Origin of the sequence: Bradyrhizobium sp. Tv2a-2 (assembly GCF_000472425.1) — a bacterium.
In the GTDB taxonomy this organism is placed as follows: domain Bacteria; phylum Pseudomonadota; class Alphaproteobacteria; order Rhizobiales; family Xanthobacteraceae; genus Bradyrhizobium.
In genome coordinates, this window is sequence record NZ_AXAI01000006.1 from 1 (window position 1) to 57,671 (window position 57,671).

Sequence of the window (57,671 nt, forward strand, 5' to 3'; positions counted from 1 at the left end):
AAGACCCAGGAGCTGACCGCCGAGTCCCAACTGAACACGACGCGCTCGAACTACCGCCGTATCATCGGCAGCGAGCCGCGAAATCTCGCGCCCGGCTCGCCGGTCGATCGCTTCCTGCCGGGGACGCTGCAGCAGGCGGTCGATATCAGCCTGATCGAAAATCCCAACGTCACTGCTGCGATGTACGGCATCGACGTGAACTTCCTCACGGTCAAGGTCAATGAAGGGGCGCTGCTGCCGACGGTGAACCTGCAAGCCACGGCGCAGGAGGCCTACGAGCAGACCTTGATCACCCAGCGCTCGTTTAATGCCGGTGTGGCGGCGCAGCTCACCGTTCCGATCTATCAGGGTGGCGCCGAATATTCTCTGATCCGGCAGTCCAAGGAAAATCTGGCACAGCAGCGTCTCACGCTGGAGACCACTCGCGACCAAAGCCGTGCAAGCACCGTGACCGCCTGGGGCCAGCTGGTGGCGGGCAAGGCACAGGTGATCTCCGCGCAGGCCCAGGTGACGGCATCCGAAATCGCGCTGAATGGCGTGCGCGAGGAAGCCAAGGCCGGCCAGCGCACCACGCTCGACGTGCTCAATGCCCAGCAGGCGCTGGTCAACGCGCGCGTTGCGCTTGTCACTGCGCAGCACGATCGCGTGGTCGCATCCTACAGCGTGCTGCAATCGGTTGGACGGTTGTCGCCGCAGGTGCTCAGCCTGCAGACCCCGACCTATGACGCAAGCGTGCACTACCATCAGGTACGTGACAGCTGGGCCGGCATGCGCACACCCGACGGGCGCTAATCGCGCAGACTTAATCTAATGATTGGTGGGGCAGCGTGTCCTGGAAGTGCGCGGAAAAGGCCCCATTAGCGGCGGGCTAATGAGGCCTTCGTGCCGGTCCCCCAAAAGGGATTAGCGGTGCTCTGCTCTACCGCATGCCACTCTTCACAGAGCGCTGAAATATCGCGCCGACTTGGTTCAAAAACATGGCGTTGGCGAGGAAATTTGTCGTCGCCGCGCTGAATTGTGCAAGCGCGACGGAAAAGGCGCTCCGAATCGAGGACTTCAAGGCCATATTCTGTACGGATAGGCTTGAATTGGTACCGGTATCGATCAAGGTATCGGCCAGCCTGCCGATACCGGCGGGACCGCTCAGTTGTGCTCCCATTCGGCCCTTAGCCTGCGCTCGATCTTGTCTGCGTCTTCCTTTGTTAGGTCGGTCGCGGGGTTGGTCCCAATCAGGGCTGGCCCCTTACGCTCCCGATCATAGACCATCCAACCCTTATATCCCTGGCGAACCAGGAATCTGGAGGGGTGAAATGTTTTTTCGCTCGCTACGTTTCTCTCATTGTATGCCATTGAAATGCTCCCAACGAGAGCCGGCGCTCGCAGATCGCCGACCCGGTGCCGCGTCTCAATGTTACAAAGAGTAAATTGGGAATATGCGCCCGAATATGACCAAACTTAAACCCCTCTCACTCCGAGTCTCGCCGGGATAAACCGCCACTCGCTACGGCCGCGAAAAACCTGCTCTGGAGCCAGAGCTGCATCAGCGATTGCGCTGTGTCATTGTCATTTGAGCCCTGATCTCGCGGTCCGCGGGCCGCCTGACGTCGTGGCAACGCGGGTGAAGCGTGGCTAGAGATTGAAGAGTCGGAAGCCTTAGCATTCTGGTGGCCCAAGCGATAAACGCGCTCCCGACTGCCTAGGAGATGAGGGCGGTGGAGCAACGTCAGGGATGTACGTCAACTCTGGCGCTCGGCGGATTTGCTACCAAATCTTAGACCGCCTTCGGATCCTGCAACCGCAAGCGAATGTCCCTGCTCGCCAGCTTCCCTTGCGTCGTTTCGATCACGATATCGACCACGTGAAGCGATTCCGGTGGATCGTAAACATAGGCAATATGCGAGGGTCCCACAATCTCCGGCTCGATCAGGAAGTCGTCGGATCCTAGCGCCTGCGTAATCAGTTTGACCGCTTCGCCATTCTTGATCGGCGAGCTCAGCAATGAATCGATGAGGTCGGCATTGCACGACCGGCTGACCTCAGAAACCGGGACCGGGTCTTACTTCCGCGAGCCTCACTGGTTAGGGGGCGCGTTCGGTCGCGGGTCCTTCGGGCTATTGATCAATCTGCTCCATCATTCAATGTGATTTCAGCCGCTGTTTGTGATCCCGGATGCGCACACGTTCGCGTCGAGGTGGCCCTTCATGACTTGGCCGAGCAGATAGATTGTGCGGCTGGAGCAGAGCCACACGTCGCCAAAGCTCTCCGCCGTGGTCTCCCAATACCTCCTCTGTGCGCTCTATGGCGGCTTCATCATCTGCGCAGTCAACGTCGACTGCGCCCAGGAGTCCGCCGAGTGGATCCAGGATATGGACACGATAGTGGGGCATTGGCATAGCCTCGATTAGTCGCGGCGTCCGAGTTTGCCCCGCTGTGCTCGATCGTGAGGACCCAGACAAAAACCTGCGTTCCAAGCCGCCGTCCATCGGATCGGGACCGGAAGAATTCAAATTTCTCCAAGAGCCTGCCAGGAAAACGAGTGTGCAAAAAGACGTATTCAAGCCGATATTGTGCAGACGAGATTCCCGTCGCGGCTATCGTAATCAAGGCCGATGCTTCGACTGTACCGCGTCCTTAGCCTTCCGAGGAATAGCATCGCGAAGCCTGTTCACCCGGCCGATGACGCCGGCATATCCAGATGGGAGCAGCAGGTCCGAACGGTTGCCCGCGTTGGGCTGCGTCCCGGAACTGCTTCGTCGCCAAGCTATCGCGCCAGGGTGGGTATCGTCGAGGCGTGCGGGTTGTGTTCTCTGTCGTCAACCCGCAGGCAATGCGGTTGGCTGCCAGGGACGAAATGCCGCATAAGCGATTGGAGCATTGTCCCGACTTCGCTGGTCGCGAAGGCCGTGCCTTAAGATGTCGGGCAGGGAGCATTTGTCTCGCCCCAGAAACTGAGATCAGGAGCAGCTCATCGCAGCCAGAGCGCCGCAACCAGAAACAAACTAGAGGCGCAGATCATGCCCTAATGAGATGTCATTTCTCTGTGGTAACAACAAGTGCCAGTTTTCTGTGGTAACGTAGCTGATAGGCGACAGTATATATTGACATTCTAAAAAAATTTTTGAGTGGGAGTCAGAAAGCGAACAGACATTGCATGCGGTCGTCGGCATAGTCACGCTCGGGCAGATTGGAAGTTCATCAAAAAAAGGATTGGACAAGGACGCGGGGTAACCGTGCGGACTCCGCGGCAGCGCGGGCTCGATGCGCGCTTTTTTGAAAGTTCATTTTGGTAGGGGAGTTATGGCGTGAGCGAAAGTAAACTGAAGGCCGGGCCGAACGGAGCGCATGTTTTCAGAATGCCGCGGTTCGGTTTCCCGAACATCGAGTTCGGCAGTTTTGCGAAGCGGGGCGTTGTCCGGGCGCACGAAGTGGGCAAGCCGGTCAGGAAGCGGGCGGCCAAGGCTCTGATCGGAGCGAGCTGAATCGCGGTATCCGATTCATTCCGAATTCCTCCAAGAGGGATCCGGCCGGTTGGAAAAACGCCCGCCCGGTGAGCATCTGCCCATGCTCTCTCATTCCGGACAGGCGCGCAATGCCCCCCAAATCGTAGCACCGACAAAGGGCGTCATCCAATCAGCCAGTCTACTTGGCCGAACCATAACAACGACAAATCAATCCGTGGGAGAGTTGCATGGGAATGGTCATGGTCAAATGCCCGGAAACAGGGCGTGCCATCCCGACCGGTATCGAGACCGATCGCGAGAGCTTTCAGCGCTGCACCGTGTTTTTCGCGCGTACGCTTTGCCCGATCTGCCAAACCGAACACGCCTGGTTCGCGCGGGAGGCCTGGGTCGATGAACCGCGCGGGACATTGCCGCGGCGCTTGCGCTTGGCGCGGCGTTCCTCCGCGCCCGCACAGGTGTGATTCTTCGCGCATCCTGAATCTGTACGGGACCTTGACCTCCGACGAAGAGCCATCGGGGAGCTGTGGAGGGAAACAGCGGGGCGCGCTAACGGGCTGCATCACTGCTCCGAATTGGGGGCGCCATTGCTCTAATGCGCTCTCATCTGAAGACCTCTTCGAGTTGGCGGCGCATGGTCGCGTGACATTCGCACGCCATGATGGAAAGACGGGCGCGATCGATCACGATCTGTCCCCGCTTGTCCGATTTGATAGCTCCAGACGCGCGCAGACTTCGCATCAGGAGTGTCACGGTCGGCCGCCGCACGCCCAGGATATGCGCCAGAGTTTCTTGCGTGAGCGGGAGCACATCGTCATCAATGTGGTCGAGCAAGTGGAGCATCCAGCGCCCCATCCGCGCCTTGACTGGATGCAGTGCGTTGCACGCGGTGCCGAGCTGAAGCTGGATCAGCGTCGCCCTGATGTGGTTCTGCAGTGCAACGCGGATTGCGGAGCTCTTGTTGAAGGCAGCATAAAATCGCGACGCAGAAATCCGTGATGCGGTTCCTGTTATGCGAACGACGGCGGTGATGGCGGAGGGGGAGGGGCCCAACACAGAAAGGCTGCCGATAGCACCTTCGCGCCCGACGAGAGCCGTTGCAACCGTCTGTCCGTTAGCCATCTCCACCATGAGGGAGATGGCGCCGCTATGAGGAAAAAAGACATGCTCAGTGGGGTCGCCTGCCCGGAGAAGGACCGTGTCCTGGTTGAGCGCGACGTTTTCGAACTCGGGCATTAGCAGATCGAAGTCTGCAGCAGGCAGCCTTGCGAGAAGACGGTTGCCACTTCCGCCGGGGTACGTCATTACAGCTTTCCTGCGGTTTGGCAGCACATCTACTTGACGCCGCCCGCATGTCGGCGTTGCCAATCGCAATCCACAATCGCATGATCATGCTCGTCTGATGTCGGACGCAAACGGTCTCGGCTCTATCATTCAACCGTGACGGATTTGGCGAGATTGCGAGTCTGATCCACGTCGGTACGTCTGAGCAAAACCATGTGATCGGCAATTAACTGTAGCGGAACGGCAAATACGATCGGTGCAACGAAGGCCGGCATGTCTGGCAGCAAGATGCTCCTGTAAGGCCTGATCGCGACTTCGCTTTGACTCCTCTGGTCCGTGATGACAATGACGTTGCCGCGCGAAGGCTAGATACGGCGATAGCCGTTAGGGTTCTTCAATTGCCACCGCCAGTGGTCTGCACACATTTGTACCAACGAACGTGCCGAGTGCCAATCCAGGGTTTCTCCCGCAAGGGTCGGGTCGGCATAACAGATGGCCACGTCACCGGCCCGGCGCTCGGCGATTTCATACGGAACAGGCCGGCCACTCACGGCCTCGAACGCCCGAATGACTTCGAGAACGCTGCTGCCGGTGCCCGTTCCAAGATTGAGCGTTAGCAGGCCGGGATGTTTCAGATGGTTCAAGACGCTTAGATGACCTGAAGCAAGATCGACGACATGAATGAAGTCGCGAATTCCGGTGCCATCCGGAGTGTCATAGTTGTTTCCCCAGACTTTCAGCTTCTGTTGTCTTCCAATCGCGACCTGCGCTACAAAGGGCAACAAGTTGTTCGGAACCCCGAGCGGGTCTTCTCCAATGAGGCCGCTCTCATGCGCGCCGACCGGATTGAAGTACCGTAGAATACCGATCCGCCACTCATTGTCGGATGCATAAAGATCCTTCAGCATTTCTTCGATGAAGAACTTTGTTCGGCCATACGGGTTCGTCGGTCCGAGTGGATGCTTCTCGTCGAGCGGCAGATAGGTCGGCACTCCGTAGACGGTTGCGGACGAACTGAAGACGAGCGTCTTTACCTTCGCCTGCTTCATGGCCGAGATAAGCCGCATCGTCCCCGCAACGTTGGTCTCGTAATAGGTCATGGGCCGAGCGTTCGAATCACCCACGGCCTTCAGTCCCGCAAGGTGGATAACGGCAGTCACTCCGCAATCACGGATTATCTCGTAGATTGCCTCTTGATTTCGAATGTCGGCCTGCCGAAAGAGGAGTGAGCGTCCGCACAGGGATTGCACCCGCTCGAGCGACGCTTTGTTGCTGTTGGAGAGATTGTCGACTACGATGACATCCATGCCGGCGTCCAACAATGCCATGCTGACATGGGACCCGATGTAGCCTGCGCCTCCGGTCAATAAAATCATGCAGAACAGGTTCCGAGTTCGGCCAACCAGTGTCGACGTCGTCCGATCCAATTGGTCGGCTTTGACTGAGATGCGTCGTCCGCTGGTTGGCAGACGAAAATGACGCCTTCCAGCACACTCTTGCCAGGGGGCTGAGTGCAACCACCCCGAAGGATTACCTCCCTCGAGCGCGCCCTCTCCATCACCGAGGCGCGGACAATATAGTAGTCTTCAGCGACGATGGCGTGCCATGGTCACGTCGCGTGCGGAGAGAAAAGGGATGGACAGGCGCAGCCTGCCGTACGCTAGGCATGGCTGTTTGATGACAAAGCGCAGGCATTGCCGATCGCGCCGCCGGGTTACCCTTAGCAAGAGGACGAGGGCCGCGTTGCCATGGCTTGACGGCTTACGCTGAGCGGCTGGCCGCGCGGCCTGTTCGGATGAGCGTTGCTGTGACAGGCGGAGCGATCTGTCTCCGCTCGCCATTCGGCACCCATTGTGGCTTCTGCCCAATGCCAGCCCGACAAATGCGGACAGGTGACTAAAAGAGCTTCGAATCGCAATGGTCCCGAGGGATTACTCCGTCTGGAACCGGGTCATTGCATGTCCATTGCGCTAAAGTTTGGCGATTGCGATGCAAACGCAACCGAGTGTCTGCTGATGAGCAACGATATCCTTCAACCCCTCCTGCTTCGACAAGGTAATCCCGGTCTGCGGGGCGAAAGTCTGCGAGGCGAGCGCCCGGATATCGCTCGACCAGTCCTGAACATAGACCGTTCGCAAAGTCTTGATGAAATTCGGTTGGCTGTCCTCATCCCGTGCTACAACGAAGAAGTAGCCGTTGGCGCGACAGTGGAAATGTTTCGAAATGCGATTCCAGGCGCTACAATCTATGTATACGACAACAACTCAGTCGATAATACGAGAGAAGTTGCAGCAGCGGCTGGGGCGGTAGTTAAGCACGAGAGCCGCCAGGGTAAAGGTAACGTCGTCCGGCGTATGTTCGCAGACGTAGATGCTGATGTCTACGTGCTGGTCGATGGAGATGCAACGTATGATGCGGAAGCCGCGCCGAGACTGGTCAAGCGCCTCATTGATGAAGAGCTGGATTTCCTGAATGTCGAGCGGCTATCTGAGCACGTTGAGGCTTACCGGCGAGGGCACCGGCTCGGCAACAGAATACTGAGTGGTCTTGTCGAGAGCATCTTTGGTCGTCAGTTTCGAGACATGCTATCCGGCTACAAAGTGTTCTCGCGGCGCTTTGTGAAATCCTTTCCAGCGATGTCGCGAGGATTCGAGATCGAAACTGAGCTGACGGTCCATGCTCTTGAGCTCCGTATGCCGTGCGCGGAAGACGTAGCGCCCTACAGGGAGCGACCCGCGGGGTCTACAAGCAAACTAAGTACCTACCGAGATGGATTTCGAATTTTAATGTTGATCGCCTCCTTGGTGAAAAGCGAGCATCCTCTTCAGTTTTTCGGCGCTGCTGGATTTGGCTTGATCATTGTTGCGGCGTTACTGTCGATTCCTCTGGTCGAGACGTACATCGAAACGGGCTTAGTGCCGCGTATTCCGACCGCGGTGCTCGTGGTTGGAATGGTAACTGTAGGACTTCTGAGTTGGTTTGCGGGGCTAATCCTGGATGTCGTAACAACGGCGCGGCAGGAGGCAAAAAGGCTTGCCTACCTTAGCTTTGTTCCGGTTCGGAAGAAGCGATGAACCGAGGGGCGCGCTGAGCTTGCAATGGTTCCTGAATTTTTGCGTTTCGCTGTTGTTGGGGCAGTTGGCTTCTTGGCCAATGCTGTTGCTGTGACTGCAGCGTCGCACGTCGTCGACCTCTACACGACGGGGGCAATTGGCTGGCTGGTTGCGGTGACCGTCACTTGGTATCTAAATCGAAACTGGACCTTCCGAAGGGCGCAGAAACGAGGAGCAGTTACTGAATGGGTTAAATTTGCGTGCGCAAACAGCGCGGGGTTCATCGCCTACTTGGCTGCCTATTCCGCCGCTATTACATGGTGCTCAGTGTGTGGCCGCTGGCCGGTATCTGCCGTAGCATTGGGCTCTCTGGCTGGGCTTTTCATCAATTTCGGTCTATCGCGGGAGCTGGTATTCACTAGTCGCTACTAGGTCGTCGTGAGCGCAGGTAACGCGCGGAAGCTGTCACAGAGGCGGAAGCGGACCGCGACGAGGCTACCCCGCGAAACGTTGCCTTGCATTCTGTTCTACTGCACTGAACCATACCATAGACACGCTCGAAACATTTTCGCCCAACTGCGGACACTGTTGCGCAAGGTTGGGAGCGAGCGAACACCCGTTGCTCCCCTTCAACCTACTGTAAATAGCGCCTTCTCGCGTCGGCTATCGCGCAGATGTATAGCAAGATGGGAAAAGACATGAGGACATGATCTGCCCCACGCGCTCAATGCAAGTTGAATCTTGTTTCTCGCAGACGCAAGCCCCATGCAGCGAGCCTCAGCAAAAAAGCCGCGATGGCCATTGCGGTGAAGGGCAGATATTCAACGATATGTCGGACCCCACCATGCAACGGATCTTGCATGAAATCCTTCAGAAACGCGACGAGTATGATATTCATGCCGACCGTCCGTAACTGCCACCACAGCTTCGGACCAAGCATCCTGTGTAGGTTTCCAAAGGATAATAATGCGAGAATGAAGATCAGGGCCGCAACCGGTCCAAAAAAGAGGAATATGCCGATTGGCGGCGCAGAGCCGATCCAGCAGAGCCAGCTGACCAGAGTAAGATGAACCAGGAACGCCGCTGCGAAAGCGAGGCCAAGCTCCCGGCCGAGTTTCTTCAGCGGTAGAAACGCCGCGCCAAACAGGCTCGCCAACGCCCCTCCGGCATATGCCGCCCAGAACCAAAGAAAAGCCACGCGCCCCGTGGTATCGAGCGCTAGTGAAGTACCATGAGCGCTAGCGCCGTTAATCGCAAGTATGATGGCCGCCAAAAGCAGATTGGCGCCAAGCGCCGTGCCCATCCACCATTCTGCAGACTTAGGTCGCATCTTCGGCGCCCCGGCCCCCCAGAGGCACTCTAGACTGGCACCTCGCGGGCGGTCACGTCAAAGGCAAAATAAAAAGTCGGAGCAGTAAAGCGTTTTCCCGGCTGCAGCTGTCGGGTTACCCAAAGTTTGCTGCAGTCGCTAGCCCGCAATGGTCAACCTACCTTCCTGACCTCTCGCTGCCGTACTTAGCGCGCTTCGCTCGGCAGGGAAACAGCCGGGCTTTCGCGCTCTGGTCACGTCCGGCTTGCCCGGCGGGCTGATCAAACCGCCGGCGGCTTAGTGAAGGACAACCGGGACGCTCGCTTGCGCCGAGACTCTTGCTGCGCGTGGCAATTCGCGCGCAGCGCCAACAAAGCGATTCCTACCGTTCTCGCAGGGCCTCATGTTCGTATTTGGCGAGCGGCGAGAGCAGATAGTTAATGATCCGGCGTGAGCCGGTTTTCATTTCCACCGTGACTGCCATGCCCGGGCCGAGGTCGACGGTCCGATCTCCGGCCTTCAACTGATTCTCGTCGAGCGATACACGGGCGGCATACACGAGATCGTCCTGCCCCTGCTGGCTATTTCCCGTTGCGCCCTGAGCACGATTCCTGGGCTCGGCCACGTCCCGGCCGTCGCGCGCGATGGTATCGGGCGAGACGCTCAGGACCCGGCCATGGAGCACGCCATAGCGGGTGTAGTTGAAGGTGTGGACCTTGATCTCGACGTCTTGTCCGGTGTGCACGAAGCCGACGTCGTCGTTGGCCAGGGTCGCCTCGATCTCGAGATGGCTATCCTGCGGGACCACGACGGCGAGCACCTGGGCCGGGGTGACAACGCCTCCTATTGTATGCACGGCAAGCTGCTGGACGAGGCCGTCGACCGGGGCGACCAGATCATGGAGCTTGGTCCGCCGATCCGCCTTGATCTCGTCCTGGGCGCCGCCGGCGGCCTTCTGCTCGGCCTTAGCGAGTTCGTCATAAAGGGTGCGCCGGAACTCTGCCGCGGTCCTGTCGCGTGTCTCCTTAAGCGCAGCAAGCCCCGCCTCGGCCTCCTTCAACCTGCTCCGCTGAATGAGGAGATCCTGCTGCTGGCTCACCAGATCTTGGTAATCGCTCAGATAGGTCATCTTCGACCCGAGGCCCTTGTCGGACAGGTATTTGCGAGTGTCGACTCGCTCCTGCAACGGCGGGATGGTGGCCTCGAGCTTGGCAATACTGGCCTCGACCGTTTGACGCTCTGCGTCCTTCTGGGACGTCTGACGGCCGAGTTCGGCGAGCTTGGCGCGTTGTTCGGAGGTCTGGCTGATCAGGAATTGCCGGTGCATTTCGATCTGCGCGGCCGTCGCGCCCGCGGGTGGATGGAAATTCGCCAGCGGATCAGCGCCGTCAGAGAGCATCGCCTGCAGCCGCGCGACGTCGAGCCGGGCGGCGATGAGATCGGCCTTGACGTGACCCTGTTCGGCCGCAGTCATGGTCGGATCAAGCTCGATCAGGCTTTCGCCGGCGTGGACCTGTTGGCCCTCGTGAACGCGGATGGCGCGCACGACGCCGGTCTCGAGCGGCTGGATCAGCTTGGTCCTGCCGCTGGGGATGATCTTTCCCGTGGCCGTGGCGACGATGTCGACCTTGCCGAAGGTGGCCCATGCCAGCGCCACGCAGAAGATGGCGATAATCACCGCGCCGACGGCACGCCCGACCGGAGATGGTGGCGTCTCGGCAATCTCCAGCGCTGCCGGCAGGAAGGCGAGCTCGTAGTTCTGGCGGCGAAGCGGGCGTTTGGGAAAGGAAACGACGGAATTGTTAGCGGACGCCATGAATGCCTGCCTGCAGGAAGTGGAGTTTCGCGTAACGGCCGTTCGAGTGGATGAGCTGGTCGTGAGTACCGTCCTCGACGACGCGACCGGCTTCAAGGGTAATGATGCGGTCGGCGGTTCGTACCGTCGAGAGGCGATGAGCAATGATGAACACAGTCCGCCCCGCAGCGATCTGCCTCATGTTCTGCTGAATGGCTCGCTCGCTTTCGTAGTCGAGCGCGCTCGTCGCTTCGTCGAAGATCAGAATGCGGGGGTCCGCGATGAGAGCACGTGCCACTGCGATGCGTTGGCGTTGTCCGCCAGAGAGGGTCGATCCGCGCTCGCCGACAACGGTGTCGTAGCCTTCGGGCAGAGCGAGGATGAAGTCGTGTGCTCCGGCGAGCTGGGCAGCAACGAAAACGCGCTCCATCGGCATCATCGGATCGGACAGCGCGATGTTTTCGCGGATCGTCGTGTTGAATAGTACGTTTTCCTGCAGCACAACGCCGATCTGTCGCCGCAGCCAGGCGGGATCGACCATCGTCAGGTCAATGCCGTCGACGAGCACGCGTCCGCGCTCCGGAACATAAAGCCGCTGGACCAGCTTGGTGAGCGTGCTCTTGCCAGAGCCGGACGAGCCGACGATGCCGACCACCTGACCGGGTTCGACATCGAAGCTCAGGTCGTGCAGTGTCTCAGGACCGTCCGGTCGGTAGCGGAAGGTGACGTGATCGAAGGTGACGCGGCCGCGGATTGGCGGAAGCGGCGCGCGGCTCGGGCTCTGGGTCGGCTCCGGCAGGGCGTTGAGCACGTCGCCCAGTCGTTCCACCGAGAGGCGGGCCTGGTGGAAATCCTGCCAGATCTGGGCCAGTCTCAGCACCGGCGCACTGACGCGGCTCGACAGCATGTTGAAGGCGACAAGTTCGCCGACGCTCAGTGAGCCGCCAATGACGAGTTTGGCGCCGAGATAGAGTGTCGTCGCGGCGACAAGCTTATTGATGAGCTGGACGGTCTCGCTCGCCACGTTGTTGAGGCTCACGACGCGGAAGCTGGAAGCGACGTAGCCGGCGAGTTGCTCCTCCCATCTCCGCTGCATTTGCGGCTCAACCGCCATGGCCTTCAACGTCTCGATCCCGGTGACGCTCTCGACCAGGAACGCCTGATTCTCCGCGCCGCGGCGGAATTTCTCGTCAAGGCGCCGGCGGAATAGAGGGGTCAGCCCGGCCGAGATGCCGATGTAAAGCGGGAATGCCGCCACGGCCACGAGCGTTAGCTCAGGCGAATAGTACAGCATCACAGCGAGGAAGACGAACGTGAACAGCAGGTCGAGCACAAGCGTGAGCGCCGACCCGGTGATGAACTGGCGGATATTTTCGAGTTCGCGCACGCGGGCGACCGAGTCGCCGACGCGGCGTGACTGGAAATAACCGATCGGCAGCGAGATCAGGTGGCGGAACAGGCGAGCGCCGAGTTCCACGTCGATGCGATTGGTGGTGTGGGCGAACATATAGGTCCGCAGACCGCCGAGCGTCGCCTCGAAGATGCCCATTGCGACAAGGCCAAAGACGAGAACATCGAGCGTGCTCAGGCTGCGATGCACCAGCACCTTGTCGATGATGACCTGGAAGAATAGCGGGGAGATCAGCGCGAAAAGCTGGAGGAAGAGTGAGGCCGTCAGCACTTCGGCGAGCATGCGCCGGTACTTGCCGATCGCGCCCAAGAACCAGGTGATATCGAAGCGCCGCGAAAGATCCGTCAGGCCCGCGCGGCGCGCCATCAGGATCAGTCCGCCGCTCCAGATGGCCTCGAACTCGTCCCGCGTCATCGTCTCGGGCCGCTGCTCCGTTGGGCGCTGCACCAGCACCTTGTCGGAGGCGGCCCTGCCGAGGATGAGGAAGCTGCCGTCGCGGAGTATGGCGATGCCCGGCAGCGGCGTTTTCTCCAGTCGGTCCCAGTTCGTCGAGAGGACGCGTGCCTTGAGGTCCATTTCCTTGGCGCAGCGGAGCATTTCGGCGACGCCGATGCGCGGCGATCCGATGCTGTGACGGATCTGCTCCGGCTCGGCGCCGATACCGTGGCAGCGCAACAGGATCGTCAGTGACAGCAACGCTGATTCGGTCGCAGCCGGGTCTTGAGCGGCGGCTTCATCATTTGGCACGAACTGATGAAGCGTGGGGTCCTCCGATGTGGACCGCAACCATTGCCACAGCCTCTCGGCGATGGTGCGAGCGCGTCCGACAGCGGCGATGGTCAGGCGGCCGGCAGCACCGACGTCGAGGCGCGGCAGATAGCCAAGAAGATTGGGTAGACGGACGCGTCCGAGCTTGGTGTCCTTCCAGCTCCTCCGGACGGCGAGGGCGACGACACGGCCGTCCCAAAGACGCTCCAATTCCTCCTGCGACATGTATCGCGGCCGTCGCGACGTGAGGTCGGCCGTTACGACACGATCTTGGACGATCTGGCCGAGAAGCAGGAAGCCACCGCTTCGAAGCACGGCGATAGCCGGCAAAGAAAGGCGTGCGAGGCCCGCCCAGTCGCTATTGTGTGCCCGCAACTTGATCCCAAGCGCGCGGCCGCAACTCAGCATCTGGGTAACGTCGAATACGTTCCCCTTGCAGTGCTGACGGACTTCATCGGGCCCGACACTGCGCCCGTGGAGGCGCGACAGAATCGTCAGTGCGGTGACGCCCTGCTCGAATGTGTTGTCGCTCTGCGCAGCCTGCGGCCGCTTCGGCTTTGTCGTCGTCGTCGTGGTCATGTCCTGAAGCTCCGGCCCCGCGACATCGTGACCGCCCCGATGGGGCGGTCCGACGCCGCGGGTCCCTGGTTGGCTGGGTTAGTGCAGAGACCTGGTGAGGAGAGTCCCCTGCTGCTGGGATGACGCGGCCAATGGCGTCGTCGCTTGTCCGAAATGCGACTCGCCGCTGAAGTCGTTTGCCATCATCTGATTGAGGAGGGCGTATGCTCTCGCGCCGGCGCTTGAGGTCGAACTGGTCGTCGTGCTGGTGAGGCTGGGCACCGCACTGGACCTCGATGCTCCAGCTTCGCTGAGCGTCGTCGCCGCAGGGGCGAAACCGGAATGATCCTGGAACCACTGAGCGATGCTGATGCGGCCCGCCGTCGATTGGTTCGACGAAGTGCTCGACGTCGTCGTGGACGTTCCGGAGTTCGTTGCAGCTGACGTCGCCGGCGATGTTACAGAGCTGCCGGTTGAGGTAGTAGCTGCGTGATGATGATCACGCCACCAATGGTGATCCGAAGAGCCTGACGACGTGCCGCTGCCCGACGAACTCGTTGACGTGCCGGAGCTCGTCGTGGTTGCCGGAGGATCAACCACCGTGATGGTCTGGGCCGCGCTCGTGACCGGGGTGCCAGTGGCATCGTGCGCGGTCACCGTCAGCGTCGCGGTCGGATGACCCCGCCCGGGGAAGGAGGAGCTCAGCGAGAGACCGCTGTTGACCTCGGCCGCGGTCAGCGTGACCGAACTTCCGCTGAAGGTCTTGCCGTCCAGCTTGTCGGTGATGGTCTCGTATTTCGGCAGTCCGGAGATGGTGACCGTCACGTTGTCGCCCACGTGGGGCACGCTCACGCCGAGGCCCAGGGATACCTGGCCGCCGGGGCTTACCGACAGCGAATGGTCGGCCACGGTGAGGGTGGGCGCTTTCGGGGTGGTCGTGCTTCCTGATCCGCTGCTGCTACCGGATGAAGTGCCGCCGGTCGGATCGGTCACGGTTGTGCCGCCGCTGCTGCCAGTCGAGCTGGAGCCGGTGGACGAACCGGTGCTGCTGCCAGTCGAGCCGGAGCCGGTGGAGGTGGAACCGGTGCTGCTGCCAGTCGAGCTGGAGCCGGTGGACGAGGAACCGGTGCTGCTGCCAGTCGAGCCGGAGCCGGTGGACGAGGAACCGGTGCTGCTGCCAGTCGAGCTGGAGCCGGTGGACGAACCGGTGCTGCTGCCAGTCGAGCCGGAGCCGGTGGACGTGGAACCGGTGCTGCTGCCAGACGAGGTTGACCCGCCGGAGGTGGAACCGGTGCTGCTGCCCGTTGTCGTGCCGGACGAGGAGCTGCCGCCCACACCCGTCCAACTGGCGGCCTGCGCCCCAGTGACCATCGTCGTATTGCGGAAATCGGCGGTAACCGTCTCGGTTGGACCCGCGTTCCGATAGAGTCCTTCCTCCCAATAGGTGGGGGCTCCATAGCCCAGCGGACCCGAATAATTCACGACCTGGGTGCCGTTGACCGAGACGTGCAGATAACCGCCGCCGGTGTTGGATACATTGGCCTGTATTTGAATATTATTATACTGGCCAGGTGTAATGGGATTGGGGTCGGTCCAGAGCGTCAGCATAGTTGGACTGCCGGGATTCTGACCGGGGGAGGAGTAGCGAGCAACAACTTGCAGATGATTGCCAGCAAGTTGAATCGCAAACGGGGGCGAGGTCGCGACACCACTCACTTCGTCTTCGTTGTGCATTTCTCCGGTGACAAACCATGACGCCGTGTTCGTGAACGTGTTGTTGGGCCCGTTCGGCTGCACCATAAACTGATAGTCGATGGCAACCGGAGTCCCCGGCTGAATGTAGCCGCCCGCGGAACCGTCAACTTCGGCGCGATCCTTACTCGAGGGATCGAACCAGGCGTGATCGCCCGGCTGGATCTCGAATTGCAAAGTCTGCGGATCGGGGTTGGTCAGGCTATAGCTCCGGCCCGCCGTCTCAACTTCGAATGCGGCGCCACCGATATCAATGTAGGTTTTCGGTGCGGGCGCAAATTTTGTAATCGTGCCGGTTGTATCCAATTTCAGATCTCCATCGCGTTAGGATGTTGAGTTGACGAGGGCATTCCACTGCCCGCGTGTCGCAAGGCGCGGCGCGCGACATACTTCACATTCGCGGCTGGCGCGGCGAACAGACTTCAAAGCAGCGAGTTGGATGTTGTCGTGTCCCCCCAACTGCTGGCCGGATGGTTAATGAGCGAGTATGGCGAAAAAAATAGGTGAGCATGGCGATAATTAGAAACGCACAGCCCGCCTGCGGCATGTGCGGCATGTCCCTGCCATAGCTGCTGAATTCGTCGAGACTGCCTTTGGGATAAGCGAAAAAGACCTGCGCCGATGGTATCAATGTATGTGCTTATCGCGTGGATAATCTTGTTTGTGCTGCAAATGGCTCGGCGCGGCGCCGGCAAAGTTGTGTGCGCGAATGGTCCGGCGTCTCGTTGCGCGTGATTTCGTCCTCACCGGCTGCGTCTGAAAGGCACTTCCATACCGACATAAGTACCTGGCCCGCAGACCAATGGTAGCTCGGTTCGCGAGCGAAATCGTTTGGCAGCGCTGCTGTCACGCTTGATCAATGAGCGGATGCCGATTGCTTAGCTTCCGCGTGCTCAGCTTCAGCGGCGATTGCGGATCAGGTCGGGCTCGGTGTTACGCACGGACTTACGCAGATGGGCGCGGTCGAGAATTAGTTCATCACCGGCTACCGCCAATGGGCAGCCACTCAGCCCTCGCTACCACTGAGCCCTGTGAGAGCCGCTTTGATTAGTTCGGTTAGTGGCGGCGTCTGGTTCGACAATCAGCGAATGCAGCTGGCTGCAAGCAACTTTGCCCTTGTAGAGCAATTCCAAGTTCGGACCGCGCTCGATGGCGTTATCGAGGATCGTCAGCCTGCTTCCGCGTCGAGGTCCGGCCGATGCTGCATACATCCTGTCCGCAGTGAGTAACGATCAACATCGAGCAGCTCCGCTCGTTAGATTGAGACCGTTGGGATAACGAAGCACCGCCATCTCCCGGGTCATCCTCCAACGGCGCGAATAAGGATCGCAATCCGGAGCTATGTCCGCCAGGTTGAGTGCGGTATCGATCACCGCGTATGCCTTTGAATTTTTCGGCTCTGTGATGTGCCCCCTGCGCGCGCCCTCAGGTAGGACGTCAACGCGACATGATCGCGAAGCCCAAGTAAAAGACTATCCAAGAAATTGATGTCACTCTTGTAGTATCGAGCGGTCCAGGGCTCCGGCCTCATGTAGACCGTTCTGCGATGATCCGACCGTCAGACTTCCGGCTATCGGCAGCTGACAGGCCCGGCCTTGCCCGCGAACGTCGTGCCCCGCCGCCAGCACACCAGACCGGTCCACAGCTCTATCCTTTTGGATTACCGATTCTCGATCTCCGGAAGGAGCGAGACCAGCCGATCGGGGAATGGACGGCCTTACGGTGATTTGTACAGATATGTACGGCTCCCGCGTTGGCTTGCAAACAAGGCTTGTGAAAAGCGAAACGAAATCCAATGAAGAACCGGCTCGTACTCCTAAAGTTATTATCTTAGCTTCCCCCGGACGCGGGGTTAAGGTGGATCGATCGTAGGATGAACCGTCCGCGGCGCGACACGGATTCATCCCCTTCTAATCGTCCAACCAGCTGATATCGAGGGACGCGCTTCTGCGTTCGGTCGCTTTATAGATGATCCAGATTTGAAATGGCTTGGGAAGATAGGAGGGCTCTTGCATCGAACGCGGTTAGAGACATTGATCTTTAATCGAATTATTTCGAGCGGCGTCCAACTTGGTCGGCGCTACAGGCCGAAACTTCGATAAGCTTTATTGGATCTGAAACTTGGCGCTTGAGCCCAGGAATGATAGGCTTAACACTGATTTCCGTTCAGGTCGTTTTGAGTTAGTCGAGATACCAAGATTCGGTTGCCGCGATACAACCATGTGAGGCGTTTTTGAAATCCGTTTTAGGCCGAGCCGCCTGGTACCGTGACCGCCTGTCGGCTATGAGTGCGGCGGAGATTGTTCACCGCCTAGTCGAAACTGCCAATAAGCAAACTGCGCGGTGGCATAGTGGCGGGTGGGAAGGGGTTGAGTCATTTGGTCCGTTGACCACCATACCTGGCATTCGTTCCCGGATTATCGCCTCTTCATCGGATCTATCCGCTCTCATAAGCTGCGAAGCGGACAACGTCCGCGCCGGCCGTTTTTGCCTGCTCGGTGAACGCTGGCCGAAGCCTTCTTTGATTCCACCGGATCCATGGTTCTGGCGTATCGATCCTGAGGACGGCGAGCCATTTCCGCAATGGGACTCCTATGCCTTCGATATTTCGGTCCGGCACGGCATAAGCACGCGGGATATGAAGCCCATTGCGGAGCTCAATCGACTGCAATTTCTGGTTCCTCTCACCGCCGATGCGTTGGTCAAGAAACAGCACGAGTTCGTGCTTTTGGCTGGTATGATTAGGTCATGGATGGCGGGCAATCCACCGTTTCGTGGACCAAGCTGGATCTACGGTATCGACGTCGCACTTCGTATCATCTCGGTCGCGGTGACGCTCTCGATGCTCGGGGCCGATCGCCTTGACGACGATACGCGCAGTGTGGCGCTTCGCTTCTTCTTTGCGCATCTCGACTGGATCAAGCGATTTCCGTCACTGCATTCTTCCGCTAACAATCATCGGATCGCCGAGCTTGCCGGGCTGGTTGTCGGTTCGATCATGGCTCCGGGATTCCCCGATGCAGAGGCGTTGCGCGAGAACAGCTGGCGCGCGTTGCTTGCGGAGATTGATCAGCAAATTCATCCGGATGGCGTGGGGGCTGAACAATCGCCCAGCTATACTGCGTTCTCGATTGAGCTGTTTCTTGTTGCGGCCACCGCTCTTGGACGCGAAGGCAGCCTGCCAGCAACTACCGTGGATCGGCTTTCCGCGTGGTCGGAGTATTCCCTTTGGCTGATGGATGCCGATGCAAAGGTGCCCGCGATCGGAGATTGCGACGATTGCCGAGTTATTGCGACAACACAGGCGCCTGAGCCAAGATACGTCGCCTCCGTTGTTGCAGCCGTTTCGAACTGCGTTGGCCGCCCGGATCTTGCTCCACCGGCCAAAGATTTAAGCATTCGCGATGTAATCCTGGGATCCGCCGCGATAGCACCGGCACAACGTGTTGGAATGCGCTCATTTAGGATGGGGGGCTACTCGATTATCCGAAGCAGGCATAAGGATCCTGCCGTTCTGACATTTGATCACGGACCAATTGGCTATCTGTCAATTGCTGCTCATGGCCACGCAGACGCGCTTTCTATCTGGCTATCTGTAGGCAGCCAACCGGTTATCGTAGACGCCGGAACGTACCTATATGGTCCGAATAGGGAGGTGCGGGACCAGTTCAGGGACACCGCGGTTCACAACACTTTGAGTCTTTTCGGGACTGGATCAAGTCGTCCATCTGGGCCGTTTAATTGGGCGAGCAAGGCGAATGCGCGCCTCATATCATCCGAAACTTCTCCAATTACGCGGGTAGTGGCTGATCACGACGGCTATGTCGGGCAATATGACGCAAGACACCGGCGCACAGTGGAGTTTGATGACGTTTCGCGGTTCACGATTATCGACGAACTCGTCGGAGTTCCCACGAATAGAAGCGTTACAGTATCGTTTCTTATTGACCCGAGTTGCCAATCAACAGTCGAGCCGGATCGGAGCGGGGTGCTGATTACACGCAGCAATCTTCAACTCGTTCGAATAGCAAGCGCCGGCCCATTGAAGGCTAGAGTAGTTCGGGGCGACCAAGCGACAGGACTTGGTTGGTTGTCGCCATCCTATCGCGTGCGCGTCCCTACCGATCAGATTCTTTTCGAGGGGCATCTCCGCGATACCACGTCGACCATCACGATTGAGGTTCTCTAAAGCCCAGGGATGAGCGGTGCCGATCGCTTAGCTTCCGCAGCGCCGGCGGATGAGGTCTGGCCTCAGTGCTCACTTTACGGGCTTACGTACGCGGCAGCGGTCGAGATCTAGTTCATCGCCGGTACTCACAATTGGGTAGCCACTCAGCCCCCGGCACCAACCCCTTTGCTTACATTTGCTCTGCCCCCCCAACGCTATCGTAGCTGCATGAAAGCTGGACTTGGCTACGTCGGGATGCAGCGGGCGGAGGGCAGTGATGCGTGCGTCATTTCTAACATGCCCCATTGATGTCCTGACGATGGCCGATACAGTCGAACTTGCACGCAGTGCTATGCATAGCCAACAGCGTCTGCAACATGTCGCGCTCAATGTCGCCAAGTTCGTCAGTATGCGGTTTGATCCGGTGCTCGCTGCCGACGTCGCCAGTAGCGATGTGATCAGCATTGATGGCATGGGCATCGTGTGGGGCGCGCGGGCACTCGGCCTGCCGGTCAAGTCGCGCGTGACCGGCATCGATCTGCTCACCGAGCTTCTTGCATTGTGTGAAAGGGAGGGCTTCAGACCATATTTTCTCGGAGCGACACCCGCCGTGTTGCAAGAAGCCGCGCGGCGAGTCCTCGACAAGCATCCTTCGATCGTGTTCGCCGGCCTCAGGGACGGCTATTTCACGCGCGAGCAGGAGGCCCACGTGGTCTCTGAAATTCGGTCCAGCCGCGCCGACTGTCTTTTTATCGGCATGCCGTCGCCGCGGAAGGAGCGCTTTCTTGCGTCCCATCGCGATGCGCTCGGCGTCTCGTTCATCATGGGTGTCGGTGGTTCGTTCGATATCCTTGCGGGCGCGGTACGGCGGGCGCCGGTTCGCATGCAGCACCTTGGGCTCGAATGGCTGTACCGCGTCTATCAGGAGCCAGGGCGCATGTGGTGGCGGTATGCCAAGACCAATACGGTGTTCGCCGGCATCCTGGCCCAAGCCATTCTACGCCAGACCCTAGGCATGAGACCGTCAGCGAACGGCCCCCTGCCGCCTGGAACAAGCCGGGTCGGAGGGTGAGGCGTGCAGAAGTACTTTCTCATTTTGTTAGGTATGCGTCCGGAAGCGATCAAGCTATTTCCAGTGATCAACCGTCTCAAGGGCCAAAGGTGTATCGCCATCACCGGCTGCGCCACTGCGCAGAATCGGCACCTGCTCGACCCGCTCCTTAGGCTGACCAAAGTAGTGCCGGATTTGGATTTGAACCTGATGGCGACCAACCAGATGCTCAATGATCTCGCCGCTTGGCTATTTTGTTCTATTGGCCAGGTGTCAAGCTGCCTACGGCCGACCAAGACCGGCCTCGTGCATCATCGCATCCCGGTCTCCCGCCCGGAGGCGGGCCTGCGGAGCGTGGACATCTATCTGCCGTGGCCGTATGGCGCATTCGCATAGCTAGATCGCCGCGGTCCCAAAACGAACACCAGAACGAGCATATGCCGGCTATCACCTGATGGTCGTCCAAATAAGGCCTTTAGCCATGTGTGGGATATTTGGATGGGTTCTTGAGGCCGCCAAGCATCAGGATCGCAAGACTCTGATCAGCCTGACCGATCTGATGTCTCATCGAGGGCCGGACGGCTCGGGCTACCGGCTTCATGAGACGTTCGATGAGAGATTTCAAATCGGCCTCGGCCACCGCCGGCTTTCGATTATTGACATTGGTGGCGGCGCGCAACCAATGTCGAGTGAAGATGGCCGCTTCACGCTAACCTTCAATGGCGAAATCTACAATTACCTCGAGCTGCGACAGGAACTCGTTGCGCTTGGCCATCGCTTTCATACGAACTCGGACACTGAAGTACTAATCGAAGCATATCGCGCTTGGCAACTCGACGCAGTGCGTCGATTTCGCGGCATGTTCGGCTTTGCGCTATGGGATGAAGCAGAGCAGCGTCTCATACTTGCCCGCGATGCCTTCGGCAAAAAGCCACTGTTTCTGGCCGAGCTGCAGGGCGGTCTTCTCTTCGGATCGGAGATTGAGCCGCTCGTTCAGTTTCCGGGCTTCAGCCGAGCGTTCGATTTCGAAGCACTGGGCCACTATCTTCTTAATCGCTATGTTCCGGGGCCTCTCACGTTCTTTCGTGCAGTGAGGAAGCTGCAGCCTGGTCATTATGCCGTATGGCAGAAAGGAACGCTCAGAACGACACGCTATTTTACACCACCAGTTGCGACGACGATGCCTGAGGTCAAGTCATTCGGTGATGCAGTTCGCTTGTTCGAAGGCACGTTCGACGAGGCTGTCCGAATTCGCATGCGTAGCGACGCACCTTTCGGAGCCTATCTTTCGGGTGGTGTCGACTCGTCGGCGGTCGTTGCGACCATGGTCAAGCATAGTATGGAGCGCGTGCGAACGTTCTCAGTAGGCTTTCGGGAAGCGGAGTATTCGGAGCTCGATCACGCACGTTCCGTTGCAGCTCAGTTTGGCACATTTCACAATGAACTATTCGTCGAGCCCGATACCTTCATGGAGCATTGGTCAACTGCCGTCTTACGCCGTGGTGCGCCGGTGAGCGAGACATCTGACATTCCGATCTATATGCTTTCGGAAATGGCCTCTCGTAGCGTGAAGATGGTACTCACGGGAGAAGGCGCCGATGAGTTGATGGGGGGATATCCGAAGCATCGGGCTGAGCGGTGGATAGGTCTGTACCAATGGCTGATGCCACACTTGCTTCACGAGCGGGTAATCTATCCACTGGTACGTTCATTGCCGTATGGGATGCGGCGCGTAAAGATTCTTGCATTGGCCGCGGGCGAGCGCGACCTGGTGAACCGTATGCGGGTCTGGTTTGGCGGCACTTCAGTTGCTGAAGCTGAGGCGATGCTTGGGCGCGGCCTCTCGGCAACGCCGCCGGACGTCTATCCATACTCGTCTGGGCTCGAATCTAGTCTACGGCGTACATTATTCTTCGATCAGACTTCCTGGCTCCCAGATGATCTGTTGGAACGCGGCGATCGAATGATGATGGCGGGGTCGATCGAGGGGCGGATGCCATTCATGGATACGATGTTGGCCGGCGTCGTGGCGCGCTTTCCGGATGAGTTTCTGACGGGAGGCAAGGGCGGCAAGACCGTGCTGCGGGCCGCAATGGACAAGATTCTTCCGCAGTCAATCCTGCGGCGGAAAAAGGTCGGATTCCGTGTGCCCGTCGGAGAGTGGTTTAGGGGCCCTTACCAGGATTTCGTACGGGACATGCTCACGAGCGAAAGTTCGAGTGTAGCGCGGATGATAAGCGGCCCCAAACTTCGTGGGCTTGTCGCAGAGCACCTTAGCGGTCGACAGAACCACGAAAAGGTCCTTTGGTCGGTGATCAATCTTGAGATGTTCTTGCGTACTTTCAAGATCGCAACATGAAAAGAGCGGCTGCTGCCTCTTGTATGCGTCCGCGGAGCGGGGCCAATCGAATTATTGTTCGACGCCAACCTCCAAATCAAGTCGGAGTATCGACGTGGCATGATTTTAGATCTGAGCAGACATAGAGCGAAATTAGCGCTTGAGTCCCGGGGATAAGAGTTTGAATATGACGACGTCGTTGGTTTGCGACCGGACACAGACAGACAAAGCTCGCGCTAGCGAAACGAAATCCGTTGAAAAGGCGGCCGGTCCGGTTCATGTGGTCATCCTTACTCCCGCCGGCACAGGTGGCCAGGGGGGGATAGTTCGTATGATGGCCGAACTGCGATGCGCGCTTCGGGTGGATCGCTTCGCAAACATAAAGGTCAGTTTTGTCACAACTCGAGGTCCTGGCTCGATACTATTGTCGCCCTTATTTCTTGCGCAGGCAATTGTACGTCTGGTGCTGCTTCGGCTGCTCGGACGAGCGGACGTTGTACATATAAATCTGTCAGCGTTCGGCAGCACGTATCGCAAGCTCATCTTGGCCCGCATCTCAAGAATTTCCGGATTGCCATATGTGCTCCATCTACATAGCGATCAGTTCGATCGGTTTTGGGATTCTCAGGGCAGTATTCTGAAGAAAGAAATAGACCTGATGTTTCTCAGGAGCGAAAGGATTATTGTGCTTGGCAATTACTGGAAGAGGGTTGTTTCTGACAGAGTACCGGATTGCTCTGCAAAGATTATCATTGTTCCGAATGCCACACGAGCAGCTGGCTTCAGAGATCCAAACATCATGAAGCAGGCGGCCGACATTCTTTTTTTGGGACGACTCGGATTAAGAAAAGGTGTGCCCGAGCTTGTGAGGGCGTTGGCGAGTTTGGGTTCAAAGTCCGGCTGGAGAGCCACGCTCGCGGGTGACGGGGCGGTGGGCGATACCAGAGCCGCAGTGGAGCGAGCGGGACTTGGTGATCGTGTATCGGTGCCAGGCTGGGTCGGTCCAGCGCAGGTTGAGGCACTTTTGCGCGCGGCCAATATTTTGGTGCTCCCATCCTTTAGCGAAAATCTTCCGATGTCGGTGATTGAAGCCTTGGCTCACGGCGCGGCCGTCGTTTGTACCCCGGTGGGGGCTCTTCCAGATCTCATTGAGCACGAGAGAACTGGACTGATCGTCGAACCCGGTGATGTCGAGGGACTTGCTTCTGCATTGGGGCGCCTCATTGACGATCCCGAATTGAGACAGCGCTTGGGGGAAAACGGCAGGACTTTACATAAGACCCGGTTAGCCATCGAAATCTGCGCTGAACGCCTCGTTGCGATTTGGACTGAAGCAGTCCACCCGGAAGAGCGCTGACATGCGTATATTACACTTTACTGAGTCTCTACGCCGGGGAGGGAAAGAACGACAAATCGTCGAACTGTTGAGGGGGCTTTCCCGTCACAGTGACATAAAGTCATTCGTCGCGGTTACGGACGAGGACGAGGTTCGTTACGAAATTGACCGTGAATATGCGCAAATTATTCAGCTCGTTCGGAGAGGCAAGAGAGATTTGCGCCTTTTCAAGAGTTTGTACGAGCTGGTCTTTGATTTGAAGATAGATATCATTCACTCTTGGGGCTCGATGTGCTCCATTTATGCGGCCCCAGTTGCGAAATTGTGCGGCACAGCTTTCGTGAACGGCTTTGTGCGAGACGCGCCGCCGCATATGACGCTGTGGAACAGAAATTATTCAAGGGGCAAGCTGACTATTCCATTTTCGGACATTGTTGTCGCCAATTCGCGCGCGGGCCTGGCTGCCTACGATATTCCCGAGCGCAAAGGTGTATGTATCTACAATGGGTTCAATCCTGAAAGAGTCGTCAAATTAACGGACGAGGCAGAGCTTCGTAGCAGGTTGGGAATCGCGACCCCCCACGTTGTCGGGATGGTTGCTAACTTCACGCCTAATAAGGATTATGCAATCTTTGTCGAAATGGCATGCCGCATTTGCCATCTTAGGGATGATGTTACGTTTGTGGCTGTCGGCGACGGTGAAAAGTTGCGGCAAGTGCGCAATAGCGTCCCACCAGAACATTCGTCGCGGATAAAATTTCTCGGACGGCGGAACGATGTGGAAAGTATCGCTAATCTGTTCACTGTGGGAGTTCTCGCTACCAACAGCAGTGTACATGGGGAGGGTATTTCCAACGCGATTACCGAATGCATGGCGCTGGGTAAACCAATTGTAGCAACAAACGATGGGGGCACTCCTGAATTGGTCCTGGAAGGGCGGACAGGATTTCTTGTGCCGAGCCACGACGCTGGGGCGTTGACGGATCGTGTGCTGAAACTGCTCAACAACGTTGAGCTTGCCAATGATTTCGGTATGAAGGGGCGTCGGCGAATTGAAACAGCGTTCTCGCTCGATGCGATGACAGACGCGTATCTCCGCCTTTATCGTGGGTTGGCGGATAAGAGGGGCACGCGCGCCATATAAACCCGAGCCCGCAGACTCTGCAAGATTGGATGGAGTCCCTCGCCTCGGGAGGGACAGACCATGAAGCCGAGCCGTTTCACGTGGCGAAAATTACCATAGGCGCTTTTGGATGATTCCGCAGCGGCTTTGTTCAGTCGATCCTTCTTCAATTTCAATTCGACCGATCGCGCCGTTAGTGAGTGGTGTCTCAATCATCAACGCGGCGATACCCGACCACAGCCCGGCTCAATAGCTCCATGGAGGTACCACACTTGGAAGCGCGGGCCGTCCAACATCCACTTCCGCGCTGCCGACTTAGCGAGTGCTGTCGGCTAGATTGCCAATCAAACCGAGGCGGAACATCTTAAGCGGTTCGCGTCCTCGAACCATGAAATGGAAGGCTTTGGCCATGAGGTGAGGGAAGTCGAGTTCCGCAACCTCGCTCCGGGCACCAGGAAGGAATAAAGGAATTGAGCCTGAAGAAAGAAGCCTTTTACCTACTGCGCCGGACGACCTCGATACAGATGCGTCAGTATCTCAAGTCGCGGCTATGGCGGCTACGCCTAAAATGCGGCCCCCTGATCCAAGCATGGAACGGGAGCTTCTCGACCGCCGAGCTTGAGCACGAGATTCGCCGGCATCTGCCGGACGATTTCGACATTCTGATGGTACACTGTTCTTACAACAGCCTGACCCCAATGTATCGCGACGATCCCGGCAAACTGCTCAAGACCTTCCTGCGCATCACAGGGCCCGATCGAACGCTGGCCATGCCCGCCTTCTTTTTCGGAGCTCCTGAGAAGTACTATCTCGACTACTATCGCGACAATCCACTGTTCAACGTGCGGCGCACGCCGTCCCAGATGGGAATTGTGAGTGAGCTATTTCGTCACTTAAAGGTCGTCTTGCGCAGCCTCCATCCGACCCACAGCGTCTGCGCGTTGGGACCTCTTGCCGAAGAACTTACCCGTAGCCATCATCTGAGCTCCGCTGAGTGTGGGCCACTGTCACCGTTCGGGGTGATGGCGCGATACAAGACAGTGATTCTCGGCGTCGGAACCGAGTACTATCGTAGCCTCACGCAGGTTCACGCCATCGAGGATCACATGGGTCCTGACTTCCCCATCCCGCGCGAACGCGAGGAGCCCATCAGCGTTACCCTGATCGACGGTGCAGGCCTGCATATTCCGTACGTGATGTCGCCGCCTCTCTCGCACAAGTTCGTGCTCAGGATCGAGCGGCTGGCCGGATTCCTTCGCCCGGGCGTGCTAACGGCATGGAAATACAAGGGCGTTCGGCTCTACTGCGTTGAGGCCTCGGAGATTAATCGCGCGCTTGGAGCCGCCGCCTCGTCCGGCAAAACGCTATATGTCGCAGCCTAGGCGGCCTCGCGACAAAGCGCGCCTTTCTGTATTGCGAGCAGGACACCGATAATGATGCTGACACATTTTGCCGCCGAGAGCGTCCGCGACTTCCTCCGCATTAGGTTCCCGGGCCATAAGACGTCGGAGCGACTGACGGATGATCGATGTCACCTTGAGGCGGCGGTCGCGTTCATCACGCGATCCATAGAGCAGGGGACAGGGTGCGCTTCCTCGAAGGGGTATAAGGTTGGCAAAGGATGGCTGCCTCCGTATCGAGAGACCACCGGGTACATCATACCGACACTCCTCGATGTGGCTGATCACCTCGAACGACCCGATTTGGCCTCGACCGCGGAGCGCCTGGGCGAATGGCTCTCAGAACGGCAGGAGCCGAGTGGCGGCTTTGTCGAGGGCGATCTCTGGCCAGACACCAAGCCGATCGTCTTCAATACCGGCCAAATCCTTCACGGATTTAACGCGCTGATTTTGCGTCGTGGACGGCAAGACCTCGTCCCCCACGCGCGGCGGGCGGGTGACTTCCTAGTCTCATCTGCTGACGAAACGGGATCCTTCGTGCGCAACGAGCATCACGACATGGTGCACTCGTACAACGTCAGAAGCGCCTGGGCGCTCCTGACCCTGGGTAGGCTGCTCGGAGAAACGAAGTATGAAAATGTCGCGCTCGCCAATGCCGACTGGACGGTAGCGCAACAGGTGGCCAACGGTTTCTTCCTTAACAACGTGTTCCAGCCAGGCTGGAACGCCAACACCCATGGCATTGCCTACGTGCTCCAAGGGTTAATCGAGATCCACTGCATTTCGGGACGGGCGTCCTACCTCGCTGCCGTTCGCCGCGCAGCGGAGAGCATCGTTTCGGTCTATGGCACCAAACGCTACCTGGCTTCCGAGATCGACGAAAACTGGGAGCCCCTCGCGCGGCATTTGTGCCTCACAGGGTACGCACAATTGGCAATCGTGTTCTTCAGGCTCTACGGCCTGGATGGTGACAAGCGATTTCTCAACGTAGGGCTCAGTCTGCTCGACGACGTTGCTGCGACGCAGAATGTGACGTCGCCGGCGAAACCCTACTATGGCGGAATCAAGGGCTCATTCCCCTTCTACGGCCGCTATGCCCCTCTGCAATATCCGAACTGGGCAACCAAATTCTTCATCGATGCACTGCTCGCGAAGCAAAGAGCGCTGGCTGGTCCCACTGGTCGATCGACCCAACTGTCAGCTAGTTAGCTCGCGATCGCGTGCACGTTGGCGGTCCGATTACGACAACGCACGACCGCGCTCGCAACTCGGATCGAAGACTCCGTCTACTTGGTTTGGCGCCGGCGCGATGTAGTGTCAGCCGACGCGGCGCTGCTCGGCCCAAGTGAGGATGGCGCAGCAATGCACTTGCGCGTGCATGACATCCGTTTCGCCCAGGAGGAGGAAAGGGCCGCTCGCCTGCCTTTCCGGGACAAGCGGCTGACCGTCGCCAGCTATCTTCTCGATCGACGGCGAACGGGCTCTCTACGACGGCCGTGTGGATCGATGGAGATATCGGGTAATCAGGCCCGAGAAGATCCACCTTTTGACCTCGGGTCGATGCGATCACTTGCCTCGAGGGTCGGAACAGTCGAACTGGCTGCCTAGCGCCTCGATTGTAACCTTGTCCATCGAGAGAAATAACTTCTGCAACCCCAATCACTATGACTGCATGGATCGTGCGCCAGTGGGTACGCCCACCGCGAACTTTGGGGGGGCGTAGTTCGAGAATTCAAGAGTCGCATGGGACCGCGTTGATCATTTGGTCAAAAGAAAGCAGCGGAGAATCAAACTTCTTCGATGAGTAGACTTTATGACCAGAAAGGACAATCAACACGTCCGCCCAACCGTCCACCTTCTCGATGGGGAAGAGTTCGAAATCCCAATCTTTTACCAGGGGATCGTGGCAGCGGACTTCGTAGTGTTTCGAAAGAATCTTTGCAATTTCCAAAACTGGCGTCTCGCGAGCATCGTCGACGTCCGGCTTGTAACTCACTCCCAAAATGCCGATTTTCTTAACGGACGGGCCGATCTTGTCTTGAATTCGCGCGACCGTATGCTTCGGCATCTCGTCGTTCAGTTCTCGTGCGGTCCTAATAAGGTTCAGACCGCAGATGTCTTCGGTCAAAAACCAAGGATCGATAGCGATGCAGTGGCCTCCTACGCCGATCCCCGGTTGCAAAATGTCGACCCGCGGATGTTTGTTCGCAAGCGTGATCGCGGCCGAGATATTGAAGCCGAACTTATCGGCAATCAGCGAAAACTCGTTTGCTAAAGCGATATTGACGTCGCGGAACGTGTTTTCCATGAGCTTTACGCACTCAGCGGTTACCAAATTCGTTCGGTGAATCGTTCCCTTCGTGAAGGTCGAATAGAGGTTCGCCGCTCTCTGTGCAGCCTCCGGCGACGTGGCACCGATGATTCGATCGTTGTGCACGATTTCATGTAAGGTGTTGCCTGGAATCGCGCGCTCCGGACAGTGCGCGACTTCGACTTTCAAATGCTTGGATCGGAGAAGTGGAAGTATGATTTCTTCACAAGTTTTCGGCTTGATGGTCGACTCGATGATGAGGAGATTCCCGTCTTTCATGACGGGAAGCAGTCTGTTAACGGCTGAAAGAACGAAAGACAGATCGCATTTCTTTTTTTCGTGCGGGGTCGGTACGGCCACAACGAAAACGTCCGCCGCGATAGGCGTCGTCTGAGCTCTGAAGTTTTCGGTCTTCAAAGCCGTGGTCAATAGCTCTTGAATACCTTTTTCATCGAACGGGCTGCGGCCTCCGTTGATCTCATTCACTTTCTTTTCGCTGAGATCAAAGCCGGTAACCTTCACGCCCGAGTTTGCCAAGAGGAGGGACGTCGGAAGTCCCATGTAACCAAGACCTGCAACGCAAACAGTATCCTGCGTTTGTGGAGCCAACCGCAAATGGTGACCCATGACGATGTCAAGTATTCTCTCGGCAGAGTGGCCATCTCCAAAAGGATTCGTCCAGGATGTAATCGGACGATTGAGAGCGGCGACCATCGCCTCAGCGTTTCGGTGCACCAAAACATTCGCGCCGACGTCCACGGTTTCGGGCCGTTCCGTGCGATCGCGAATGGTCACGCAAGGTACACCGAGGATACAGGCTTCCTCCTGGACACCGCCGGAGTCCGTAATGACGGCCCTGCAATTCGAAAGCAAGTTCAGGAAATCCGAATAGCCGACGGGATCGGTCCAAGCCAGGTTCGTTGGCAAATCGACCTTGTTTTCTTTGAGAACCTTCTGAGTGCGGTAGTGGATCGGCCAGCATACTTTACCGGGTATTCTCGTGATCAGCTGGATGATTTCCTTCAGCGCATCCGGGTCATCGACGTTTGCGGCCCGATGGGACGTGAGAAGGTAATACCCCTTCTTTTGCAATTTCAATTCAGAGAGAACCTGACTGTTTATCTCCGCTTGAACCCGATGAGAAAGTAAAGCGTCGACGATCGTGTTGCCGACCATAAAAAGTTTCGACTCCGGCAAACCTTCTTTTTTCAGGTTGCCGACCTGCAAGTCAGTAACGGCAAATAAGTAATCCGAGATGTGGTCCGCTATAATGCGGTTGCTCTCTTCGGGCATGGTTTGGTCGAACGAGCGCAATCCAGCTTCGATGTGCCCGACTTTGATATGAAGTTTATGCGCCGCGAGTGCGCCAGCAACCACCGTATTGGTATCCCCTTGAACGAGCAGTACGTCGGGTTTCTCGGACATTAAGATCGGCTCAAGTTCGATCAATATGCGGCCTGTTTGGTTCGCGTGCCCGCCGGAGCCGACATTCAGATTGTATTTGGGAGCCGGAAGATCGAGTTCAGAGAAGAAGATTCCGTCGAGTTTCTCCGAGTAATGTTGCTTCGAGTGGATGATGAAGTAGTGGAGCCTTCGCTTCCGGCATTCGCGAATGACCGGCGCCATTTTGATGATCTCTGGACGGGTTCCCACGAGAATTGCGATTTTCATCTATTCTCCTTTAGCGGCTTGAGCACGACCAGGCTCGTCGGCGCATCAACGGCTATGGATGTGACCAGCTCGATGTCTGTCGAATTGCTGGCCCGCCGCTCTACAATGTCTCGGCCGACATGACGTCCGTTAGAGGAGAACAGCCCTTGTTCGTCGTATTCGAACATTGCCCTATACGTCTTGAACCACTGTCGTTGGCGTTACGGTTGCACCATCCCATCGCGCATGTACTCACGCATCAGCATAGTCCGTGATCCGGCCTGCGGCGCGACCCTTCAGGGTTACCAATTTCGATGACAAGAGGAGGCTCAGACTACTCGTGTACGCACCATGCCGCACAAATAGCTTCTGCTCCTAATAGGACAGCCTTGGAGTATTCCGAGCAAGCACACCGCCGATGTCAGATTGGCGCTGCTGGTGAGTTCGGGGGCGTTGTCGCTGTCCACCATTTCGGGCGTGCCGCGCTCGATGATCAGCCGGCCCAGCTCCCGTGCCCCCGGGTACCCGAGAGCGAGGTATCGGCCAGCCGACTACCGCCAAAATACGGAAGTGTCGACCGTCCGTGAGCTGATCCGATATGAAGTCGAGCTACCAGCGATCGTTGGGGGCCATCGGCGCCGTCATCGGCGCCCTGGTCCCGATTGCTCGCTTGCGGCCGCCACGACGGCGCGCCGCGAGCATCTCTTCCCGGTAGCGCAGGAACAGCAGTTCGCGCCCGTGCGGACCCTTCCGGATTACCCCTATTGGCTTCCGCCTTGTGGGTCGACGGCGCGTGCGTTGCCGGCGGAGTCACGATGGTCTATCTTCAGGTAGCAAGTGATGACCAGGGAAGAGTCGCTCACGGCGTGAAGGAGTTCTGCTTGAACTATGATGGTCAAGTTCTCTATCACCGCGCGTTTGCGCATTTAGTCGCGCGACAGGAGAAATTGTTCTTTCTCCTGTTCATTTTCATTTTGCCGTTCCAGCGGGTGACATTTGTCGGGGACAATCTGCTGGGCATCCAGGGGTTGAAGCCGTTCAACTTGCTGTCGGCCGTAGTCGTGGCCTATTTGCTATTCAAAAGTACGCCCGTGCGCCCGATGGACAAAATCGAGATGAAGTCCATGAGAATATTTCTCCTGTACTTCGCGACCTTCACCATTGCTTTCATCCGATCAATTCCAAATGCCCCGCTGTTTCATAGTCGTTTCCCTGAGGTGTTTCCGGAATCTTATCCGGACTTTATACTGTCAATGTACGTCGTCTCAGCCTTCTATGTCTTGCCATTTCTATTTATCCTGAGGCGCCTGTGCTCATTTCATGAGCTTGAAAAGATCACTACGGTGATCTGCTTCTCAATGCTGCTGCTATCGGTCACCTTCATCATACTCGTCCTGATGAATCCGTCCGTCTTGGTTTCAGGCAACCGGGACGACGTGTCTGAGTTGGTTTCAGGCAGCCGCAATGAAATGGCCGTATTGTGCGAGACTTATTATGGTATCCATTACAATACGATTGGCACAATATACATCTGCACTGTGCCTTTGTTGCTCTATAGAGTTATTACGCGAAAGGGCCTCTGGATTGTTCCACTCGCGCTATCACTCGTCGCGGTTCTTCTTCTCCAGTCGCGCAGCGCGCTTGTGACTGTGGCACTTTCGTGTTGTCTGCTCCTGGTCCAGCGGCGTAACTACGTCATATTATTTTTCGGCGCCGCGGTGCTTGGCATAACGGCATTCCTGTGGGCCGGACCAACTATCGACGCTCTTCTTTCGGTCGGCTTTCAAAACAGTTCCGACTTCTCGGCTGACGCCGTGTTGACGGGCCGGGTTGATGGCATCTGGATTCCTCTGCTCGATGAATGGACGAGCGACATCGGTCTATTTCTGTTCGGCGCTGGTCGTAACGGAATGATCACGAGCGAACTTTGGTATACAGGAGCCCTTTTTCACGCCGGTCACGCGCATAATGCACTTATCGACTTCTTTGTTGATTGCGGGGCGATTTTTACCAGTGTGCTTATAGTTTTACTTTTTGTTGGATTGGCGACCGCCTTGCGGGTTGGGCGAAAGTTGGACAATGATCTATATTGGGCTTTGTTCATATGCCTGTTTGGCTTTGGAATTGGTATGCTGACAGAGCGCGAAATTTTTCCGACGATCGACAATATGTACGTGTTCCCAATCGTCGCCATGATGATCAACTTGGCGCGTTTGCGTTATCGAGTTTAACCACGGAATGACTGCTTGATGCGAACCAAGGTGCGGTAAAAGGTCTGGGGCTAATCTCTTCGCTCGACGAGGTAGATGCCGCAAGACGTAATTCGCCCAAAAGCTACGACGTGGCGATGAGCGTACACGGCGCGATCGCTCAGGGGTGATCGAGGGTTCGATCTCACACCAAGTTTAACTAAGGGACTAGGCTGGTCGCTCGATGAAGAAGGTTCACGCCAAAGGTCCGGTCAAGACCACTGATTGTGTGCAGCACGCGAAGTCTGATACGCGTCGGATCGGTGTCTTGCTTTGTTTGGCGCCGTCGTCGCCAACGTCCGTCTAGGTTGCTGATCCATGGCATCCATATTGCGTCAAGGCATTGCACTCTCCGCTGCGCGCTACGTCGATCAGGTCATCATGTTGTTGACGCCGGTCGTTCTCGTGCGAACGATCGGCCCCACAGCATTCGGCGAATATCGGCTCTTCTGGCTACTTGTAACTACCGTGGCCCTGTTGTTCCCCTTTGACCTGCCGCGCAGCTTGCTTTTCTTCTTTGTCCGTTTGGATTCGGAAGGACGTCGGGTTTACGTCGGGCAGACGGTGCTGTTCTTGCTTGCCACGACGACCATTGCGGCACTTCTGATTTTTGTCTTTGGCAATGTCCTGCCCTCGGGCATGAAAGGCCTGCTGCAGGACCATGGGTTTTTGCTTGCGGTTTTCTTATTTGTCTGGAATTTGGGTTTGATATTCGACGTGCTACCCAATGCTGCGGGGCAGATTCGCTGGCAGGCACAAGCTGTCATGGCCACGTCCGTGCTCAGGGCGGCGCTCGTAATTTCGGCAGCGGTGTTTTCTCGACGCCTTGACCTGGTGCTGGCCGCGACATTGATTGCGGCCTGCGTGCGCCTTGGGTTCTTGGGCTATTTCATAGCACGCCATTGCGGCATCCGGTTGTTCCCGCTTGACAAGCAGCAATTCCGTGAACAGCTTCGGTATGCTCTTCCATTCGGCGCGGCCACCTTGTTTTTCCACATGCGAAAACTGGTCGAGCAATGGATTGTGGCCACGGTGTTTTCACCAGCAGCATTTGGCGCTTTTTCAATTGCCGCTACGCTCACTCTGCCCTTCGAAGTCCTGAGAGGCGCGCTGGGGAATTTGCTCTTGCCAAAAATGAGTCACCTGAATTCGCTTGGTGATCACAAAGAGCTATTGCGCCTCAATAATCAAGGCAATGTGATCCTCAGCGTGGTCATATTCCCCACTCTTGCGGCGCTATTCGCCTTTTCCAATGAGGTCATCCAGTTCCTGTTTACGAAGGAGTACGTGAGCGGCTCGCCGGTGCTGCGCATTTATCTGGTTCAGACCTTGATTCATTCGATTGAAATTAACGCCCTGCTGTATGTATTCAAACAAGGTTCATCTAATATGCGTTGTGAAGCCTCAACGTTTCCCGTTGCCGTACTAACCAGTTTGGTGGGTGTCTGGTACTACGGTTTGCCGGGTGCAGCTGTAGGCTCGCTGCTGGCCAGTTTGATGGTGTATGTGCTTTTTCTGAGAAGACTTTCAAAGGTAATGAGCATTTCGATCAGAAGGTTGCAAGATTGGGAGAGCCTTGGAAAAATCGCGAGCATATCGGCAGTTTGCGCACTAGTAGTGCGGCTCTCGGCTGACATGCTGAAGCCCCCGACAGCAATTGCAGCGATAGGCGGACCTGCCGCGGTTTTGGTGCTTTATGCTATTATCTTGTTTGCGACGGGATATTATCGAACGCTTGCTGAGCTGCAAAAAGAATGGGGATCGTTCCGCTTTGCTTGATGCGGCCACCCAGCCAACGACAGTGGATTTCCGGTGCCAGTATTAACCCCTTGTTCCCCGATGTTCGTCGTTTTTCCCCGCCTCGCTCCTGCTGCCATTGATTGTCGCTTGATCTCGAACAGTGCGTCAATCCAGTGCACGACCTCGTTGGGATTGGGGAGCGCGAAATTTGGCGGTTGGCTACAATACTGCACGGCGACCGACGCCGAGCGTCCGGGGGACTTGGCGCGACGCCATGGCTGGAAGCAGCGGTGCTGATGCCAACGATAGCAATTGTTGTGATGCCCCGTGCGGTAGAGGGGGTACTCATTCATGGGGGTTGGACAGTAAAGCCGGTGCCGGGCAAGATGAAATCATGTTGCACAGAATTAAAAATCGGGCAGCTTATCAGGTTGCGAGTGTTCGCCGCTCTCTCGGCTTTCCGCCGTATCACGAGCTCAATATCCCGTTTGGCGCGGTAGAATCCATTGTCCGGTCAACCGGCGCGGAACCGTGGTTCGTCTGGGCCATTCAGAACCGACGTACTCGCGGCGAAACCAATTCGGCAATGGATTGGATCGTCGAGCATATCGCAAAGGACAAACTGATATTCGAGGTCGGTTGCGGATGCGGCGCAAATCTCATTTGGCTTGCGCAGCGTGGCTATCATAATTTGGTTGGAACCGACCGAAGTTCGGCGGCGATTTCGGCGGCCACGCAGCTCGCCGATTTAGCACAGCAAACGATTTCAGTTCATGTTGCCGATGGGTTTGTTCCGCCCGAAAAGTTGATCGGAGTTGGGAAAATTGCAGTTTTGCTGGCGATCGACTGCATCTACTTAGCGCAGTTTGATTTGATTCAACATCTAAGGCTATGGCGCGATAGGCTTGCACCCGGCGGATGCGTTATCTTCGATATGGTCGATCAGTCATTCGATCGTTTTCCCAACAACCAATACATGACGGACGATTGGGGACTCCCGGAAGAGAAGAGAAGGTCGACGCAATACGTGACTCGCATATCGCCTGACGAATTAAAGAGAAAAGCTGCCAAGACCGGGTTTGAAATGATCGGCAAGTTGCCCGGTACTGAAGTTCCTCCGCGCTACGTAGCTGTATTGCAGCGCGTGGATTGAATCGTGGGATACAACGAGCTGAATGAGCCGCCGTTGCGGACGTCTGGCCTGCTTACGCGACTATCTCGCCAAAAAAGCCGCTGACTCGCGCCACGGCCTGAAGGGCCTCGGCTTGCGGTTGCCCACTAGCTAGGTTGCTATGGCGGCGTCGGCTCGGTTGTTATGATCAAATCTTGAAAATTGGCCGCAATAGCTAGGGGTTGATCTGCCGACCGATAGAGACCCTGCATCCAATAGGTGGGGAACCCATACCCCAACGGGCCGCGATAGTTCACAACCTCAACTCCATCCACCCAAACGTCCAAAAATCCTTGACCAGAATTGGTCACGTTGGTCCGCATTTTGATATCGTAATATCGGCCTCGTTGGATTTCATTGGGGTCAGTCCATAGGCTGAGCATCTTGACGTTTCGAGCAGGGTTGCCGGGTTTTAGACCCGTGGGACTGTATCTGGCAACGACTCGGAGATGTTCGCCTGCAAGCTCGATTGCGACTGGAGGCGAGGTAGGCACACCGGCTTCGCTGTCCTCATTGTGCAGCTCTCCAGTAACGAACCATGATGCCATGTTTGCGGCGCCAGGCTCCAACATAAACCGATAATCTATGGTGATAACAGTACCGACCGGAATTCGTAACTTGCCTTCAATTTCGGCGCGATCAACGGCGTGTTTGGAATCGTACCAGGCTCGATCACCCGGTTGAATTTCAAAGCGCAGGGTTTGGGCATCGGGATTGGTTAGGCTATAGCTCTGGCCCGCTGTCTGAACTTCGTATTTGTCGTTGCCGATATAAAAGGCGGTTCGCGGTGTAGCCGAAAACGACGTAACCGGCGGGGCAACTGTGCTATCTGCAGGCCGCGGTTCTACGCTCGTATTGCCCGCCGTATCTGTATCCGTCGCAGCAAAGCTATGAACATCGGATAGGCCCGTCTCCACGAAATTCCAGCGATCACCTGCATCCGCTGTCGTCGTGGCGAGGAACGTCAATCCATCATAGAGGTTCGCTATGCTGCCAGCCGCGGCAACAATAGTTGGTACTGCTATCACCGCTATTCTTCTTGTCCGCATTTTATTCAGCTGTCGGAGCATGACGATACCAACACTCTATCGTGAAATTCGGTCAGCGTACTGCCGCAAAAATGCTTCGCCGCTTGCGAAAAGAGCTCGTTCAAATCCTGATACAGTTTCTCGATTGATTCAGCCGTCGGAAAGTAAGGGCTACCGCCAGGCATGAGCTCCGAGGAATGCGTCATAAACTCAACGTAGGGCCGATTTTGCGAAATGGCGGCGTCAAGAACGCGCAGCATCGACGTCAAGTTTGACCCGTTGGGACGCAGCCAGTCCAGCGGCCAAACGCGGCGCCGCGCCCTGTTCGGCAAGTCAGATATGTCCTCACAAGCCTGGGCCGCCCGGGTCAGCAACGCGGGCGATCGGTCGATGATCGTCATTGGGACCTCCAGTAACGAGGACGTTCCCGGAAGCGCGATATTTCGCTCACTCATCCAGTAGTGCTGTTCGGGAAACCCTCGATAATTAGTCCCTCCCGCACCGTCCGGATCTCCTTTAGTACTTCGCCAATCCACATGAGGAGTTACGGAACAATCTACTCTAAATCCCAAATCCCTCAATACATCGGCATAGATTGCATTGAAGGCCCAGCGGCCCGATCGGTGACTCAGCATTTTGACGCCGAAAATGTCCTCAAGAAAATGCGTGTGAAGCTCCACTTTTTTCCGTATTTCGTCTTCTGGGTATTCAATCAAGAAGGGTTGGTACCAGGAATCATCGCTGGTCAGGGGATGGATTGGGGGTGAATTCCAGGCATGCAAATGCATCCCGATTTCGCCGGCACCTCGTGCGACCAAATCGCGACCAAATTCAACAAAGCCACGATCATTCGCCATTTCATAGTTCACCAGGTAGGTGGGCTTCAGGCCGAATTTCTCACACAGCGACTGAAAGCGAGGAAGAAAGGACGCGTTGCGAGTTTCCAAACTTGCACGCCTGCTCCAAATATCATCACCCTCTGTATCGATCGTAATGAGAAAGCTTCTCAAGACAGTTACTCTACCTGTAAGAGGGGCCTTGATTGTGTTACTTAGGAGAAAATTCTAACGTTTGATTGGATCAAGGCCAAGCGGCTGGCATGAGCGTTGTTGCTTGGCGATAAGCGGAGTCAGAGCCGCAATTAGCTCATGAGCCTTTACCATCGGCGAGTGATTGGCCTTGACATAGGTCTGGCATCGGCCAGCGAGCGTGCCGTATTCGTTTTCGTCCATGTCCCAAACCATCTTCGCAGATTTGCTAAGCGTCGACTCGTGAGCAGATGCGCCCAGGGCATGACTCAGGACGATCGAGTCCGGATCGACAAGCCGGCGCGTCACGACAGGAGTGCCAACGGCCAGAGCTTCCAGGAACGCGTTTGAGAAGCCCTCGTAATGCGAGGTGCACAGAAGCAGTGCAGCCTCTGACAGAAATGATCGAATGTCTGCCCGTCGAACGTAACCAACCAATTGCACATTTGGGAGGTCGCGCAGGCCGTTCACCGCATCCACTGTCGCTTGATCGGCATCTCGAGATAGCATCCCAGCCACTCTAAATTCGAGTTCGGGAAGCTCCTGGGCGACTCGTAGAAGCAATGGCAGGTTCTTTGGATGTCGGAAGACACCAAGCCAGGCGACGTATCTCCGCTCTGGGCGCGGCAAAGGAGTGGTCGCGTCCTCTGCTACAACAATAGGATTATGAATGACATGAATAGGCGTTCCGGGAAAACGTGCTGCCAGCTGATCGCGTTGATATCGATTCTGACAGAGAAATGCCGCCGTTCGTTGCCGAGCCCAAGAATAGGATAACCATTCGTAATGTCGAAGACCGATTTTGTATCGTTCATCGACGTCTGCGTCGCTTACAACACGGTAAACGAACGGAACCCTTAGTTGGTCGGCGACGAAAGCCATGATCGCGGTGCCCACTCCACGTGCGCCCTGGATGATGATATCCGGACGATAGGCGCGGGCAGCTGCCAATACTTTGGCGATGTGGTAGAAATACTTCGCAACCCGCATTCCGTGCGCAGGATCATAGGTCTCGATAAGTTTGATTTGCTGGCCCGAACCAACATGGGCCAAAGCGCCCTTCCAGGTAAGGACAGCGGCTTCGTGACCAGCATCTTCAAGCGCGCGAAGCCATATTGAAAGTTCGATGGACCACCCGCCGATTGGATAGTTCTCATCCTTCAGTAGATAGGGAATGGAAAAATCTATCGAGAGAATGCGCACCTGACACCCAGAGCTTAATCCGACAGCTTGCTACATCGAAATTGGACGATATCCATCCGTGACGGACCGCCTCGATTGAGGCCGCCGCCCGTGCGCGCTTCGTTGGCGCCGACTTGAGCCAATCCAGTGTTCCGCTGAGCCCACATATCCAATCGGCCGCCTTAGATTGTACAGCACGGGAGAGCGTGCCGATTGTTGGCGCGTGCGGCCTTCACCCCGAACCCGTGAGGCGCACTGGCCTTGCCTTTGCCGATGCTTCCGATTGATGATCTGGTCGAACCGCGTCCGGAACAGGTCGCTCTATGGTCCCGTCGTCTTGCGTTCTTGGATGAGGGTCCTGCCCGCTGGCAAAGATGCCTCGGGCTAACAGATCGCGCAGCATTCCGATGGCGACGCCAAGAAGCAGCCCTCCAACGGTCGATATCCCAAGCACGGCCCCGGGTTTTGGCCAACTGGCCCTCATGGGAGGCGACGCCCCGGCGACGAGACTAGCCTCAAACACCGGCGAGGACTGTTGGCGCGTGGCTTCCATCTTGCGCAGCATGTGGCGAAAATTATCATAAGCATTTTTTGATGAATCCGCGGCGGTTACCAATTTGGCGGCCGTCTCAGCGGAATTCGCTGTATCTGTTGTATTCCTGTTATAATCCTCCAACGCCCTTTGGGCAGCTGATGCTTGAGCGCTCAATTCGTTCAATCGGTCCTTAACCCATGCCTCATCTTGCACAGAGAGGCTGTCCATTTGATGCGTAATATATTTTTCCGCAACGGCGTTTACGATGTGCGCCGCTCGATCTGGATCTTTGGACTCGAAGGTGATCTGGACGATGTACGTAGGACCGACACGCTTGGCTGAAAGCCTGCGTTCGAACGATTCCACGGCATAGCTCATGGCGCTGGATTTCGTTTCCGGTCTTCGCCAGCCGAGCAGTTGGGACATCCACCGTTTCGTGGCGCCCACGGCGCTATCTTGCAGGACAAATTCCGAGTCTTTCGCAAGCCCGAGTTTCTCGATCACGTAGCGAGCGATGCTCTCAGACTTTATGATTGCGACCTGACTTTCCACGATCGTTGACACCGCTGCGGCATCTCCGGGGGTCGCTTTGGAGTCCACGATGAGTTCGGCCTTGGCGGTAAACGTGGGTACTGCAGTGACGAGGTAGAGTATAGCAACGCCAAGTGTTGCCAAGCATGTGAGCAATATGACCGACAAGCGTCGTCGTAAGAAGGCCATCACTTCTACCAGCGATACAACCGGCGCCGAAGGAAATTCGGGCGGCGCCATATTGTCTCGAGTTACCCAATCGTCCGTCCTATTAGTCTGCAGCATTTTCGTACCAGTGCTGATAGTTCAGGATAATGCACCTTCCTGGAAGAGAGCGGCAGGAGCTGCGTTTGAATTTCGGAATATTGCAGACGTCCGATGGAACGAGCAGGATCCAGGGGTGGGGATCAGTGGGGCTTCCGGAATGCACTGGGGCCGGCGCATCAACCGAATGTGCCGGAGACTTGGTGGAGCCCGGCAAAATGAAGGACGCATAGCTCATGTATTTTAAGGACCCCTTGGCTCATCTCTGGTTGAATCAGTACATCCCGGGCCACTAGATGGAAATTGGCAATAAATAGGTAGCTACGATGGTCCATTGAGCCGCGGTACTACCGGATTAAAGTTCGAACAGTAGTTCTCGCGTCCATCCCTATGAGTTTGAGGGGCTGTGAATTGACGATCAATAGAGCCCCGATCAATCGGATATGGGCGGGACGGCGCTGAACCCCGGGCATCAATGAGCGAACTTAGCGTTACTGTTGCCGATCGCACGTCCGGACGGTTGCCCGCGCGTCAGCGTTGTTGACGTGCTGGTGTCCGTGAACCGATTTGAAATGACCACGACCGTATAGAGAGTTGCCGCCATGCTGAGCTCCACACTGCGCAATCGCCCCTATATAGGTGTTTTCGGCAGCAACCTGAGTCGTTGCGTCAAATGGGGCTTGGTGGCCGTTAGCCTGACGATTTTCGCGACGCAGGCAAAGGCCGAATATATGGTAAATGTCGGAGACGTCCTGGAGATCGCCGTGGCGGGCGTGCCGGAGCTGCGACAGCGTGCCGCGGTCCAGATAGACGGTAATGTCTCGTTGCCACTGGTCGGAACGGTCCCAGTAGCCGGCCTGACCCTACCTCAGATCCGCTCTAAAATTGGAACCGCGCTGGCGAGCAAGGTATTCCGACAGCGGAATCCGGATGGTCATGAGAACGCTGTCGTGATCGATGCGGATGAAGTCACAGCGACCGTCGCGGAATACAGGCCGATATACGTCAATGGTGACGTGTCAAAGCCGGGTGAATACCCTTATCGTCCGGCGACCACTGCACGCCAACTTATCGCGGTGGCGGGCGGCTACGATGTCATGCATATGAGAATGAACAACCCATATCTCGAGTCCGCAGACTTGAGAAGCCTCTATGGATCGCTTTGGACGGAGTTCGCCAAAGAACAGGCGCGTATATGGCGCATCAAGACTGAGCTCGGAGAAGGCTCGCAGATTGATCTCGTCAATATGAAGGACGTACCGATTTCCTTTTCAACCATTTCGGAAATCGTCAACACGGAAACAGAATATTTGAAGACGAAGGAGAGTGATTATCAGCGAGAAAAGTCGTTCCTTCAGCGTGGCGTTCGAGAAGGAGACGACCATGTCAACGTGCTAACAGCTCAGCAGAAGACAGAAGAAGAGGCATATCAGGCGGACCTCGACGACCTGCAGAAAGTGAATGACCTGTTCGGCAAGGGTGCCTTGGTCAGTCCTCGGGTAACGGATGCCCGTCGCGCAGTACTGAGCTCATCAACCCGCAAGCTGCAGACGCAGGCGCAACTGATGCAGGTCAAGACGCAACAGGACGAGCTCAAGCGAAAACTGGAAAAGCTCGATGACCAGCGAAGGCTTGAGTTGCTCCGTGAGCTGCAAGAAGCCAGCGTGACGCTGAACGAAACTCGCACGAGGCTGCAGGGCGTGGGCGAAAAGCTTCAGTACACTGCAATGGTTCGATCGCAACTGGTGCGAGGAGCCGGCGATAAAGCGGAGATTGCCATTATCAGAAAGAGCCAGAAGGGCGAGGAACGGATCGTCGCAGACGAAGATGCGGAGTTGCAGCCCGGCGACACCGTCGAGGTTGCCCTGCGTTACCAGGACGCGCCCGACGCAGCTCTGCAAGGCAGTTTGAAAGCCCAGCCAAATACTCAGTAGGACGAACCGACGCGTCTGCGGCAATCATTGGTTTTCCGCTGATGTAGACGGATAAAAAGGCGCGAAAAGTGATCCATTTGGACAAGTCACGGAAGAGAAGAATTTGGATCGCCATTGTATTAGGATGTTATGTAGTTCTTGCCACAATATTCTCTACAACAACTTTAGATACCGATGAATTTTCGTTCGTGCGCGAACCGTACGAAATGCTCGGTGGCGACTATACCGCAGGCTATTTGCGGAAACACGAATACGCCAATGCCTTAAAGACGCTTGCTAAATCCTACTATTTTTACTGGAATTATCGTCCTTTGAATGCGCCCGTGATTCCCGAAGATCGCCGTGGAATCTTCGCAACCGAGGAGAGTGAATTCGGCTACGTCAAGCCGGATTCGGTACAATTTACTGATCCAGCCGCGATGGAAAAATATGAAAGAAGGCTCGTTGTCCCTGAGCCGGACCGTTTCTACTCCCACGGCGCAGGAAAGCCTTTGCTGCCAGCCCTTGTTTCAATTCCGCAACTAATCCTTGTCAAGCTTCTCGGTATAAGCACTACTCAGATTTTAGACGCGCAGTATCACAGACATTACGATCCTGTGTTTATTATCCTTCGCCTCGCACAGCTTTTGGCAGGGCTGGGATCGATTTTTCTGGTCTATAAGATCCTCGAGGCAAAGGTTGACACAGAAAGAGCTCTTCTAGGCGCCTTCACGTTCGCTATCTTTCCCATAACGATAAAGTACTTCCCAAATCTACATCATGATTCGATCTTCGTGTTCTTCTTGCTTCTCGCCGTGTACTTGCAGATGGAAAAGCGTTACTTGGCCGCAGGCGTTGCTTACGGCCTCGCCTTGGCCTCGAAGAATGTTGCGATAATCTTGCTTCCCGCGCTGGTCGCTGATTTTTTGATACAAGTATTTCGTTTCTGGCGTGGAGCGGAATCATCAACTGCTTCATCAGCTGCTTATGCTCGTCTGCGCGCGCGACTTGCAGGTTTGGCAATTATGGGAGCGGTTGCATTTGTGACTCTGCTCCCTTTCGCAAATCCAATATCATACGCGCAAGAGATTTTGACACCGTTTATAACTCGACCCATTGACCATCGTGGCGAGAATGTGAGCCAATGGACGGTCAAAGAGATTGTGGGCAATGATTCCGGCTTGAGCCCGCAGCTCAAGTTTGCAAAGAAGTTTTTTTACTTTGATGATCTTGGCTTCTTGTTCCTTGTTTTGACTTTATGTCTGGCTTTCCAACGTCCACTGAACAGCATCACCCGATTATCGCTTATACTCATGGTGCTGTATTTGCCCATGGCTTCAATATTTGGACTCTCGTTCGATTGGCGCACTTTGTTTCTCGTACCGTTCTTCGCAATGGCTGCAGCGGAGTTGCTTCAGCCACGACAGCTGAGATGGCTCGCCGCAGCTACAGCGGTGTTGGCGCTGGTCTATGTTTCCGACCCAAGCAAGACCGACAATATTCATAAATGGACGGTTGATCAGAGTTCAAGGGCACATTAGCCGGCTTTTTCTCTGAACGTTTTCGGACTCGAATCGTGCTGACCGCCGAGGCTAGAAGTTGTGACACGACCACAAATGCTAGTTCAGGCCCCTTAAAGCGCGATCCTCATGCGGGCGATCTCTGTGTCTTCCACGGGTGCCGGGGCGATCTGGTCAAGAGTTTGTGGCCCGATGGGATCGGGCCGTCGCTCTCTATGCCAAGCGCCTGGACCGTGGAAGGTTGAGCGTAGAGATCTACGGTTGCTGGCATTTGGGAGGTTCCACCGCATCCAGTCTGTGGTTCACTGCGTCGCGTGGATGCTGGTCGCGAGGCGATTCCTTGCGGTCGTCACAACATCGCGTCAGCCAAAAGCCGCTTCAGCCGCGTGTTCTCCAGCGACTTCGGCCGCTTGGGCTCCGAGACATTGCCTCGCTGACGTTATGCTTGCGGCGCACATCGGCGACCGAAAACGCCGGACTCGTGCTCCTTCAAAAATCCCGATGATCTGGTCTTCCGAGAAGCGGTTGCGCTTCATGGTCCGGCTCGTGTGCCGGCCCACTGCGGTTGATAACAGCGGCCCGAGAGATTACCTCGGCTGGCTTCGCAGAGCAGCGTGTTGATCAGGCTTCCGTGGTCGTCCCGTCAACAGTGGTTGGCTCTACTCGGAAAGGCCGCCTCTCGCTCAACCCAGGAAATGAGCGCTGGGGTCTCAATAGGCGTTTAGATAGGCTTCTTTGGAAAAGGCCGTGAGCAGGATGATCCTTATATCGAAGAGGAAGGACCAATGGTCGATATAATATAGATCGTGCTCCACACGTCGCTGCATTTTCTCGAGCGTATCGGTGTCACCACGGTATCCATTGACCTGAGCCCAGCCCGTGATGCCAGGCTTGACATTGTGGCGACGAGAAAATGATGAAATCAACTCAGCGAATGTTTCATTTTGCGCGGTTGCATGTGGGCGCGGCCCGACGATCGACATGTCGCCGGCCAGAACATTGAACAGCTGCGGAAGCTCATCGATATTGGAGCGGCGTAGAAGGCGTCCCACGCGGGTTACACGTGGGTCGTTTCTGGCGACCGGCTTGAAGTTATCGCCATCCTCCATGACAGTCATCGTTCGGAATTTCAGCACGCGAATGGGCTCGTTGTTGTAGCCGTGCCGGGTCTGGCGGAATAGCACCGGGCCACGGGAGTCGAGCTTTATTGCGAGCGAAACGACGACAAGAAGAGGGCTCAGCAAAATAAGGCCTAAGCTTGCGGCGCAGATGTCGAATGCTCGCTTGATTGCTCGCGTCAAAGGCGTAAGGGGACACTGCAGGATGCGCATCGTCACCATATTGCCGAACTGACTGACCCGCGACATAGCCATCAGTTCGAGAGAGCCCACAGGTACGACGTGCACATCAACGGGAAGGTCCGATAGTGCGCTGGCAAGCGCGAGAGCGGAGGGTATTTCGTGTTCGGAAATCAAAATGAGAATGTCATCGGCCCGAAGAGGTCTGCAATTCGCGACCAGATCGCGGGTATCAGGTAATTCTCGAACTGTACCAGGATGCGCGGGATCAGAAGCATTGGTGCGAGCCGTCGGAAGCTCGAATGAGCTGATAGTGCGAATGCCGGTCGCCATCGCTCGAACGGCAAAAGTCAGGCAGTGAGCTGGGTCTCCGATCAGAATGACCCGTCTTGCATCGACCAGGCCGGATGCAATGGCGCGGTGCAGCAGCGAGAACCATATTGTTCGCGCGCAGAGTACGGCGAGGCCAACGCCGATAGCTTGGATCACAACGGTAGCACGTGAGTAGTCTACCGAGATTTTCAGCACAAACGTCGTCGAGAGGAAGAAGAAGAATACAAGGAGTACGCCGCTGACACCGTTCCACAGGAAGTCGTTACGGGGCTGGGTCTGAATTCGAGAATATTGCCGGTGCCCAATGGAAACGAGCAAATCCAAGGTGGCAATCAGAATTGATTCCGGAACGTACCTGGCTGGATCGGGGAAAGACAACAGCACTAGCCGGTGATAGAGCACAGCCGCGAAATAGGCCGCAGCGGTAACGAGAATAAATTCCGTCGCCGCTGCGGCTATCAACAGCAACGTCAACCGGCGCTTGGCAATGGGTGCTGGTATTGCCCTGCCGAGATCCACCGAATGCGCCGGTAATTTGGTGGGGACCGGCAAATTGCTGAAGGACGCATAAGTCATGGCACTCTACGCACTCCGTCCGTCCGAGCAAAACGCGAGCCGCATTGTCGGTACCATTCGGGTCCAAGAGTTTGAATTGCTATAAGGGGGTAGAGTAGGAGGGGTAGTTAGATTGGCTCCGTTGAGCCGCGGCACCGCAAGCTTAGAGCTGTCTAAAAACGGTTCGTTGATATTCCCATTACAATGCGAAGAGAGAAGGCAGTCGAAGAGTTTGGGGGAACGGCGCGTTGCTTAAGCGTGCAATCCGGCAGGCCGTCTTGTACCATCCGGCTTTCGACCCGGTCCTTGTCGGTGAATCCAGCGCGCGGCGCCAGGGGCCTGATCTCTTGATCGTGGTATCTCGGCAACGCCGGAGCCCATACGGGCCGGTTGTCTGCACCGGCTCGCGAGCGAGCCTCCCAACTAAACTATTCGTCGTTGAGAGGCGCTAAGCGCTCGGGTCGTAGTTCGCGAAAGCATGAGGGCGCATAAATTTGGCAGCAATTATCCCGACTCCGCCTCCTATCAGCTTTTCCATCGCATCTATGACGCGAGCGTCACGATCCGGAATGACTAGCTGCAGAAGCTCGAGAGTAACTGCACTCCCAAGGACGACAAGGCAAACAAGCGCAGTTCGAGTGTAGGCCGCAGAGAACAGAAAGCCGATGACGACGAATGCGCCGACATGTTCCATGACGACAATCAAGGCTGGTTCGGCCTCCAGAAATCTTGGTCTCAGGTGGAGCGGTGAAAGCGTGGCAAACGCGATAAAAAGCAGGCACGCCCATGCGGTCATAGAAGCGAATTTATGAAGCATGGTGGTGCCCGCGATAATGGCGTTTTCCGATCCAAATTACACTCAGGCGACACCGAGTTCAGCTAGCCATTCGGATAGTATCTCTCCCCCAAACGGTTGTTGGCCGATGTTGGGGCTTTGGGATAGGGGGCACCAGAATACTTGGATGATTTTGGCAACATCGTCATCTCTGGAATGTTGTCCCGACCTTGTGAGAATCGATTTCGCATTGCGCGTCTGTTGGCGATCGGGAGCTGCTGGTGACACTGCGGTGGTGGCGCCTTGCACGGCTCCCGAGTTCTTGCCTTGCTCGGGCGCTTGCAACGATTTGGAAAACAACGTCTTGTGCGGCAACTGGTCGAGATAATCCGCTAATCCACTCGTCGGATCCGGAGGCCGACTGCCGGCTCCGGATCGCCGGACGGGTCTGCTCGGCGAATCTGCCGGTCAATTTGACGGTTTCGCTGCCAGCGCTTGAGCTGCTCAGGTGCAGTCGAGGGCCACCGCGTCGCGGCGTTTCACCGTAAGTACCTCATTTGCGCCCTTAGTTGCGGTGGTCGTGCGGAATAAGATCATGGGCCTGCTCGTTTTCGGAGGCCTGCGCAGGCTATCGAACTGAGGAGCTTGAACAATGCCGCGCTACCGCGTCCATATTCTTGACGCGTCCGGGAAGGTAATCGGCGCCGGTCAATTCGACTGCGTCGATAATGAGGTGGCACAAGAACGCATCGGACAACTGGCAGGTGACCTTGATACCGAGCTTTGGCAACTCGTCGCGTCGGCCGGGTCACCCACTACACCCCGCTCAGGGACCAGTGAGGCCAGGCCGAGAACTCGAAGACGTCTTCATTCCTGACCGGGACGGGCGAGTCGCGGCGAGCCGCTCGCGTATGTTCAGCACGAAATAGGTTTCGTTCGTAGCGGGATCACCAGGGCAGAATAGGTGGATACAACAGGTTCGTGGAACGTTGTGTGATCTCACAATGGAGCGCCGTCATGGTTCTCAACAGCAAATCCGTCAGCCATTCGCAGACATGGACCTTCTTCGAAGGCCGATGGCATGAGGGTAACGTGCCGATCATGGGGCCGCGCACCCATGGGCTCTGGCTAGGCTCGACCGTGTTCGATGGTGCGCGCGCCTTCGAAGGCGTTGCGCCTGATCTTGACCGTCATTGCGTCCGCGTCAATCAATCGGCGGTCTACTTCGGGCTTAAGCCCATCGTCGATCTCGACACCTGGCTCGGCCTGGCGCGCGAAGGCATCGCCCGCTTCCCCGCCAACGCCGAACTGTACATCCGCCCGATGTATTGGCCCCAGAATGGCGTGGGCGGCGGTGTCCTCTTCGATCCGGAGACAACGGACTGGTGCCTTTGTATCTACGAAGCGCCAATCCCCAAGCCTGTCGGTAGCGCGATAACGTTGTCGCCGTTCCGCCGACCGACAGCTGAATGCGCGCCGGTCGGTGCCAAGGCCGCCTGTCTCTATCCGAACAACTCGCGTGCGCTCATCGAGGCGGCCTCGCGTGGCTTCCAGAACTGTCTCATGCTCGACATGTTGGGCAATGTTGCGGAGTTCGGCAATTCCAACGTATTCATGGCAAAGGACGGTGTGGTCTACACGCCAGTGCCGAACGGTACGTTCCTGAACGGCATTACCAGGCAGCGGGTGATCGGACTTTTGCGAGGCGAGGGTGTCTGCGTGATAGAGGCCACGCTGCGATACGCGGATTTTGTCGCCGCCGACGAGATCTTTTCGACCGGCAATTTCGCCAAGGTGACTCCGGTAATCAGGATCGACGAACGGCAGCTCGCACCTGGGCCGTTTTACGCGCGTGCGCGCAGACTATATTGGGAGTTCGCACACGACGTAAGGCTAGCGGCCTGACAGGTATTGGGCGTTTGCCTCGGCCGAGAACACGATTAAGGTCGGTAGATCGCCAACTCAGTGGCGCTGCGCGATTGTGCTCAGCATTGGCGCGTAATTGCGGAAGGCAGCTGCCAGCTGAAGAGGTTACAGCGGACGGAGATCTCGGCACTTATCTCTCGGGCACCGGATCATGAGCCGAACTCCGTCGTTCAATCCGATCCCGTTTTATCGTGGTATCGACGAGCGAGAGCTTGCGCCAAGGACTGCGGTTGTCGTCCGTAGCGTTCCCTTGGAACGGCAACCAGCTTGCGTCCGTGCCAATGAGCCCGAATTCCGGCTTGCGAATGGGACTTATTCTCGCGACGTCTCGGCTTCCTTTATGCCAGGACCGATCGCTTCCGCGACGGCCCTTCCGGGCGTCGCGGGGTTGTCCGCGAGACGCGACGCGCTGCGCTTGGGGGGCTGCAGCTTTCGGCCCGCTGCCAAGCCATGTACAGCAGCCAGTTGCGGTATAGGTGCCTTGCCGGTCTACGCCAGTCGTTTCTCAGACCCTTCGCCAGCTGATCGGCCGGGAAGTCGGCGAAAAACTCCGGACATCTGTCAGAAAGCGCCCTTTGCCGAAAGGCTGTCAGGATCTCTTCCGCCTCGGCGTCAAAATAGCCCCTCGGTATCGTCGGACAGACCTCATTCTCTCGCCGCAGGAAGCGACCCATGTCCCTTCTATATTCGCCCAATAGGCTCTGAGTTTCATATTCCGGATGGCCCTGGAAATGGACGAACAGGCTGCTCTTTTGCTGCTTGACGAAGCAGTCGACGCCCGCATCCGCCGATTTGGTGAGAACGGAATAGCCACCGCTTGCGAGTTCTTGCTCTTGCACCTCGTTCCACCGGGCATGCGGTATTCGGAGGGTTGCCGGAACGTTGTGCATCAATGGATGGTTTCTCGTTTTCGTTTGAGAGAAAACACCGATGCATTTGGCAGGTAGGGCGTGACGCGCCACGCCATCCATGTGAAGGACGACTCCATGGACGGCGAGACAGGAATATATCGATGACGCGGTGTTCTCGCTGGCCCACTCGACAAGTTGGACGAAGCCGGGCCAATAGGGTTCTTCCCTCAAGCTGGCTGCTCTCGGCTCGGTGCCGGTCACGATTATTCCGTCCAGGCTGCCATTCAGCAGATCGTCTGTGCTGCGATAGTAGCGACGAACGTAATCGCGCCCCCATTCCGAACGGGGTGTGGCCTTCATTGTGTAGAAGTGCAGTCGGACGACAAGCCCTTCAGCCGCCGCGCCGAGCAGATCGAACAGCTGGCGCTCGGTGGCCATCAAGGCGGCGTCTGGCATGTTGTTGATCAGCCCGATATCGAGGCACTCCGCATGAGCTCCCAGTGATACCGATGCGTTGGTGGCCCCGTTCGGCGCTCTCGAGAAGAGATGATGTTCGTGCGAGTCTATGTCGATTAGGATGGGCATTGGAATATGTTCACCGTTGACGCAAATTCAGGCTGCCGCACCGAGGGCTTGATCGAGGTCTGCGATGATATCGTCGGCGTGCTCGATTCCGACGCTTAGTCTGATCATCTCTGGCCGCACGCCGGCCTTTTGTTGCTCTTCGGCCGACATTTGCCTGTGCGTGGTCGACGCGGGATGGCAGGCGAGCGATTTTGCGTCGCCAATGTTGACCAGGCGCTTGAACAGCCTCAGCGCGTCATAGAACCGCTTGCCAGCTTCAAATCCGCCAGCCACGCCGAATGTCAGCAGCGAACATGCCCGACCGCCGAGATATTTCTGCGTCAGGGCGTAATAGGGGCTATCGCGGAAGCCAGCGTAGTTCACCCATTCGACCCGGTGGTGCCGGCGCAGGAAGTGCGCGACCTTTTCGGCATTCTCGACGTGCCGGTCGATCCGAACAGCGACGGTCTCGATGCCCTGGAGCAGCAGGAAAGCATTCAGTGGCGCCAGGATGGAACCGGTGGTCCTTTGGGACACGGCGCGGCAGCGTGCGATGTAGGCGGCGGGTCCGTAGCGCTCCGTGAAGATCAACCCGTGGTAGGATTGTTCCGGCTCGTTCATCATGGGAAAGCGCCCGCGATGCTCCTCCCATCTGAATCTGCCGCTGTCGACGATAATTCCGCCGAGGGTGGTGCCGTGCCCGCCCATGAACTTCGTCAGCGACTCCACCACGATGTCCGCGCCGTAGTCGATCGGCCGGAGTAGGATCGGGGTCGGCACGGTGTTGTCGACAATCAGCGGCACGCCGTGCCTGTGGGCGACCTCGGCTATCGCTTCGATGTCGCAGACGTTTCCGGCCGGATTTCCTACGCTCTCGCAGAATACAGCACGAGTATCGGCGTCGATCAGTTTTTCAATGCTTGCTGGTCGGTCGTCCTCCGAGAAGCGGACTGTGATACCCTGTCTCGGCAGGATATATGCGAACAGCGTATGCGTGGTGCCATAGAGCTGCGGGACCGAGACGATGTTGGTGCCCATCTCCGCGAGATTGGTCACGGCATAGTTCGTCGCAGCCTGGCCGCATGCCACGCTGAGCGCCTCGATGCCTCCTTCCAGCGCGGCGACGCGCCGCTCCAGCACGGCGTTCGTTGGATTTCCGATCCTGGTGTAGCGGAAGCCGTCCACCTCGAGGTTGAAGAGCGCGGCTCCATGATCGGCGCTGTCGAAGGCGTAAGAGGCCGTCTGGTAGATCGGTACGGCCACAGCCTTGGTGGTCGGCTCGATTTCGTAGCCGGCGTGGACGGCCAGAGTCTCTGCTTTCATGGAGGTCGGCCCGTCAGCTCTTCGGTCCCGGGCGACCTCGGGATTTCCCTGGCGCATCGGAGCTCCTCCAGTCTTGGCGTCGTCTACTGATCGTTCCGCGGGAAGCAGAGGAGGTCGCGCACCGCGGTCGGCCATTTGGCGACGTTTCTGCCGTGTGTATGGAACATAGCGACGGCGAGACGGTCCATTCCGAAAGCCACGCATGCGGTATGGGCCGGCGCACCGGAGGCATCCGTAATGCCCCAAGCGGTCCCGAAATGATCCCGGTGATAGTTGAAGCTCATACAGGCGGTAGGCTTCTCCTCGGAGCGCAGCGGCACCAGCAATTCGAACTTCAACGACTGCTGCTGTTGGCTCACGGCCATCATTTGGCCGACCCTGCCGAAGAACGGATCGCTGGCGTAGTCGACCCTGAAGCTCAGGCCGAGGTCGCGCGCAATCTCCTGGGCGAGTATCATCCAGCGTTCCCGGAACGCCGAGACGCAGTTGGGGCTGCCAACGCAGACGTATTCGCGCATTCTGAACGACTGCAGCCGGTCGAGGTGGCGCGACGGCTCGCGACGGAAGCAATCGGCGGCCACGTCGAAGCGCCAACCGCCGGCAGGTGCGGCACCCCGGCTCGCGGCGATTGGATAAACGGGATAGCAGGCGGCTGGCGACAACACGAGGTCGGCCGGTGAAAGCGATGCGGTCCAATCACCGCCGGCATCGAAGCAGCTGACGGCGGCGTCGATCTCGCTTTCCGTACCGTGCAGGCCACAGACGCAGCCGAGGAGGTTCGGAAAGCTCTTGAGATAGCCCGACTTCTCGAGCTGGCCGCGGTTCATGACGGGAGGGAATCGCATCACCTCGGTGTCGGGTTCGCGATGCCGCGTGATCAGCGCCGCTAGCCGCTCAATGACGTCCTCGTAGAGCGCAGTGCGGCCATAGACTCCCGGAGAGCCCATCTCATGGAACAGCACGTCTGCGAGATAGTCCAGCGGATCGGCTGCAGGCGCAATGGGGTCCGCCGACGAGGCAAACATGGCCATGTTCATGTCGAATCCTATTCTTTCGAGAAGAAGAATTACTCGCGCAGCGACGCCGGAACGGCGCTCATCAGCGTGGCCGTGCCCATGCTGCTGAGAATGCGGTCGTTGTTGATCATGATCGGAGCGGAAAGCACGTCGCGGAGGTGGCGGCCGATGCTGACGTCACTGTCGTTGCGGTAGCCGGAGAGTCCGCAGGCGCGCATCGCATGCATAACGGCTGCAACCGCGAGTTCGGAGGCTTCCACCTTCAGAAGGTTGATGGATGACTGAAAGTCGACGGACGAGAGTGCGCGCTCGTCCCGTTCGCACGTCGCATAGGACCGAAGGTTCGCGGCGATGACCGCGCGCAATTTCGTCAGTGTCATCTTGGCAGCGGTAAAATGGGCCGCGCCTGGGGGCATGTTGCCGCCCGAACTGCGGGCGGCCTTGCGAATGAAAAGCTGGGCCCGGTCCACCGCTGCGGCTGCGATTCCCGCCCAGACCGACGACCAGCATAGATGGGCGACGGGTGTCATCGTCTGCGCGTGGATCCGTTCGTATGGCACCGGGAATATCTGGTCCGTGGAGCCCTTGAAGTTCAGCTTGAAGCCGGCGCTACAGGTCCCACGCATGCCGAGCGTCTCCCACGCGAGAGTGGGTTCCAGCGTGTAGTCCTCCCGGGTAATTGCGAGCAGCACCTGATCGGATCCGGCGGCGTCGTCGGCGCGGCGGGCGATGGTGACGATGCCATCCGCCTCGGCGCCATAGGAAATCACCGTCGCATCGCGCACCAACGAGATCTCGGCCCCTGCGCGCTCTACGGCGGCCGAGCTGAAGCGGATGTTGCCGCCGTTCTGGCCTTCCGTGGTCGATGAGGCAAGCAGCAACTGTTCGGCTGCCACGCGGCGCATAAGCCTCTCATGCCAGCCGCTGCCCGCGCCGTGGCGGACCAGACAGGCGATCTTGGTCTGATGCATTGCGAAGATCATCCCGGCCGAAGCGCAGCCGCGACCGAGCGCGTAGCACATATCGGTTACGTCAGAAATCGACGCACCGTCGCCGCCAAACTCGATCGGAATCTGAGCGCCCAGAAGTCGTTCCCTGCGCGCAGCGTCGATGGCTTTCCATGGGAAGCGTGCCTCGCGGTCGACGGCCACGGCCTCCGATGCCGCCGCTTCCGCGACGACAGCAGTCCGCTGTGGGAACGTGGAGCGGTCGTGAGAGAATGATACTGGGCCGTTGTCAGGAGCGAAGTTGCGGAGTGGGGCTTGCTGCACATTCATGGCCAAATCTTCTCACTTCATGGCCCGACGATCCGGACCGGTTGGCGACGAAGGCTCAATCTAACTGACCGCACCTGCGAAGTCGGCGACGCAGAAGTGGATGGTCGGAGGGCGTGCGATCCCGAGTGGGGTACTCCCGAAGTGGAATTACTGACCCGCGCTGCAGTCGGATATGGTCGCCCCCGAGCACCGTCCTGCCACGTCCCGCGAGAGGGGGGAGTTGGAATGCAAAACTTTGCCTCAAGTGTCCAGAATCGCGTTCTTTTTCTCGTCAGGAGCATCCTCGAGCAAAACGCTGTAGCCGCGGACGTTCAACCTGAGTCTCGGCTAGTCGACATCGGACTGAACTCGATGGATATGGTCGCACTTATGCTGAAGGTGGAGGCCGAGTTCGATTTCATCATTCCTCAACCTCAGATCAAGCCAGAGAACTTCCAATCGGTGAAGACGCTCGAGCTGATGATCCTCAACCAGCTCGGACGGGAGCTGGATAAAGCGAATTGAACAAAGATGCTTTTTCGGAAATCGGGCCAAACCGCATTGGCCGCGCGACCGTTTGATCAAGCTCATCCGTAAGGTCAGCTCATGATACCAGGCGCGATCCAGAAGACGACCGGAGACGGCGGCGCGCAGCGCAGACCTTCCACCGCCAGAACCTGGTTGAAGGCGATCGAACTCACCTCGCGGATCGAGGCCGAACCGGATCGGCTGTTTGCTGATATCGTGGACGAGTGGGCACAGCGGCAACCGGCGAGCCCGGCGCTGCTCTCACACGGAGAGTCCTTTGACTATGGACAACTCGCTGCCCGGGTCAATCGATACGCTCGCTGGGCGCGCGACATGGGCATACGTCCGGGGCGCACTGTCTGCCTGCTGATGCCTAATCGACCGGAATACGTCGCTTGCTGGCTCGGCATCAGTAGGATCGGCGGCACGGTGGCGTTGATCAACACCAGGTTGGTCGGCCGCTCGCTTGCCCACTGCATCGACGTCGCGCGCGCTGATTATGTCATTCTTGCCGCAGAATGCGTGGCTGCATTCGAGACCGCTCGTTCGCACTTGAACCGCGTGCCGCAGATCTGGTGTCTCGGTGGCAGCGGAGCAGGCGCGGATTTGGATGCGGCGCTCGATGCCACGGATCCGCGCACGTTGTCTTCCGCCGAGCGTGGCGACGTTACAATCGACGATCGTGCACTTCTCATCTACACCTCGGGCACAACGGGGCTGCCGAAAGCGGCGAACGTCAGTCATCGCCGCATTCTAAGCTGGGGCGGGTGGTTCGCCGGGTTGACGGATGCGACCGTAGAGGACTGCCTCTACGATTGCTTGCCGCTCCACCATTCCGTGGGTGGTGTGGTCGCGCCGTGCAGTATGCTCCGCGCGGGCGCTTCGGTCGTGGTCGCGGAGAAATTCTCCACCGGGGCGTTCTGGGAGGACATCCAACACTTCGACTGCACCATTTTCCAATATATCGGCGAACTCTGTCGTTACCTGTTGAAGGCGTCGGCCTCCGGGCCAGAGCTCGGACACAGGCTGCGGCTGGCCGTCGGCAACGGATTACGGGGCGACATCTGGGATTCGTTTGCCGAACGGTTCGCGATCCCGCAAATTCTCGAGTTCTACGCCGCTACGGAAGGCAATTTTTCGCTGTTCAACGTCGAAGGAAAGCCGGGTGCGATCGGCCGAATCCCGCCGTTACTGGCGCATCGCTTTCCCGCCGCGATCGTAAAGGTCGATCGCGACAGCGGCGTCCCCCTTCGCGGCTGGGATGGGCTTTGCATCGCTTGTACGCACGGCGAGATTGGCGAGGCAGTCGGCCGCATCGGCACCGCGGACCACGGCGGCGGCGCTTTTGAGGGCTACACGGAGGCAGCCGAGACCGAGAAGAAAGTCCTGTGCGATGTCTTTGTCGAAGGCGACGCCTGGTTTCGTACCGGCGACCTGATGATGCGCGACGAGCAGGGCTACTTCCATTTTGTCGATCGCATCGGCGACAGCTTCCGCTGGAAGGGCGAGAACATCGCAAGCAGCGAGGTGAACGACGCGATCAGGGACTGCCCCGGCATTCTCGACGCGTCGACATATGGGGTCGCCATCCCTGGCGTCGATGGCCGCGCCGGTATGGCGGCTATGGTCGTGGACCGGGCCTTCGATTTCAGGATCTTTTCGAAGCACCTGTCGGACCGGCTTCCACCCTATGCGTTGCCCATCTTCGTTAGGTTCTGTCGGACCCTCGTGGCCACTGAAACCTTCAAGCAAAAGAAGCAACAGCTGATAGCCGAGGGGTTCGATCCCTCGCTCGTTGGCGACCCGTTGTTCGTGCGTGATGCGGCGACAGGTGATTACCGCCCGATCGATCGGGCTGTCTACGCACGCATCGTCGAGAGCGGTACCGGTTCCATCGTCGGCTCAAAAAGCCGCCTGTTTTGAGAAGTGAGGATTTTCATGTCGGTAAGATCGCGGATTTTTGGTGCGATGCAGCAAATCGCAACAGAGCAGAACGTCACGCTTCCACCCCTTCAGGACGATTTACGTCTGGCGGAAACGGGGTTCGATTCGCTGGCGTTCGCGATCCTTGTCGCGCGCCTGGAGGACGATCTTGGTATCGATCCATTCTCAGTCGCCGACGAGATCGCTTTCCCGTCGACCGTCGGCGATTTCGTCAGGATCTACGAGAATGTCCCCGCCTGAGATCTTGGCGCTGCGCGAATTTCTCGGTCCTGAGCTGCAAGGCCGCTCGATTTCCGATGCTTGCCACAGCGTATCGCTGACCGACATTCTCCAGCGGAGTTGTCTGATCGGCGAGCCCTGCGAGTTGTCCGGTCGCTCGGTACTGCTTGCGACCTCGGGGCAGCTGCTGTCCGCACTCGCGATGATCGAGCTTGATGGCGTCGCCAGCCGCATGCTTCTGTGCCCGCCCGATCTCGATCCGGACCGCATCCCGACGCTGCTTGCCGATGCGGAGATTGACACCATCGTCACCGATCGGTCTCTGTCGCGGTGGGATAATACCGCGCAGCTGATCGTCGGCGTCGGTCTGCCCGAACCGACGGCGGTTGTCAGGACGACCGAACGCGCGACGGAGTGGCTGATGCTGACGTCGGGCACCTCAGGGCTGCCAAAGATAGTCGGACATGGGCTCGATGGATTGGCAGGCGCGATAATCGCCGAGGGACCTGCGCGCCACCCGAACGCGACCTGGGCGACGTTCTATGACATCCGCCGCTACGGCGGCCTCCAGATTTTTCTGCGCGCGGTGATCGGTGGCGGATCGATGGTGCTGTCGGAGCCCGGCGAAGCCATCACCGACCACGTGGGGCGGCTCCGCGCGAGAGGCGTCAGTCACATTTCCGGGACGCCATCGCACTGGCGCAAGCTCCTGATGAGCGGTGCAGCCGCGAGTTTCTCGCCGCGCTATCTTCGTCTGTCCGGCGAAATCGCCGACCAGGCGGTGCTCGATGCGCTGGCCCAGACGTTTCCGCACGCGTCGATCGGCCATGCCTACGCTTCGACCGAGGCCGGCGTCGGGTTCGCGGTGAACGACGGCCTCGAAGGCTTTCCTGCCGATCTGGTCGGACGAGACCGCGAGGGGGTCGAGATGAAGGTCGTGGACGGCTCGCTCAGGATCCGCTCCCGCCGCACGGCGCGCGCCTATATCGGCGCCGATACGACACCCCTGGTCGATACCGAAGGCTTCGTCGATACCGGCGACATGGTTGAGCGGCGCGGAGATCGGTACCACTTCGTCGGCCGGCGCGGCGGGATCATCAATATCGGCGGATTGAAGGTCCATCCCGAGGAGATCGAGGCCGCGATCAACCAGCATG

Annotated in this window: 42 protein-coding genes and 2 pseudogenes (1 of these 44 running past the window's edge); 23 read left to right on the plus strand and 21 right to left on the minus strand. The window is 57.5% G+C overall.

Going from position 1 to position 57,671, the window contains the following annotated elements; all coding sequences use genetic code 11:
- A partial coding sequence (locus A3AI_RS0113245; RefSeq protein WP_024516043.1) for a TolC family protein occupies positions 1–792 on the plus strand: 792 nt, incomplete at its 5' end.
- 127 nt (positions 793–919) lie between these two features.
- Here the strand turns inward: A3AI_RS0113245 and A3AI_RS0113250 are convergent.
- Both A3AI_RS0113250 and A3AI_RS0113260 read right to left on the minus strand, forming a co-directional pair.
- Positions 920–1,159 carry a hypothetical protein gene (locus tag A3AI_RS0113250; RefSeq protein ID WP_024516044.1) on the minus strand — a complete coding sequence of 80 codons (240 nt, stop codon included), beginning with the start codon at positions 1,157–1,159 and terminating at the stop codon, positions 920–922.
- Positions 1,160–1,771: 612 nt separating this feature from the next.
- Positions 1,772–1,999 (minus strand): hypothetical protein, encoded by a 228-nt coding sequence (locus tag A3AI_RS0113260; protein ID WP_024516046.1) that lies wholly within the window; start codon positions 1,997–1,999, stop codon positions 1,772–1,774.
- 1,303 nt (positions 2,000–3,302) lie between these two features.
- Between A3AI_RS0113260 and A3AI_RS47495 the strand changes: the two genes are divergently transcribed.
- Positions 3,303–3,479: a hypothetical protein gene (locus tag A3AI_RS47495; protein WP_156927765.1), complete on the plus strand. Its 177-nt coding sequence runs from the start codon at positions 3,303–3,305 to the stop codon at positions 3,477–3,479.
- A 209-nt stretch (positions 3,480–3,688) separates the two neighbouring features.
- Positions 3,689–3,922, plus strand: a complete 234-nt coding sequence (locus tag A3AI_RS0113275) for a hypothetical protein (protein WP_024516048.1) — start codon at positions 3,689–3,691, stop codon at positions 3,920–3,922.
- A gap of 139 nt (positions 3,923–4,061) precedes the next feature.
- Here the strand turns inward: A3AI_RS0113275 and A3AI_RS42630 are convergent, their stop codons facing one another.
- Together A3AI_RS42630 and galE are read right to left on the minus strand one after the other, a co-directional pair.
- Positions 4,062–4,763, minus strand: a complete 702-nt coding sequence (locus tag A3AI_RS42630; protein WP_036048227.1) for a Crp/Fnr family transcriptional regulator — start codon at positions 4,761–4,763, stop codon at positions 4,062–4,064.
- A 344-nt stretch (positions 4,764–5,107) separates the two neighbouring features.
- Entirely contained in the window at positions 5,108–6,118 is a 1,011-nt protein-coding gene (gene galE / locus A3AI_RS0113285) for a UDP-glucose 4-epimerase GalE (RefSeq protein WP_024516049.1), read from the minus strand.
- Between the two features lie 639 nt (positions 6,119–6,757).
- On the opposite strand from galE, the gene A3AI_RS0113290 reads away from it, so the two are divergent.
- Together A3AI_RS0113290 and A3AI_RS50230 are read left to right on the plus strand one after the other, a co-directional pair.
- Positions 6,758–7,816, plus strand: a complete 1,059-nt coding sequence (locus A3AI_RS0113290) for a glycosyltransferase family 2 protein (protein WP_084800929.1) — start codon at positions 6,758–6,760, stop codon at positions 7,814–7,816.
- Between the two features lie 24 nt (positions 7,817–7,840).
- A complete protein-coding gene (locus A3AI_RS50230; protein ID WP_084800909.1) occupies positions 7,841–8,227 on the plus strand; it encodes a GtrA family protein in 387 nt (128 codons plus the stop codon).
- A gap of 292 nt (positions 8,228–8,519) precedes the next feature.
- On the opposite strand, the gene A3AI_RS0113295 is transcribed toward A3AI_RS50230, so the two are convergent.
- The 4 genes from A3AI_RS0113295 to A3AI_RS46200 form a co-directional block, all read right to left on the minus strand.
- Positions 8,520–9,098: a hypothetical protein gene (locus A3AI_RS0113295; RefSeq protein WP_024516051.1), complete on the minus strand. Its 579-nt coding sequence runs from the start codon at positions 9,096–9,098 to the stop codon at positions 8,520–8,522.
- Positions 9,099–9,486: 388 nt separating this feature from the next.
- Positions 9,487–10,920 (minus strand): HlyD family type I secretion periplasmic adaptor subunit, encoded by a 1,434-nt coding sequence (locus tag A3AI_RS0113300; RefSeq protein WP_024516052.1) that lies wholly within the window; start codon positions 10,918–10,920, stop codon positions 9,487–9,489.
- Positions 10,907–13,657: a type I secretion system permease/ATPase gene (locus A3AI_RS42635; protein ID WP_024516053.1), complete on the minus strand. Its 2,751-nt coding sequence runs from the start codon at positions 13,655–13,657 to the stop codon at positions 10,907–10,909. Before A3AI_RS42635 ends, A3AI_RS0113300 begins: the two co-directional genes overlap by 14 nt.
- Before the next feature lie 78 nt (positions 13,658–13,735).
- The gene (locus A3AI_RS46200) at positions 13,736–15,694 is read right to left on the minus strand and encodes a heparin lyase I family protein (RefSeq protein WP_084800910.1); all 1,959 of its coding nucleotides are present in this window, start codon (positions 15,692–15,694) and stop codon (positions 13,736–13,738) included.
- 1,927 nt (positions 15,695–17,621) lie between these two features.
- On the opposite strand from A3AI_RS46200, the gene A3AI_RS0113335 reads away from it, so the two are divergent.
- The 8 genes from A3AI_RS0113335 (at position 17,622) to A3AI_RS0113370 (ending at position 28,013) form a co-directional block, all read left to right on the plus strand.
- A complete protein-coding gene (locus tag A3AI_RS0113335; RefSeq protein ID WP_024516055.1) occupies positions 17,622–19,577 on the plus strand; it encodes a heparinase II/III family protein in 1,956 nt (651 codons plus the stop codon).
- A gap of 256 nt (positions 19,578–19,833) precedes the next feature.
- Positions 19,834–20,628, plus strand: a complete 795-nt coding sequence (locus tag A3AI_RS0113340) for a WecB/TagA/CpsF family glycosyltransferase (RefSeq protein WP_024516056.1) — start codon at positions 19,834–19,836, stop codon at positions 20,626–20,628.
- Positions 20,629–20,631: 3 nt separating this feature from the next.
- Positions 20,632–21,003 carry a hypothetical protein gene (locus A3AI_RS0113345; protein WP_156927766.1) on the plus strand — a complete coding sequence of 124 codons (372 nt, stop codon included), beginning with the start codon at positions 20,632–20,634 and terminating at the stop codon, positions 21,001–21,003.
- 58 nt (positions 21,004–21,061) lie between these two features.
- A complete protein-coding gene (asnB, locus tag A3AI_RS0113350) occupies positions 21,062–22,966 on the plus strand; it encodes an asparagine synthase (glutamine-hydrolyzing) (protein ID WP_245286881.1) in 1,905 nt (634 codons plus the stop codon).
- A gap of 310 nt (positions 22,967–23,276) precedes the next feature.
- The gene (locus tag A3AI_RS42645) at positions 23,277–24,302 is read left to right on the plus strand and encodes a glycosyltransferase family 4 protein (RefSeq protein ID WP_198030108.1); all 1,026 of its coding nucleotides are present in this window, start codon (positions 23,277–23,279) and stop codon (positions 24,300–24,302) included.
- 1 nt (position 24,303) lies between these two features.
- Positions 24,304–25,425 carry a glycosyltransferase gene (locus A3AI_RS0113360; protein WP_024516060.1) on the plus strand — a complete coding sequence of 374 codons (1,122 nt, stop codon included), beginning with the start codon at positions 24,304–24,306 and terminating at the stop codon, positions 25,423–25,425.
- Positions 25,426–25,874: 449 nt separating this feature from the next.
- Complete coding sequence (locus A3AI_RS45235) at positions 25,875–26,786, plus strand: AAC(3) family N-acetyltransferase (RefSeq protein WP_024516061.1); 912 nt, start codon at positions 25,875–25,877, stop codon at positions 26,784–26,786.
- 51 nt (positions 26,787–26,837) lie between these two features.
- Positions 26,838–28,013 carry a hypothetical protein gene (locus A3AI_RS0113370; protein WP_024516062.1) on the plus strand — a complete coding sequence of 392 codons (1,176 nt, stop codon included), beginning with the start codon at positions 26,838–26,840 and terminating at the stop codon, positions 28,011–28,013.
- Between the two features lie 523 nt (positions 28,014–28,536).
- Here A3AI_RS0113370 and wecB read toward each other — a convergent pair.
- Together wecB and A3AI_RS49300 are read right to left on the minus strand one after the other, a co-directional pair.
- Positions 28,537–30,786 carry a non-hydrolyzing UDP-N-acetylglucosamine 2-epimerase gene (gene wecB, locus A3AI_RS45240; protein ID WP_024516063.1) on the minus strand — a complete coding sequence of 750 codons (2,250 nt, stop codon included), beginning with the start codon at positions 30,784–30,786 and terminating at the stop codon, positions 28,537–28,539.
- Positions 30,787–31,187: 401 nt separating this feature from the next.
- A pseudogene (locus A3AI_RS49300) lies at positions 31,188–31,491 on the minus strand (IS3 family transposase); the annotation flags it as partial.
- Between the two features lie 89 nt (positions 31,492–31,580).
- On the opposite strand from A3AI_RS49300, the gene A3AI_RS0113385 reads away from it, so the two are divergent.
- From A3AI_RS0113385 to A3AI_RS46205, 3 genes are all read left to right on the plus strand, one after another.
- Positions 31,581–32,996 (plus strand): O-antigen ligase family protein, encoded by a 1,416-nt coding sequence (locus A3AI_RS0113385; RefSeq protein ID WP_036048230.1) that lies wholly within the window; start codon positions 31,581–31,583, stop codon positions 32,994–32,996.
- Positions 32,997–33,332: 336 nt separating this feature from the next.
- A complete protein-coding gene (locus A3AI_RS0113390) occupies positions 33,333–34,793 on the plus strand; it encodes a lipopolysaccharide biosynthesis protein (RefSeq protein WP_024516065.1) in 1,461 nt (486 codons plus the stop codon).
- A 355-nt stretch (positions 34,794–35,148) separates the two neighbouring features.
- Positions 35,149–35,907 (plus strand): class I SAM-dependent methyltransferase, encoded by a 759-nt coding sequence (locus tag A3AI_RS46205; RefSeq protein ID WP_198030109.1) that lies wholly within the window; start codon positions 35,149–35,151, stop codon positions 35,905–35,907.
- 137 nt (positions 35,908–36,044) lie between these two features.
- Here A3AI_RS46205 and A3AI_RS0113400 read toward each other — a convergent pair whose 3' ends face one another.
- The 4 genes from A3AI_RS0113400 to A3AI_RS0113415 all read right to left on the minus strand — a co-directional run bounded on the left by A3AI_RS0113400 (position 36,045) and on the right by A3AI_RS0113415 (position 40,469).
- Positions 36,045–36,995 carry a heparin lyase I family protein gene (locus A3AI_RS0113400; RefSeq protein ID WP_024516067.1) on the minus strand — a complete coding sequence of 317 codons (951 nt, stop codon included), beginning with the start codon at positions 36,993–36,995 and terminating at the stop codon, positions 36,045–36,047.
- The gene (locus tag A3AI_RS0113405) at positions 36,980–37,963 is read right to left on the minus strand and encodes a polysaccharide deacetylase family protein (RefSeq protein ID WP_024516068.1); all 984 of its coding nucleotides are present in this window, start codon (positions 37,961–37,963) and stop codon (positions 36,980–36,982) included. The genes A3AI_RS0113400 and A3AI_RS0113405 overlap by 16 nt, the downstream gene beginning before the upstream one ends.
- 54 nt (positions 37,964–38,017) lie before the next feature.
- The gene (locus A3AI_RS46210) at positions 38,018–39,184 is read right to left on the minus strand and encodes a glycosyltransferase family 4 protein (RefSeq protein ID WP_024516069.1); all 1,167 of its coding nucleotides are present in this window, start codon (positions 39,182–39,184) and stop codon (positions 38,018–38,020) included.
- A gap of 211 nt (positions 39,185–39,395) precedes the next feature.
- Positions 39,396–40,469: a Wzz/FepE/Etk N-terminal domain-containing protein gene (locus tag A3AI_RS0113415; protein WP_024516070.1), complete on the minus strand. Its 1,074-nt coding sequence runs from the start codon at positions 40,467–40,469 to the stop codon at positions 39,396–39,398.
- A gap of 626 nt (positions 40,470–41,095) precedes the next feature.
- Between A3AI_RS0113415 and A3AI_RS0113420 the strand changes: the two genes are divergently transcribed.
- Together A3AI_RS0113420 and A3AI_RS0113425 are read left to right on the plus strand one after the other, a co-directional pair.
- Positions 41,096–42,427 carry a polysaccharide biosynthesis/export family protein gene (locus A3AI_RS0113420; RefSeq protein WP_024516071.1) on the plus strand — a complete coding sequence of 444 codons (1,332 nt, stop codon included), beginning with the start codon at positions 41,096–41,098 and terminating at the stop codon, positions 42,425–42,427.
- A 68-nt stretch (positions 42,428–42,495) separates the two neighbouring features.
- On the plus strand, positions 42,496–43,947 hold the full coding sequence (locus A3AI_RS0113425; RefSeq protein ID WP_156927768.1) for an ArnT family glycosyltransferase: 1,452 nt from the start codon (positions 42,496–42,498) through the stop codon (positions 43,945–43,947).
- Positions 43,948–44,278: 331 nt separating this feature from the next.
- Here A3AI_RS0113425 and A3AI_RS47500 read toward each other — a convergent pair.
- The 3 genes and pseudogenes from A3AI_RS47500 to A3AI_RS0113435 all read right to left on the minus strand — a co-directional run.
- A pseudogene (locus A3AI_RS47500) lies at positions 44,279–44,462 on the minus strand (transposase); the annotation flags it as partial.
- A gap of 174 nt (positions 44,463–44,636) precedes the next feature.
- Positions 44,637–46,133, minus strand: coding sequence for an undecaprenyl-phosphate glucose phosphotransferase (locus A3AI_RS0113430; RefSeq protein ID WP_024516073.1), 1,497 nt, complete (start codon positions 46,131–46,133; stop codon positions 44,637–44,639).
- 427 nt (positions 46,134–46,560) lie between these two features.
- Complete coding sequence (locus A3AI_RS0113435; protein WP_024516074.1) at positions 46,561–46,929, minus strand: VanZ family protein; 369 nt, start codon at positions 46,927–46,929, stop codon at positions 46,561–46,563.
- A 975-nt stretch (positions 46,930–47,904) separates the two neighbouring features.
- Here A3AI_RS0113435 and A3AI_RS0113440 point away from each other — a divergent pair.
- Positions 47,905–48,792, plus strand: coding sequence for a branched-chain amino acid aminotransferase (locus tag A3AI_RS0113440; RefSeq protein WP_024516075.1), 888 nt, complete (start codon positions 47,905–47,907; stop codon positions 48,790–48,792).
- Between the two features lie 359 nt (positions 48,793–49,151).
- Here A3AI_RS0113440 and metA read toward each other — a convergent pair whose 3' ends face one another.
- The 4 genes from metA to A3AI_RS0113460 form a co-directional block, all read right to left on the minus strand.
- Positions 49,152–50,249 (minus strand): homoserine O-succinyltransferase MetA, encoded by a 1,098-nt coding sequence (gene metA / locus A3AI_RS0113445; RefSeq protein ID WP_024516076.1) that lies wholly within the window; start codon positions 50,247–50,249, stop codon positions 49,152–49,154.
- Positions 50,250–50,276: 27 nt separating this feature from the next.
- Positions 50,277–51,551, minus strand: coding sequence for an O-acetylhomoserine aminocarboxypropyltransferase/cysteine synthase family protein (locus A3AI_RS0113450; RefSeq protein ID WP_024516077.1), 1,275 nt, complete (start codon positions 51,549–51,551; stop codon positions 50,277–50,279).
- An 83-nt stretch (positions 51,552–51,634) separates the two neighbouring features.
- Positions 51,635–52,588: an amino acid--[acyl-carrier-protein] ligase gene (locus tag A3AI_RS0113455; protein ID WP_024516078.1), complete on the minus strand. Its 954-nt coding sequence runs from the start codon at positions 52,586–52,588 to the stop codon at positions 51,635–51,637.
- Positions 52,589–52,617: 29 nt separating this feature from the next.
- Entirely contained in the window at positions 52,618–53,844 is a 1,227-nt protein-coding gene (locus A3AI_RS0113460) for an acyl-CoA dehydrogenase family protein (protein ID WP_024516079.1), read from the minus strand.
- 225 nt (positions 53,845–54,069) lie between these two features.
- On the opposite strand from A3AI_RS0113460, the gene A3AI_RS0113465 reads away from it, so the two are divergent.
- The 4 genes from A3AI_RS0113465 to A3AI_RS0113480 all read left to right on the plus strand — a co-directional run.
- Positions 54,070–54,348, plus strand: coding sequence for a phosphopantetheine-binding protein (locus A3AI_RS0113465; RefSeq protein ID WP_024516080.1), 279 nt, complete (start codon positions 54,070–54,072; stop codon positions 54,346–54,348).
- Between the two features lie 81 nt (positions 54,349–54,429).
- Positions 54,430–56,274, plus strand: a complete 1,845-nt coding sequence (locus tag A3AI_RS0113470; protein ID WP_024516081.1) for a long-chain-acyl-CoA synthetase — start codon at positions 54,430–54,432, stop codon at positions 56,272–56,274.
- A 15-nt stretch (positions 56,275–56,289) separates the two neighbouring features.
- Positions 56,290–56,535, plus strand: a complete 246-nt coding sequence (locus A3AI_RS0113475) for an acyl carrier protein (protein ID WP_024516082.1) — start codon at positions 56,290–56,292, stop codon at positions 56,533–56,535.
- Positions 56,522–57,671 carry the 5' portion of an AMP-binding protein gene (locus A3AI_RS0113480; protein WP_024516083.1) on the plus strand. It continues 236 nt past the right edge of the window, so the window shows 1,150 of its 1,386 coding nt (coding positions 1–1,150); its start codon is at positions 56,522–56,524; its stop codon lies off the right edge, out of view. Before A3AI_RS0113475 ends, A3AI_RS0113480 begins: the two co-directional genes overlap by 14 nt.

Bases quoted from the DNA above. Each gene is read 5' to 3' on its own strand.
- A3AI_RS0113250 (WP_024516044.1), bottom strand. From the start codon at position 1,159: ATGGGAGCACAACTGAGCGGTCCCGCCGGTATCGGCAGGCTGGCCGAT.
- A3AI_RS0113275 (WP_024516048.1), top strand. From the start codon at position 3,689: ATGGGAATGGTCATGGTCAAATGCCCGGAAACAGGGCGTGCCATCCCG.
- A3AI_RS42630 (WP_036048227.1), bottom strand. From the start codon at position 4,763: ATGACGTACCCCGGCGGAAGTGGCAACCGTCTTCTCGCAAGGCTGCCT.
- galE (WP_024516049.1), bottom strand. From the start codon at position 6,118: ATGATTTTATTGACCGGAGGCGCAGGCTACATCGGGTCCCATGTCAGC.
- A3AI_RS0113290 (WP_084800929.1), top strand. From the start codon at position 6,758: ATGAGCAACGATATCCTTCAACCCCTCCTGCTTCGACAAGGTAATCCC.
- A3AI_RS50230 (WP_084800909.1), top strand. From the start codon at position 7,841: ATGGTTCCTGAATTTTTGCGTTTCGCTGTTGTTGGGGCAGTTGGCTTC.
- A3AI_RS0113295 (WP_024516051.1), bottom strand. From the start codon at position 9,098: ATGGGCACGGCGCTTGGCGCCAATCTGCTTTTGGCGGCCATCATACTT.
- A3AI_RS0113300 (WP_024516052.1), bottom strand. From the start codon at position 10,920: ATGGCGTCCGCTAACAATTCCGTCGTTTCCTTTCCCAAACGCCCGCTT.
- A3AI_RS42635 (WP_024516053.1), bottom strand. From the start codon at position 13,657: ATGACCACGACGACGACGACAAAGCCGAAGCGGCCGCAGGCTGCGCAG.
- A3AI_RS0113340 (WP_024516056.1), top strand. From the start codon at position 19,834: ATGCGTGCGTCATTTCTAACATGCCCCATTGATGTCCTGACGATGGCC.
- asnB (WP_245286881.1), top strand. From the start codon at position 21,062: ATGGTCGTCCAAATAAGGCCTTTAGCCATGTGTGGGATATTTGGATGG.
- A3AI_RS42645 (WP_198030108.1), top strand. From the start codon at position 23,277: ATGATGGCCGAACTGCGATGCGCGCTTCGGGTGGATCGCTTCGCAAAC.
- A3AI_RS0113360 (WP_024516060.1), top strand. From the start codon at position 24,304: ATGCGTATATTACACTTTACTGAGTCTCTACGCCGGGGAGGGAAAGAA.
- A3AI_RS0113370 (WP_024516062.1), top strand. From the start codon at position 26,838: ATGATGCTGACACATTTTGCCGCCGAGAGCGTCCGCGACTTCCTCCGC.
- wecB (WP_024516063.1), bottom strand. From the start codon at position 30,786: ATGAAAATCGCAATTCTCGTGGGAACCCGTCCAGAGATCATCAAAATG.
- A3AI_RS0113385 (WP_036048230.1), top strand. From the start codon at position 31,581: ATGGTCTATCTTCAGGTAGCAAGTGATGACCAGGGAAGAGTCGCTCAC.
- A3AI_RS0113390 (WP_024516065.1), top strand. From the start codon at position 33,333: ATGGCATCCATATTGCGTCAAGGCATTGCACTCTCCGCTGCGCGCTAC.
- A3AI_RS46205 (WP_198030109.1), top strand. From the start codon at position 35,149: ATGTTGCACAGAATTAAAAATCGGGCAGCTTATCAGGTTGCGAGTGTT.
- A3AI_RS0113400 (WP_024516067.1), bottom strand. From the start codon at position 36,995: ATGCTCCGACAGCTGAATAAAATGCGGACAAGAAGAATAGCGGTGATA.
- A3AI_RS0113415 (WP_024516070.1), bottom strand. From the start codon at position 40,469: ATGGCGCCGCCCGAATTTCCTTCGGCGCCGGTTGTATCGCTGGTAGAA.
- A3AI_RS0113420 (WP_024516071.1), top strand. From the start codon at position 41,096: ATGCTGAGCTCCACACTGCGCAATCGCCCCTATATAGGTGTTTTCGGC.
- A3AI_RS0113430 (WP_024516073.1), bottom strand. From the start codon at position 46,133: ATGACTTATGCGTCCTTCAGCAATTTGCCGGTCCCCACCAAATTACCG.
- A3AI_RS0113435 (WP_024516074.1), bottom strand. From the start codon at position 46,929: ATGCTTCATAAATTCGCTTCTATGACCGCATGGGCGTGCCTGCTTTTT.
- A3AI_RS0113440 (WP_024516075.1), top strand. From the start codon at position 47,905: ATGGTTCTCAACAGCAAATCCGTCAGCCATTCGCAGACATGGACCTTC.
- metA (WP_024516076.1), bottom strand. From the start codon at position 50,249: ATGCCCATCCTAATCGACATAGACTCGCACGAACATCATCTCTTCTCG.
- A3AI_RS0113450 (WP_024516077.1), bottom strand. From the start codon at position 51,551: ATGAAAGCAGAGACTCTGGCCGTCCACGCCGGCTACGAAATCGAGCCG.
- A3AI_RS0113455 (WP_024516078.1), bottom strand. From the start codon at position 52,588: ATGAACATGGCCATGTTTGCCTCGTCGGCGGACCCCATTGCGCCTGCA.
- A3AI_RS0113460 (WP_024516079.1), bottom strand. From the start codon at position 53,844: ATGAATGTGCAGCAAGCCCCACTCCGCAACTTCGCTCCTGACAACGGC.
- A3AI_RS0113465 (WP_024516080.1), top strand. From the start codon at position 54,070: ATGCAAAACTTTGCCTCAAGTGTCCAGAATCGCGTTCTTTTTCTCGTC.
- A3AI_RS0113470 (WP_024516081.1), top strand. From the start codon at position 54,430: ATGATACCAGGCGCGATCCAGAAGACGACCGGAGACGGCGGCGCGCAG.
- A3AI_RS0113475 (WP_024516082.1), top strand. From the start codon at position 56,290: ATGTCGGTAAGATCGCGGATTTTTGGTGCGATGCAGCAAATCGCAACA.